The 57,671-nt window shown below is 61.2% G+C and carries 54 protein-coding genes and 2 pseudogenes (2 of these 56 running past the window's edge); 21 read left to right on the top strand and 35 right to left on the bottom strand.

Annotated elements, in window-relative coordinates; all coding sequences use genetic code 11:
- Window positions 1-741 carry the 3' portion of an IS3 family transposase gene (locus R3F42_06680; GenBank protein MEZ5541711.1) on the top strand. It extends 132 nt beyond the left edge of the window, so 741 of the gene's 873 nt are visible here — the last part of the coding sequence; its start codon lies off the left edge, out of view; it ends in the stop codon at window positions 739-741.
- Window positions 734-2,146, top strand: coding sequence for a hypothetical protein (locus R3F42_06675; GenBank protein ID MEZ5541710.1), 1,413 nt, complete (start codon window positions 734-736; stop codon window positions 2,144-2,146). Before R3F42_06680 ends, R3F42_06675 begins: the two co-directional genes overlap by 8 nt.
- A gap of 37 nt (window positions 2,147-2,183) precedes the next feature.
- Here the strand turns inward: R3F42_06675 and R3F42_06670 are convergent, their stop codons facing one another.
- Together R3F42_06670 and R3F42_06665 are read right to left on the bottom strand one after the other, a co-directional pair.
- A complete protein-coding gene (locus R3F42_06670; GenBank protein MEZ5541709.1) occupies window positions 2,184-2,996 on the bottom strand; it encodes a hypothetical protein in 813 nt (270 codons plus the stop codon).
- A 141-nt stretch (window positions 2,997-3,137) separates the two neighbouring features.
- Entirely contained in the window at window positions 3,138-3,893 is a 756-nt protein-coding gene (locus R3F42_06665) for a class I SAM-dependent methyltransferase (GenBank protein ID MEZ5541708.1), read from the bottom strand.
- A gap of 167 nt (window positions 3,894-4,060) precedes the next feature.
- On the opposite strand from R3F42_06665, the gene R3F42_06660 reads away from it, so the two are divergent.
- Complete coding sequence (locus R3F42_06660; GenBank protein MEZ5541707.1) at window positions 4,061-5,089, top strand: hypothetical protein; 1,029 nt, start codon at window positions 4,061-4,063, stop codon at window positions 5,087-5,089.
- A gap of 790 nt (window positions 5,090-5,879) precedes the next feature.
- A pseudogene (locus R3F42_06655) lies at window positions 5,880-6,032 on the top strand (glycosyltransferase family 29 protein).
- A 283-nt stretch (window positions 6,033-6,315) separates the two neighbouring features.
- On the opposite strand, the gene R3F42_06650 reads toward R3F42_06655, so the two are convergent.
- Together R3F42_06650 and R3F42_06645 are read right to left on the bottom strand one after the other, a co-directional pair.
- On the bottom strand, window positions 6,316-7,698 hold the full coding sequence (locus R3F42_06650) for a capsular biosynthesis protein (protein ID MEZ5541706.1): 1,383 nt from the start codon (window positions 7,696-7,698) through the stop codon (window positions 6,316-6,318).
- Window positions 7,688-9,799: a capsular polysaccharide biosynthesis protein gene (locus R3F42_06645; GenBank protein ID MEZ5541705.1), complete on the bottom strand. Its 2,112-nt coding sequence runs from the start codon at window positions 9,797-9,799 to the stop codon at window positions 7,688-7,690. The genes R3F42_06650 and R3F42_06645 overlap by 11 nt, the downstream gene beginning before the upstream one ends.
- 151 nt (window positions 9,800-9,950) lie before the next feature.
- Between R3F42_06645 and R3F42_06640 the strand changes: the two genes are divergently transcribed.
- Together R3F42_06640 and R3F42_06635 are read left to right on the top strand one after the other, a co-directional pair.
- Window positions 9,951-10,574 carry a hypothetical protein gene (locus tag R3F42_06640; GenBank protein ID MEZ5541704.1) on the top strand — a complete coding sequence of 208 codons (624 nt, stop codon included), beginning with the start codon at window positions 9,951-9,953 and terminating at the stop codon, window positions 10,572-10,574.
- Between the two features lie 264 nt (window positions 10,575-10,838).
- A complete protein-coding gene (locus R3F42_06635) occupies window positions 10,839-11,285 on the top strand; it encodes an RDD family protein (GenBank protein ID MEZ5541703.1) in 447 nt (148 codons plus the stop codon).
- 37 nt (window positions 11,286-11,322) lie between these two features.
- Here R3F42_06635 and lptG read toward each other — a convergent pair whose 3' ends face one another.
- Window positions 11,323-12,399: an LPS export ABC transporter permease LptG gene (lptG, locus tag R3F42_06630; protein MEZ5541702.1), complete on the bottom strand. Its 1,077-nt coding sequence runs from the start codon at window positions 12,397-12,399 to the stop codon at window positions 11,323-11,325.
- Window positions 12,396-13,493: an LPS export ABC transporter permease LptF gene (lptF, locus tag R3F42_06625; GenBank protein ID MEZ5541701.1), complete on the bottom strand. Its 1,098-nt coding sequence runs from the start codon at window positions 13,491-13,493 to the stop codon at window positions 12,396-12,398. The genes lptG and lptF overlap by 4 nt, the downstream gene beginning before the upstream one ends.
- A 158-nt stretch (window positions 13,494-13,651) precedes the next feature.
- Between lptF and R3F42_06620 the strand changes: the two genes are divergently transcribed.
- From R3F42_06620 to R3F42_06605, 4 genes and pseudogenes are all read left to right on the top strand, one after another.
- A complete protein-coding gene (locus R3F42_06620; protein ID MEZ5541700.1) occupies window positions 13,652-15,142 on the top strand; it encodes a leucyl aminopeptidase in 1,491 nt (496 codons plus the stop codon).
- Window positions 15,142-15,567, top strand: coding sequence for a DNA polymerase III subunit chi (locus R3F42_06615; GenBank protein MEZ5541699.1), 426 nt, complete (start codon window positions 15,142-15,144; stop codon window positions 15,565-15,567). The genes R3F42_06620 and R3F42_06615 overlap by 1 nt, the downstream gene beginning before the upstream one ends.
- Window positions 15,564-15,971, top strand: coding sequence for a hypothetical protein (locus tag R3F42_06610; GenBank protein MEZ5541698.1), 408 nt, complete (start codon window positions 15,564-15,566; stop codon window positions 15,969-15,971). Before R3F42_06615 ends, R3F42_06610 begins: the two co-directional genes overlap by 4 nt.
- A gap of 80 nt (window positions 15,972-16,051) precedes the next feature.
- Window positions 16,052-18,816 (top strand): annotated as a pseudogene (locus R3F42_06605) (valine--tRNA ligase).
- On the opposite strand, the gene R3F42_06600 reads toward R3F42_06605, so the two are convergent.
- A complete protein-coding gene (locus R3F42_06600; GenBank protein MEZ5541697.1) occupies window positions 18,817-19,041 on the bottom strand; it encodes a DUF2970 domain-containing protein in 225 nt (74 codons plus the stop codon). It abuts the pseudogene before it with no gap.
- Between the two features lie 319 nt (window positions 19,042-19,360).
- Between R3F42_06600 and R3F42_06595 the strand changes: the two genes are divergently transcribed.
- Together R3F42_06595 and R3F42_06590 are read left to right on the top strand one after the other, a co-directional pair.
- Window positions 19,361-20,425 carry a response regulator gene (locus R3F42_06595; GenBank protein ID MEZ5541696.1) on the top strand — a complete coding sequence of 355 codons (1,065 nt, stop codon included), beginning with the start codon at window positions 19,361-19,363 and terminating at the stop codon, window positions 20,423-20,425.
- On the top strand, window positions 20,422-22,980 hold the full coding sequence (locus R3F42_06590) for an ATP-binding protein (protein ID MEZ5541695.1): 2,559 nt from the start codon (window positions 20,422-20,424) through the stop codon (window positions 22,978-22,980). Before R3F42_06595 ends, R3F42_06590 begins: the two co-directional genes overlap by 4 nt.
- Window positions 22,981-22,998: 18 nt before the next feature.
- Here R3F42_06590 and R3F42_06585 read toward each other — a convergent pair whose 3' ends face one another.
- Window positions 22,999-23,901 (bottom strand): crotonase/enoyl-CoA hydratase family protein, encoded by a 903-nt coding sequence (locus R3F42_06585; GenBank protein ID MEZ5541694.1) that lies wholly within the window; start codon window positions 23,899-23,901, stop codon window positions 22,999-23,001.
- Window positions 23,902-24,074: 173 nt separating this feature from the next.
- Window positions 24,075-25,364: an MFS transporter gene (locus R3F42_06580; protein ID MEZ5541693.1), complete on the bottom strand. Its 1,290-nt coding sequence runs from the start codon at window positions 25,362-25,364 to the stop codon at window positions 24,075-24,077.
- A gap of 64 nt (window positions 25,365-25,428) precedes the next feature.
- Here R3F42_06580 and R3F42_06575 point away from each other — a divergent pair, with 64 nt between their 5' ends.
- Window positions 25,429-25,881 carry a YcgN family cysteine cluster protein gene (locus R3F42_06575; protein MEZ5541692.1) on the top strand — a complete coding sequence of 151 codons (453 nt, stop codon included), beginning with the start codon at window positions 25,429-25,431 and terminating at the stop codon, window positions 25,879-25,881.
- A 3-nt stretch (window positions 25,882-25,884) separates the two neighbouring features.
- Here R3F42_06575 and R3F42_06570 read toward each other — a convergent pair whose 3' ends face one another.
- From R3F42_06570 to R3F42_06530, 9 genes are all read right to left on the bottom strand, one after another.
- Window positions 25,885-27,465 (bottom strand): peptide chain release factor 3, encoded by a 1,581-nt coding sequence (locus R3F42_06570; protein MEZ5541691.1) that lies wholly within the window; start codon window positions 27,463-27,465, stop codon window positions 25,885-25,887.
- A gap of 67 nt (window positions 27,466-27,532) precedes the next feature.
- Complete coding sequence (gene rimI, locus R3F42_06565; protein MEZ5541690.1) at window positions 27,533-27,997, bottom strand: ribosomal protein S18-alanine N-acetyltransferase; 465 nt, start codon at window positions 27,995-27,997, stop codon at window positions 27,533-27,535.
- A gap of 15 nt (window positions 27,998-28,012) precedes the next feature.
- Entirely contained in the window at window positions 28,013-28,720 is a 708-nt protein-coding gene (locus R3F42_06560; GenBank protein ID MEZ5541689.1) for a uracil-DNA glycosylase, read from the bottom strand.
- A 10-nt stretch (window positions 28,721-28,730) separates the two neighbouring features.
- Window positions 28,731-30,281: a 2-isopropylmalate synthase gene (locus tag R3F42_06555; GenBank protein ID MEZ5541688.1), complete on the bottom strand. Its 1,551-nt coding sequence runs from the start codon at window positions 30,279-30,281 to the stop codon at window positions 28,731-28,733.
- Between the two features lie 271 nt (window positions 30,282-30,552).
- Entirely contained in the window at window positions 30,553-31,353 is an 801-nt protein-coding gene (gene pssA, locus R3F42_06550; protein ID MEZ5541687.1) for a CDP-diacylglycerol--serine O-phosphatidyltransferase, read from the bottom strand.
- A 1-nt stretch (window position 31,354) separates the two neighbouring features.
- On the bottom strand, window positions 31,355-31,966 hold the full coding sequence (locus R3F42_06545) for a phosphatidylserine decarboxylase (protein ID MEZ5541686.1): 612 nt from the start codon (window positions 31,964-31,966) through the stop codon (window positions 31,355-31,357).
- Window positions 31,967-32,012: 46 nt separating this feature from the next.
- Window positions 32,013-33,029, bottom strand: coding sequence for a ketol-acid reductoisomerase (gene ilvC / locus R3F42_06540; protein ID MEZ5541685.1), 1,017 nt, complete (start codon window positions 33,027-33,029; stop codon window positions 32,013-32,015).
- Between the two features lie 79 nt (window positions 33,030-33,108).
- A complete protein-coding gene (gene ilvN, locus R3F42_06535) occupies window positions 33,109-33,600 on the bottom strand; it encodes an acetolactate synthase small subunit (protein ID MEZ5541684.1) in 492 nt (163 codons plus the stop codon).
- 17 nt (window positions 33,601-33,617) lie between these two features.
- Window positions 33,618-35,312 carry an acetolactate synthase 3 large subunit gene (locus tag R3F42_06530; protein ID MEZ5541683.1) on the bottom strand — a complete coding sequence of 565 codons (1,695 nt, stop codon included), beginning with the start codon at window positions 35,310-35,312 and terminating at the stop codon, window positions 33,618-33,620.
- Window positions 35,313-35,610: 298 nt separating this feature from the next.
- Between R3F42_06530 and R3F42_06525 the strand changes: the two genes are divergently transcribed.
- The 7 genes from R3F42_06525 to R3F42_06495 all read left to right on the top strand — a co-directional run bounded on the left by R3F42_06525 (window position 35,611) and on the right by R3F42_06495 (window position 41,095).
- Window positions 35,611-36,054: a DUF4124 domain-containing protein gene (locus R3F42_06525; GenBank protein MEZ5541682.1), complete on the top strand. Its 444-nt coding sequence runs from the start codon at window positions 35,611-35,613 to the stop codon at window positions 36,052-36,054.
- Window positions 36,054-36,398 carry a phenylpyruvate tautomerase MIF-related protein gene (locus R3F42_06520; protein MEZ5541681.1) on the top strand — a complete coding sequence of 115 codons (345 nt, stop codon included), beginning with the start codon at window positions 36,054-36,056 and terminating at the stop codon, window positions 36,396-36,398. The genes R3F42_06525 and R3F42_06520 overlap by 1 nt, the downstream gene beginning before the upstream one ends.
- Complete coding sequence (locus R3F42_06515; GenBank protein MEZ5541680.1) at window positions 36,398-36,667, top strand: hypothetical protein; 270 nt, start codon at window positions 36,398-36,400, stop codon at window positions 36,665-36,667. Before R3F42_06520 ends, R3F42_06515 begins: the two co-directional genes overlap by 1 nt.
- 63 nt (window positions 36,668-36,730) lie before the next feature.
- Entirely contained in the window at window positions 36,731-38,443 is a 1,713-nt protein-coding gene (locus tag R3F42_06510) for a proline--tRNA ligase (GenBank protein MEZ5541679.1), read from the top strand.
- A 16-nt stretch (window positions 38,444-38,459) separates the two neighbouring features.
- Window positions 38,460-39,056 (top strand): lytic transglycosylase domain-containing protein, encoded by a 597-nt coding sequence (locus R3F42_06505; protein ID MEZ5541678.1) that lies wholly within the window; start codon window positions 38,460-38,462, stop codon window positions 39,054-39,056.
- 334 nt (window positions 39,057-39,390) lie between these two features.
- A complete protein-coding gene (locus R3F42_06500; GenBank protein MEZ5541677.1) occupies window positions 39,391-40,071 on the top strand; it encodes a hypothetical protein in 681 nt (226 codons plus the stop codon).
- Between the two features lie 25 nt (window positions 40,072-40,096).
- Window positions 40,097-41,095, top strand: a complete 999-nt coding sequence (locus tag R3F42_06495; GenBank protein MEZ5541676.1) for a VanZ family protein — start codon at window positions 40,097-40,099, stop codon at window positions 41,093-41,095.
- A gap of 16 nt (window positions 41,096-41,111) precedes the next feature.
- Here R3F42_06495 and rlmD read toward each other — a convergent pair whose 3' ends face one another.
- The 5 genes from rlmD to cysM form a co-directional block, all read right to left on the bottom strand.
- Window positions 41,112-42,443 carry a 23S rRNA (uracil(1939)-C(5))-methyltransferase RlmD gene (gene rlmD, locus R3F42_06490; GenBank protein ID MEZ5541675.1) on the bottom strand — a complete coding sequence of 444 codons (1,332 nt, stop codon included), beginning with the start codon at window positions 42,441-42,443 and terminating at the stop codon, window positions 41,112-41,114.
- 373 nt (window positions 42,444-42,816) lie between these two features.
- Complete coding sequence (locus R3F42_06485) at window positions 42,817-43,584, bottom strand: 3'-5' exonuclease (GenBank protein ID MEZ5541674.1); 768 nt, start codon at window positions 43,582-43,584, stop codon at window positions 42,817-42,819.
- 91 nt (window positions 43,585-43,675) lie between these two features.
- Complete coding sequence (locus R3F42_06480; GenBank protein MEZ5541673.1) at window positions 43,676-44,290, bottom strand: YdbL family protein; 615 nt, start codon at window positions 44,288-44,290, stop codon at window positions 43,676-43,678.
- 88 nt (window positions 44,291-44,378) lie between these two features.
- Window positions 44,379-46,457 (bottom strand): hypothetical protein, encoded by a 2,079-nt coding sequence (locus tag R3F42_06475; GenBank protein ID MEZ5541672.1) that lies wholly within the window; start codon window positions 46,455-46,457, stop codon window positions 44,379-44,381.
- 6 nt (window positions 46,458-46,463) lie between these two features.
- The gene (gene cysM, locus R3F42_06470) at window positions 46,464-47,354 is read right to left on the bottom strand and encodes a cysteine synthase CysM (GenBank protein ID MEZ5541671.1); all 891 of its coding nucleotides are present in this window, start codon (window positions 47,352-47,354) and stop codon (window positions 46,464-46,466) included.
- A gap of 126 nt (window positions 47,355-47,480) precedes the next feature.
- Between cysM and R3F42_06465 the strand changes: the two genes are divergently transcribed.
- A complete protein-coding gene (locus R3F42_06465; protein ID MEZ5541670.1) occupies window positions 47,481-48,080 on the top strand; it encodes a hypothetical protein in 600 nt (199 codons plus the stop codon).
- Here the strand turns inward: R3F42_06465 and pdxJ are convergent.
- The 12 genes from pdxJ to R3F42_06405 form a co-directional block, all read right to left on the bottom strand.
- A complete protein-coding gene (gene pdxJ / locus R3F42_06460; protein ID MEZ5541669.1) occupies window positions 48,019-48,741 on the bottom strand; it encodes a pyridoxine 5'-phosphate synthase in 723 nt (240 codons plus the stop codon). The two genes, R3F42_06465 and pdxJ, sit on opposite strands and share 62 nt — an antisense overlap.
- A gap of 16 nt (window positions 48,742-48,757) precedes the next feature.
- The gene (recO, locus tag R3F42_06455; GenBank protein ID MEZ5541668.1) at window positions 48,758-49,516 is read right to left on the bottom strand and encodes a DNA repair protein RecO; all 759 of its coding nucleotides are present in this window, start codon (window positions 49,514-49,516) and stop codon (window positions 48,758-48,760) included.
- A gap of 7 nt (window positions 49,517-49,523) precedes the next feature.
- Window positions 49,524-50,423, bottom strand: coding sequence for a GTPase Era (era, locus tag R3F42_06450; protein MEZ5541667.1), 900 nt, complete (start codon window positions 50,421-50,423; stop codon window positions 49,524-49,526).
- Between the two features lie 3 nt (window positions 50,424-50,426).
- The gene (gene rnc, locus R3F42_06445) at window positions 50,427-51,101 is read right to left on the bottom strand and encodes a ribonuclease III (GenBank protein MEZ5541666.1); all 675 of its coding nucleotides are present in this window, start codon (window positions 51,099-51,101) and stop codon (window positions 50,427-50,429) included.
- Window positions 51,098-51,439, bottom strand: coding sequence for a DUF4845 domain-containing protein (locus R3F42_06440; GenBank protein MEZ5541665.1), 342 nt, complete (start codon window positions 51,437-51,439; stop codon window positions 51,098-51,100). The genes rnc and R3F42_06440 overlap by 4 nt, the downstream gene beginning before the upstream one ends.
- A gap of 47 nt (window positions 51,440-51,486) precedes the next feature.
- Window positions 51,487-52,314 (bottom strand): signal peptidase I, encoded by an 828-nt coding sequence (lepB, locus tag R3F42_06435; protein ID MEZ5541664.1) that lies wholly within the window; start codon window positions 52,312-52,314, stop codon window positions 51,487-51,489.
- Window positions 52,315-52,365: 51 nt separating this feature from the next.
- Window positions 52,366-54,168: a translation elongation factor 4 gene (gene lepA / locus R3F42_06430; protein MEZ5541663.1), complete on the bottom strand. Its 1,803-nt coding sequence runs from the start codon at window positions 54,166-54,168 to the stop codon at window positions 52,366-52,368.
- A gap of 129 nt (window positions 54,169-54,297) precedes the next feature.
- Entirely contained in the window at window positions 54,298-54,558 is a 261-nt protein-coding gene (locus R3F42_06425) for a glutaredoxin family protein (GenBank protein ID MEZ5541662.1), read from the bottom strand.
- A gap of 15 nt (window positions 54,559-54,573) precedes the next feature.
- Window positions 54,574-56,007, bottom strand: coding sequence for a DegQ family serine endoprotease (locus R3F42_06420; protein MEZ5541661.1), 1,434 nt, complete (start codon window positions 56,005-56,007; stop codon window positions 54,574-54,576).
- A 34-nt stretch (window positions 56,008-56,041) separates the two neighbouring features.
- Entirely contained in the window at window positions 56,042-56,488 is a 447-nt protein-coding gene (locus R3F42_06415) for a SoxR reducing system RseC family protein (GenBank protein ID MEZ5541660.1), read from the bottom strand.
- Window positions 56,481-57,452, bottom strand: coding sequence for a MucB/RseB C-terminal domain-containing protein (locus R3F42_06410; GenBank protein MEZ5541659.1), 972 nt, complete (start codon window positions 57,450-57,452; stop codon window positions 56,481-56,483). The genes R3F42_06415 and R3F42_06410 overlap by 8 nt, the downstream gene beginning before the upstream one ends.
- 51 nt (window positions 57,453-57,503) lie before the next feature.
- A protein-coding gene (locus tag R3F42_06405; protein MEZ5541658.1) for a sigma-E factor negative regulatory protein crosses the window boundary here: on the bottom strand, window positions 57,504-57,671 show its end. Its footprint extends 399 nt past the window's final position; 168 of the gene's 567 nt are visible here — the last part of the coding sequence; its start codon lies off the right edge, out of view; its stop codon occupies window positions 57,504-57,506.

The following is a 57,671-nucleotide window of genomic DNA, read 5'->3' as shown; positions in this document are numbered from 1 at the left end:
GAGGCGGTGGAGGCCGCCTATCATCAGTTCAGGCGGCGCTACGGTGCGCCGCGGCTGGTGGTGGAGCTGAATGAACGCGGCATTCCCTGCAGTTTGAACCATGTAGCTGATTTACTGAAGGAACGCGGTCTGAAGGCTCGTAACGGGAAGGGCTTCAGATACTTCCCTCGGGTCGAGTCGCAGACCAACGTGAACGAGAATCTGCTGGGCCGGCGCTTTGGCGCGGATGAGCCGAACCGGAAGTGGGTCTCGGACATCACCTACATCCGAGTGGGGCGTGTCTGGCTGTACCTGGCAGCAGTACTGGACCTGTTCTCCCGCAAGGTGGTGGGCTGGGCGCTGGACACCCACATGCGGGAGAGCCTGATTCTGGATGCCTTCACCATGGCGGTCGCACGCCGGGACCTGAAGGACAATGCCCTGATCCACTCGGATCGCGGTGTGCAGTACCGGGGTAATGAGTATCAGGACGTGTTGCAGGCGCATGGCGTTCGTTGCAGCATGAGCCGGAAGGGGAATTGCTGGGACAATGCGGTAATGGAGTCCTTCTTCAGTCGCCTGAAGGTGGAGCTGATCTATGCAGAGAACTACAAAACCGTTGCTGAAGCGCGTACCGGCATCTTTGAATACATTGAGATGTTCTACAATCGGGTTAGACGACACTCGGCCATCGGCTATGTCAGTCCGCATGAATATGAGCAGCAGTTCGAGAAATTAACCGTGTCCACGATTTGTGGGTAAGACCAAGCTCACGAATTACACCTTACGAACGATGATATTAGAAAAGCTTTTCAAGAGAGGCACCAGTACAAATGGGTCGCAGGAGTCGCGACAGAGTTATGATGTCATCTTCCATATAGGCGCACCGAAGACCGGCTCATCCGCAATCCAGAAGTTCCTACTCGAAAACAGACACAACCTGAACCGACTGGGATATTACTATCCTGAACACGGATTAGACGAAAACGGAATTTCCGGTGGACAGTCAATTTTGGGACTGGATATTGCCCACGATAAACCAGGCAACGCCCGACCTCTTCTTGAATCTTGGCATGCGCAGGCCTGCAGGCGCGGCCTGACCTTGCTGATATCAGCAGAATCCCTATTCAACCACCCTGAAAAACTAAAAAATCTAACCGGCGACTTGCGTTGCAAGATACTTTCATTCTACCGTGATCCCGTAGAAGCCATTTACTCGAACTATAATCAGTCGATCAAGAGGCACTTCATCACCGCAACATTTCAGCAGACCTGCGAACGAATACTAAAAACTGAACCTGACTTCTACACTGGTCGAATTTTCGCGCGATGGGCAGACTGCTTCGGCAATGAAAATGTTGTATTGATGGCGTATGATCTCGACCTGTACGACCAGACACCCATCCAAGCCACGTTCTTGTCTATGCTAGGCGCGCCAGAAGACGCTATTAAAAGACTTACGCCCGACAACATTTCATATGTCAACAGAAGTTATTCTCCTGGCGCTCTCGAACTCAAGAGACTTCTGAATCATGTACTGGACATAAGCAACAAGAAGCAGAACGATAAAATTGATCTTTTACTGCAGAAACACTCAGATGCAATTCAGCACACCACCCCGGATATGGGGACTCTACTGGATGCCAATACTTACACAATGCTTACTGAGAAGTTCCGTCATTCTATGCAGCATGCAGTAAGAGGCCTAATAGGCACTACCGAGCTATTACAAAGGAATACGCGCTCACACGCAAAAAAACATAGTATGCATAACTCTGATATTTACAAGGAAATGTTTGATCTTGTTAATGCACTTAGAAAAACCAATCCAGATCTATTCGAGTACATACACAAACAAACACTTCGCGCAATCGAAGCTCACACAATGACCTATTCGCACCTGAAACTCGCAGAAATAATCAATCTACCGATTCCATCCTCTCATCTTCGCGAGGCATGGTTCACCAATAGACAGCTTAAGATCATGGCCAGCGGAAAATATCAAGAAGTGCATTATTTGAGAGATATTGCACAACTTCTACTAGAAAGGAGAGAGTATCAATCGGCTTATTCACTAGCACTGCAAGCGAAGAAGTTGCGCCCTAAAGAACCAAATATACTGAAATTAGTCGAAGAAATTGAATGCAGATTAAATGAAACATCATAGACAAGATGTTTACTGTATGGACAATTAACTGAACCTACTACTTTATCAAGAATTTGGCATACTTGAAGTCTTGATAACCATCAACAACAGATTCATACACAATTCTTGAAAACTGTTTAATTACTTCATCCAGCGACTTGTTCACGTCTTCATACACAGGGTATTTCGAGCCGGTCATTTCCAGGGCGTCAAGTTTGCCTGAAAATCCGGCGACATCCTGCAAATATGGGTTGACACCATTCTTTGCTGTCAACCCTGCTCTAAAAAATCCTGTGAGCAAGTCCTTGACGATGTCATCCGTCGACTTGTTCGCATACCCCTTTCCCGATGTAATCCCGATATCGCCAAACACGCTGGCGAAGAAGTTCTCAACCAGCTTGGCACCGCGCTTCAGTTCATCGAAACTGAGTACACTCATCCGAGTTTTCGCGTCGACTATGCGTTGCTCCGCATTGCTGACCACGATTCTCGGGATGACAGCCTGGTGCCTGTATTTCTCCACGTCGTAAAAGCTGAACAAACCTGACTTGATATGCTCGCGTATCGAAGAGTAAATCCAATCATTCAACTGTCTCAGCACAACTACGAGCAGTACCTCATCGAAATACCGCAGCAAGATCTGCTTGAAATCCAGCATTATTCCGATCTTTCTGTTTGAAAACAGGGGCGAAAATTCCTCTGACGATAGGAATACTGTATGGCTCCCGTTTTCAATCGACTCGTCTACGACGGACTGTAACCAATCCTCCGCAAAGTTCAGATTCCCCTGCTGCAACTGTAATGCGAGACTCGCATGCTGACCTCTGAAAGCATCGTCTGGCCGATACGGATAATTGATCTTATTTGCCACTAAAAAATTTCGATTGGAACAGCAAGTACTCTGGATACTTGTGGAACCAGTCTTGTGAAGACCTACGTGGAGAACGAGTTGCATGCCAGGAATACCAGAAAATACCATCAGTCAGCCGTCTTGAATCGCTATCCAAGTCGACTATTTTTTCCTGAACACGACATGGATTCCCAGATGGCCATCGTGATCCGTCACCCGTACCGATAGATATGGATCTGAGATCTCTTGTATCAGCGCGAACACGCAGTTCAGGTCGTAGTCGAACATCGTGATTGCACCCGTCGCCCGTTCATCGCTTTTCGTTTTCAACTCGATCAGCGTAGATCCATCCCTGCGATAATACCCAGCCTTCGCCCGTTCGTGTTCGAAGAACTTCGCCGATTTGGCGTATGTCAGCTGTAGCGATCCAACACCACCCGCTTCCAGCAGATCGAGCAGCCGCTGAATGATCTGGTAACCTCGCGCAGGAGGGATATGCTGAAGAACGATGTACGAGTTGATAAAATCGAAGGTTCCCGTTACCTTGGAAAGGTTGTCATCACCTTTCACCAGTACCAGATTGGCAACACCCATCGCACTTGCATTGTCTGCGCAGATTTTCAGCATTTCATCGGATATATCAACACCCACGACCTCGTCATTTGCTATCCGTGCCATAGGAATGGCAAGACGACCCACGCCGCAGCCGAAATCGAGCCCGCGTTTGATTTTGAGATCTGCACCGAGATGACGGCGAACCACATTCATCATACCCTTGAAGTAGTTTTCACCGCTCGCAAAGAACGACTCTCTGTCCTGCTGTGATAGATTTTTCTTTTTGAACTGATCTACACTGAGCACACCCCAGTATGGAAATGTGCGAGCAACTTCATCCCAATCGCTGTCAGTATCTCTCATGAGCCTTGTTCCCAAACAATTCCAGATGCAACATATTGAATATAATGTAGTTCAACTACTATATCGTACAGTTTTCACATCCCCGCCGCCACAACATATGACATGAATCCGGTTCTGCGCATCCGGAATATCACAGCGCCATATTCACCGACAGGGGTATAGTACTCGTGGCGTTAGCCGTCACCTGCATTGCATCCAACCGGAATCCTGCCCTGTTCCTCCAGGACCCCTCATTCCGCTATCGCTGCGAAAATCTCGCATTGGCACTGCAGGACCAGGGCTGGAATTCCCAGCTCACGCATCTGCGTGACGGTACGACAGCACAAACCGGACAGGTTGTCGTGTTTCACCGTCCCAAGGCCAGCGCGCGGCTGGCATGGCTGCTGTGGCGCCTGCGGCGGCGCGGCGCTGTTCCCGTCGCCGATTTCGATGACCTGGTGTTCGATCCGGAACTGGCATCCCACAGCCCGGCTGTAATCAACGGCATCCTACCGCTGCGCAAGGTCCGACATGCCTTTGCCGCCCACGGCAAGGCACTCGAGTGGTTCGACCGAGTAACGGTATCTACCGTACCGCTGCAGGAGCACCTTCAACGCATATACCCGGCTCAACGGGTTACCGTGGTGCCGAATGCCGTGCATCACAGCTGGCTGCGGCACCCCATACCTGCCGCAGGACCAGCCGCGCCCAGGATCATTACCTATTTCCCCGGCACCCGCAGCCATGACCACGACTTCCAGATGATCGTCCCCGTACTGGAGCAACTGCTCGCGGAGTATCCGCAATTGCAGCTTCACATCACCGGACAGCTGCAGCCAAAAATGCATACGGCTCGGAAGCAGCTGGTACTGCACGAGCGAGTGCCCTTTACCGACTACGCCCGGTTTGTGCAGCGCGGCTGGCTTAACCTCGCCCCCCTGCAAGACACTCCATTCAATCACTGCAAGTCCGCGCTCAAGGCAATCGAGGCAGGCTTCTGGGGCATACCCACTGTATGCAGCCCCATTCCGGACATGCTGCGTTTTACCGCGGCCGGCGCCGCTATCGTGCCAACCGAGAGCGCCTGGTTGGAGACGCTCGAGCGCGTCCTCGATCCCTCAGCCTCACGGGCCGCGGCAGGAGAACTGCGTGAGCGCGTACTGGCTCTTGCCCACCCGGCACTCATGGCAGAGGCGTTTCTGACCTCGCTGGACTGACCGCCACAGGGTGTCGACGTGCCGGAGTAGGCTTCGTGCGTATATCGCATGCAATTCCCACCCTGCAACGTCCCTGTACGTAACCTGCAGCCGTAGTCGTCAACACCGCATACACCGGACCTGGTTTGCCGATGTGTACAGCGCGGCCCACCGGGAAACGGGGACAGGCATCAATCCTGGAGCTCTACCGATACGCGCGGAACTGCCCGGAAAGGCTCGCACCGTCCCGGGCTTCCTGCAACAATGACCCCGGGCCTGATTTTCTCATGGGTAAGAGCGCTTGCCGAACTCAGCATCACATCAAGGCATCTGCTTAGCGGCGCACTTTGGCACGGCATGGACCGACCGGGTCTACGGTCTGTGGCGGCGCCGGCGCGGTCACTACGACGCCTTCACGCTGGCCTGCCTGCGTCGCGCCTGGTACCGGCAGCCCGGGCTACGCAACCTGCTCGGCTACCTGGACTGCCGCCGCGCCTGCGGTTTTGCGCCCTCCACGCCACTCCTTGCACATCTGGCGCGCCTGCTCCCGCAGGCACGCGGGCGCGACCTGCACCGAGCGCTGAACCTGCTGCTGGAGGGCGCGGCCGGCCAGGCGCCGCTGTCCACGCTCGACCGGGCCACGTTGCGCGCTCTGGCCGGACACTCGCCGCCGCTGGCAGCCGCGCTGCTGGAAGTCGGGCATAGCCTGGAAGCACCGGCCATCACACTCGCCGGCTTGCACACGCAGCAACCGGCATGGCGTGCGGCATTCATCGAGCAGCTCACCGCGGTACGCGGTTCGATCTGCGTCGTGGGCAACGCCGCCAGCCTGGCCGGCGCCGGGCTGGGCGCCCGCATCGACGCGCACCGCACCGTGCTCCGCTTCAACCGCTACAGCGCGGCCGGCTCCGCTGCTGCGGACATCGGCACCAGGATCGACGTCTGGGTCTGCTCACCCGAATTCACCACCGCACACCTGACCGCGCACTGCCCTGCCCAGTGGCTGCTGCTGAGCGGAAACGACATGCGCTACCAGCTCTACGACTGGACGCGGCTGCTGCCGCTGCTCGCCGGCGGCTGCAGGGTGCTGACGGTACCGGGTACGGTTTGGCGGGAACTGGTCCGGGTGCTGCATGCGCCGCCGAGCGCGGGCGTGCTGTCACTGGCCTGGTTGATCGGCATCCTGGCCGGGGATCCCGCGGGCATCGCGGTGGCCGGGTTCCAAACCGGCCGGCAGCCGGTTGAGGCTAGCCGTGGCTACCATCACGCCGCGCCAGGGCAGCGTGCCGGGTCGCGCCATAACTGGCAGGGAGAGCTTCGCCTGCTGCAGCACTGGCAGCGGCATGGGCTGAGCGTGTTGGAGCCCACCTGACATCCAGCGTCACGAGCCGATCTTCCGGCAGGGGATGCTCCCCGACCATCTCCCCGGCAAGCGCCTGCTGCAGACGCCGCAGGTCCAGGCCGGTCTTGCTCCTCATGCCCGGGGCTGGTCTGTAGAAACTGCCGTTGAGCTGGCTGGTGGCCGCCAGATAGGCGCGGAACTGCGCGTTGAAGGTGCGGTCCACGCGGCCGGGATTGGTCCAGAAACTGTCGAGACTGTCCTGGCAAGTCAGGCCGGGCATGTCGTACACCGCATGCCCCAGGGTCTTGACCGGCGTGTTGTGCAGCAGCGAGGACAGCCCCGCGGTGCTGTTGACGACCACCGTACCGATGGCATGCTCGAGCAGCGTCGGCAGGTGCAGGTCGTGCACGTAATACACGCGGCCCTCGACACCGTAGCGACGCACCAGCTTCTGCACCAGGGAGGTGTAGTCGGAATAGCCCCGGTCCAGCGGATGATGCTTGAGCACCAGCAGGGTGTCGGCCGGCGCATGCCGCGCGAAGGAGCCGATCACCCGCCGTACGAACGATGCCGCCGAGGCAATCGTATCGCAGGTGCGGATCTGCCCATCGCAGTGCACCTGCAGCGGTGCCAGGTAGAATTTACCCGAGTAGCGTCCGCTCAGTTCCGCCAGCAGCCTGCGCTGCAAGAACTGGTACTTGTACTTGCGGAAGGCCGCACGCAGCCAGAGGTAGGCCTCGTGATACGGGTTGAACGGCCGGTGATGCCGGTAGTGCGGAAAGAACCTGCGTCCAAGCCAGCCGGCGATGTAATACCAGTTCGCGTACCAGCCGGCATAGCCGAACCCGTGGCTGATGGGGCGTGGTTGCGGCTCATCGGGCGCGCCGGCATGGCGATAGAACGCCGGGTCGCGCGAGAGCGGCGAACGGCCGTTGACCCCGCCCGCCTCGAGGGTGATGTAGTACGGGCGCAGGTAGCCCTCCTCGAACACACCGACCTGCACCTGCAGCCGCTCGGCGACGGCACGCGCCAGCGCATGATAGGCACGGGTATCGCCGAACAGGTAGAGGGTGTCGATATCCCAGGCACGGATACGCTCGGCCAGAAACGCGGGCCACTCTTCGATCCGGCCGGTGAAATTGACCGTGCCCGGCCCGCGGTAGTAGAGCCAGTCGCCGGCATTGAGGTTGATCTTGTAGACCTGCGAACCCTGTGATGCCAGGTCGTCGGCCAGCCGCCGGAAGAAAGGTCCCATCGGACCCTGCAGCAGCAGCACGTTACCTGGCATAGAAAATTCCGTTTATTAGATTCATGAGCCTCGTGGCCACTCGTACATGCCAGGGCAAGAGCACCGCCTGCTGCCGCTGCGCGCCGGTACGACGCTGCACGAGCTCCGCCAGCACGGTACCTGCCGTCGTGAAATGCCCGCTCGACAGATCAAGGTAGCGAGGATACCGCATCAGGCAGCCGGCGACCAGTTCATCGAGCGTGAGCCGGCGCTTGCGCCGCTCGAGTTTATGCCGGTCCTCGGTCAGCCCCCAGCCGGCATAAAACGGCAGACCGTAGGTCACCACCCGTTTGCCCCGCAGCAGCGCCTCGAAACCTGTCAGGGATGTCATGGTATGCACCTCGTCCGCCGCATCCAGGCAGGCCACGATCCCGCTGTCGGTGACCAGTTGATCATACCCGCCGAGGTCCCCGGAACCTGCGACCCCGTCACGGTTTCCGCTCACCACGTCCGGGTGCGGCTTGTAGATGACCCAGGCATCGGCTGCCGCGGCCCGCACCGCGCGCAGCAGCTCGGCATCCGTGCGGATGTCGACGCTGCCCTGGCGGATCGAGGCATCGGTCTCGACCTGGCCGGGGACCAGCAGCACGCGTTGCCCCGGGAGTGCGCCGACCGCAAGCGGGCCGCCGCGGCCGACATTGTACTTGCTCAAGCCAAGATCGACAATTTTTTGGCGCAGCTCGCGCGCCGCCGCCAGCTCGTCATCTGCAAAATCGCCGGCATCGAGGATGCCCTCCAGCTCGCTGGGTCGGGTGGGATCGAAATAGATCCCCTGCCGGTCCAGCACCAGCGACGCCGGTGCAGTCAGGTCGGAACCCAGCCCGACCGAGCGCAGAAAGCCGTCCTCCATGCGCCAGACGGGGATGCCGCTGCGCCGGGCCAGCTCAGCCAGGCCGGGCGGATCACGCATCCCCCACACCACGATGCGGGCATCCGCCGGCACGTCCCGCTGCAGCGGTCGCAGCCCGCGCACGAACCGGATCCGGTTCCACGGACACTGCAGAAAGCGACGGGCATAGCCCCGCTTCCACAGCGTGAAGCCGTAGCAGTACAGCGTGCCCGCATTCTGCCGGAACAGCCGGCGCTGCAGGTCGAGATGCTCGATCACCGGTTCGATGCCGCAGGCGACGCCGGTGGTCGGATGCCGGTAACGTGCGTACAACAGGTAGGCCGCCGCGAATACCTGTTCCAGGCTGCGTCGCTGCCGGCGCCGCGGGATGCCGATGCGATCGTCGGTCAGTCCCCAGCCGGCATAGAACGGCGCGCCGAAGCAGGTGACCGGCGTTCCCGCGAGCAGTGCCTCGAAACCGGTCAGCGAGGTCACCGTATAGACGTGCCGCACCTGCCGTACCAGCTGCGCCGGATTGCAGTCCTCCGCCAGCAGCCTGACCCGTGCGTCGGTGGCGGCCGCGAGCAAATGCCCGCGTTTCTTGCCCGCGATCACGTCCGGGTGGATCTTCACCAGGATCTCCGCGTCCGGATGCTCGGCGAGCGCAGCGTTCAGCATGGCGGCAAAGCTGTCCGCGCTCGCCAGCCCGCCGATGATGGACAGGTCGCCCGCCGTCTGGTCGACGACCAGCACCTGTGGCCTTCCGCTCGGCGGCAGCGTCACGTCGGGGCTGCTATTGTATTTGGACAGCCCGCACGCCGTCAGTCGCGACATGCAGGCGCGTGCACGCACCAGCAACGCGGCATCCTGCAGCGGGTCCGCCCCGGCCGCGGACAGCGGCGGATCGGGCTCAACCGGCAGCGCCGCGACCCGCTCACCGTTGAGCAGCAGTTCCAGCCGCGATGGCCGCGTGGCGTCGTAGTAGATGCCGAGATCGTCGATCACCACCGACAGCGGCGGATCGCCGCGCACGCCCAACCCCACCGAACGCAGGAAACCGTCCTCGACTGACAGATATGGCAGGCTATGCGCCGCTGCATAGCGGCGGGCACGGCACGTGTTGGGCTTGCGCCCCCAGCCGACCACGCACAGCTGTCCGCTCGCCGGCGACCGCGCGCCGCGGTACGCCAGCACGGACTCCACCCCGAGCAGCTGTGCCAGGTAAGGGATGCGGGCGATGCCGCGGGAAAATGTCAGCGCGCGCACGGACATCGACGGGAGTCAGTGTCGGGGAACGGTGGCGGCGCCGTTTGGCCGCTGCGAGGGAGATTGCCACGCCCGGGGTCGGACGGCACTATTACACCCTGCCGGTCGCTGCCCGGCAACACCCGTACCGGAACCGACACGGCCAGAGACCAAGAATGTGCGTATACCGAAGCTAGCAAAAGGCGCCCTGCTCGCACTGTCCCTGGCCGGCTCCGGCTGCCTGGACGCGGGAGAACTCGCGCTGTTCGCCGGACAGGGTGCGGATGTCAACTTGCCGGACATCATACCGAAGTTGTTCCGGCAGGAAATAGAGATGGACCCCACGTATTTCTGGGGCCTGAACTACAGCCGCGAAATCGAACTGCAGGGCCACAACCCGGTGTCCCGGTTCCTGCTCGACTATGGCATCACGCCCGAGTGGGAGGTACAGCTCACCAAGCACCGTGGTCTGCAGGACAATTACGAGGCGCACCTCGCCTGGCTGCTGCGCACCGGCAACCTCGAACTGGGTTCGATCGCGACGGTCAATCTCGCCACCGGCATGGGCCCCTCCTACGCCTTCAGCAAACCGACCTACGAGGACGGCCCGGACGGACAACCCAACCAGGGCGAGTACCAGTTCCAGAACTACATCACCTTCGAACTCGAATTCGGAACGCCCGTCCTGCCGGACTGGTCGCTGGCCCTGCGCGTGCATCACCGCTCCGGCATGTACGGCCTGATAGCGCCACGGCGGGTCGGCTCGAATTTCTTCGCCCTCGGCATCCGCCACACCTTCTAGAACCTATCTCATTATTCCCCATTCCCCGCCCGGTCTGCGTGCCGCGACCACGGCCACCCGGCATGGGGTATCATAGCCACGACGCAGCAATCCCGCGGCCGTGACCGCGGCGATAGGCACTCTGGCAGGTTTCGGCATGCGTGGCGCGAGCGTCGTTTCCCGCGCCGACCGGCACGGCAGAGCCGCATTCACCCGGGGTCAGACGGGTTGCGCCGGCCAAGCGCACCGCGCCCGCGTCAGCACCCGGCACCAGGACCTGAACACATGCAGCAGGACAAGCGCACCACCCCCAGTTACCCACCCGCCGGCCTGGCGCGCCGCCTGGTAGCCATGTTTTACGACACCCTCCTGCTGCTCTCCGCGCTGCTGGTAGCGACTGCCGTGGTGATGATGCTGACGCGCGGCACGCTCTCCTATCACAACCCCTGGTACAAGAGCCTGCTGTTCCTGATCTGGTTCTCCTTCTACACCTGGTTCTGGCTGCACGGCGGCCAGACCCTGGGAATGCGCGCCTGGCGGCTGCGCGTGCAACGCATCGACGGACGCCCCATCACCATCTGGCAGGCGCTGTTGCGCTTCATGGTCGCGATACCGTCGCTGGCCCTGGGGGGGTTGGGCTTCTTCTGGATGCTGCTCGACCCGAACAGGATGACGCTGTATGACCGGCTCTCGGAATCCGTCATGGTGGTACTGCCACGGCAGCAGCGCTGAGCGGCCGCCCGGCCCGTGCCACGCAGGCGCACGCAGCTCAGACCTTGCCGGCCTCCAGGCGCCGCACCGCGCGGATACCGATGAGCAGGAACAGCACGTTCGGGATCAGCATGGTGACGAGCGGCGGCAACCGGTAGACCTGCCCCACCTGGGCAGCCATCTGGCTGAGGATGTAGAAACCGAAACCCACCAGCACACCCACGAAGATGCGCTGCCCTGCACTGACCGAACGCAGGCTGCCGAACACGAAGGGCACGGAAATGAACAGCATCACCAGCGCCGCCACCGGCGTCATAAAGCGGCCCCAGAACGCGAATCGGTACTGGCTGGTATCGAGCCCGTTGTCGGCAAGGTAGCCCACGAGCTGATCCAGATCCGCTACCGACATGTGCTTCGGCTTGAGCATGACGATGCCCAGCAGATCCGGCGTCAGCAGCGATGGCCACGACACCGTATCGAAGCGACTGATGCCGATACCGCCATCGGAGAGACTCGACTGCTGCACCCCGTGCAACACCCATTGACCGTCACGGAACTCCGCATGCGTGGCGCGCGTCGCCACCCGCAGATGCGCGCTGTCATCGAACTCGTATACCGTCAGGTCCGCGAGGCGTTCGCGGTCCAGTACGCGCCGGGCATTGATGAACAGGCGGTCGTCGCGCACCCACAGACCCTCCCCGCCCAGGAAACTGATACCCCGGGTCGCGGCCGTCACGCGCAGGTGCTGGCCGTATTGCTCGGCGACCGGCGCCACGGCCTCGCCGACAAACACCACGACCACCAGCATCATGACACCGGCCTGCAGGACAGCGCGCACGATGCGCCAGACCGACAGGCCGCCGGCACGCATGGCGATGAGTTCGCTGTTGGCTGCGAGCGTGCCCATGCCCATCAGACTGCCGAGCAGCGCCGCCATGGGAAACAGCTCGTACACACTCTGCGGCATGGTGAGCGCGACATACTGCAGCATGGTGAGCATGGTATAGCCACCACGCCCGACGTCCTCGATCTGGTCGATCACGGTAAAGAAAATGTCCAGACCGACCACCACCAGCAGCGCCACGAGCGTGCCGCCGGCGACCACGCTGCCGATGTAGCGGTCGATCAGCTTCATCGCACCAAGCCCAGCCGGCACAGGAGCGGACGCCCCTGGTACAGCAACAATGTCATGACAACCGGCAGCAGCGACACCCACCAGAGACCGAGCAGCGGCGGCACGCTGCCCTTGCCCACCCAGACCTTGGCCGTAACCAGCAGGTTGTAGTAGATGACGAACATCAGCACGGCCAGCACCAACCGTCCGTAGCGCCCCTGGCGCGGCCCGCCGCGGGTCAGCGGCACGGCCAGGAGTACGAGTACGATGACCGACAGCGGCATGGACAGGCGCCACTGCAATTCGGCGATGTCCCAGGTGTCGCCGGATGCGAGCAGGCGTCGGGTCGGCACGGATTCGCGCAGATCGCCGGGGTCCACGGCATCCGGCAGGTCGACACGTACGCCATAGCGGCCGAATTGCATGATCCGGTAGTTCGCCGTGCCCGGCGTCCCCTCGTAGCGGTAGCCGTCGTACAGCACCAGGAAGTCATCGCCGCTGGCGGGATCGGTCGTGCGCTCGGCGGTCTTCGCGGTCAGCAGCTGCGCCGGCTGCCCCTGCCCGTCCTTGCCGCGCACCACGATGAACAGATTCTCCATGTGCGTGCGATCCTCGGACAAGCGCTCGGCATAGAAGGTTACCCGGCCGCCATGCAGGTCGTTGAATCGGCCGGCACCGAGCACGGTGAGATCGGCCTGCTGCCGGGCTACCGCCCTGAGCCGGTCGCTCTTGCCCTGCACCTGGGGACTGACGAACAGCGACAGCCAGGCGATCAGCACCGCGACCAACCCGGCGAGCAGCAGCAGCGGCCGGTAGATGCGTCCGGGACCGACGCCGCACGCCGACATGACCACCATCTCGTTATCACGGTACAGCCGGCTGAGCGCGAGCACCACGCCCAGCGCCAGGGCAAAAGGCACCACCAGCACCAGGTACTTGACCATCTGCAGACCCAGCAGGTTGAAGATCAGACTGCCGGGGATATTGCCTTCCGCCGCATCGGCCAGGTACTGCACCAGGCGGTTGCTGACCAGTACCAGCCACAGCACGACGGTCACCGCCAGCCAACCGGAGACGACTTCTTTCAGCAGGTAGCGGTCGAAGATTTTCAGCATGTATCCGGAACCGGAAACCCTGTGAAAATCACGGCAGCTTCCAGTACACTCCCTTGTCAAGTCGATGCCCCGGACGGGCATCTGTTGGAACTGCGGCTACCGTATACCACCCGGCCCGCTAACTGCAATCACGACGACAATCAGTTGAGGGATGTTGTATGAAATTCTCCGTCAAGTGCGAGGACCCGGCCGGCAGCAAGACCGACTGCCTGATCCTGGGTGTATTCGAACATCGCAAGCTGTCCGACGCCGCCAGCCGGTTCGACCAGACGGCAGGCGGACTGCTGGCCAGGCTGCTCGCCGGCGGAGACATGGACGGCAAGTGCGGCCAGACCCTGCTGACACACTATCCGCAGGGTGCGAAATGCGAGCGCGTACTGCTGGTCGGCTGCGGCAAGGCCGATGGGCTCGACGACCGCGCCTATCGCAAGATCATCGCCGCCGCGATCCAGGCCGTGCGCGACTGCGGTGCGCGCGATGCACTCAGTCACCTCGCCGATCTGGACGTCAGCGGCTGCGACCAGTACCACAAGGTACGCGCCCACGTGGAAGTCACCCGCAGCATGCTGTACGCACCCGACCGGCTCAAGAGCAAGCAGGACAAGAACGTCCGGCCGCTGCGCCGCATGGCCGTGAACGTCCATACCGAGGCACAGGAGACGGCACGCAAGGCGCTCACGCACGGCGAGGCGATTGCGAACGGCGTGGAACTCGCACGTACACTTGGCAATCTGCCGGGCAATATCTGTACACCATCCTACCTGGCCGGCCAGGCGCGTGAACTGGGCAAGTCCAGCCCACGTCTGAAGGTCAGTGTCATGGACGAAGCTACCATGAAGAAACATGGCATGGGCGCCTTGCTGTCGGTCGCGCGCGGCAGCGACGAGCCGGCGAAGCTGATCACGCTGCAGTACAGCGGCGGCAAGCCCGGCACGCGGCCGGTGGTGCTGGTCGGCAAGGGTGTCACCTTCGACTCCGGCGGCATCTCAATCAAGCCGGCTGCAGCCATGGATGAAATGAAATTCGACATGTGCGGCGCCGCGAGCGTGCTGGGCACGCTCAAGGCCTGCGTGGAAATGAGCCTGCCACTCAATGTGGTCGGCGTGATCCCGACTACCGAGAACCTGCCCGGCGGGCGTGCCAGCAAACCGGGTGATATCGTGACCAGCATGTCGGGCCAGACCATCGAGATCCTGAACACCGACGCCGAGGGCCGCCTGATCCTGTGCGATGCACTGACCTACAGCAAGCGCTTCAAGCCGGATGTCGTGATCGACATCGCCACCCTGACCGGCGCCTGCGTGGTGGCACTGGGCGCCCATGCTGCCGGCCTGCTCAGCAACGACGACACCCTGGCCTCCGATCTGCTCGCTGCAGGCACGGCAGCAGGTGACCGCGCCTGGCAGCTGCCGCTGTGGGACGACTACCAGCCCCAGCTCGATAGCAACTTCGCCGACATGGCGAACATCGGCGGGCGCGAGGCCGGCACCATCACCGCGGCCTGCTTCCTGGCGCGCTTCACCAAGGAGTATCACTGGGCGCATCTCGACATTGCCGGAGTGGCCTGGAAAGGCGGCAAGGAAAAAGGCGCAACGGGGCGGCCGGTCTCCCTGCTCACCCAGTACCTGTTGGACCGCTGCGCCGACTGATGACGCAGGTTGATTTCTACATCCTGCAGGAAGACGGCGCGGATGCACGCCCCCTGTTTACCTGTCGGCTGACCGAAAAGGCCTATAAGCAGGGACATCGGGTGTTCATCAACACCGAGTCCGAGGCGCAGATGAAACAGCTGGACGACTTGCTGTGGAGCTTTCGTGCGGGCAGTTTCCTCCCCCACGCGGTATACGCCGGCAGCCGGGACGACACAGCACCGGTCCTGCTCGGTCACGCGCTCGAACCGGATGGCCCCGAGGATGTCCTGGTCAACCTCGGCAGCACAGTACCGACCTGGTTCGGACGCTTCCGGCGCGTGGCCGAACTGGTCGGCGGCGACGAGACAGCACGCGCTGCAGCGCGCACGCGCTACCGCTTCTACCAGGACCGGGGCTATACCTTGAACACGCACAAGCTATGAAGGATGAATACAGCGAGCTGCCGGTTGATTCCGAGGGGGTCCCCATCCTCACCGATATCGTGGATGAGGATGAACTGCTCGCTGCCGAGCCGGTGCCGGAAGAGCTGGAGGAACTGGAGGAGCTGGAAGAACTGGAAGGCGGCGGCCTGACGACGGCCGAGCTTGCCGAGACGCTGCTCGCCAGCGAACTGTTCCAACAGCAGCTCGACGAAATCGCCGCGGAGCTGACCCGCGGCATCAGGCTGCAGGTCGAGCAGACCCTCGGTATCGCCATAGAGAACGTGATCAACCAGGCCCTGGACGACAACAACGTCCGTTCCTTCGAACTGATCCGCACCCAGCTGGAGGATGCCCTCCCCGGGTTGCTGGCCAAGGCCCTGCAGGACGAAGGCTACGTACCCTGAGCCAGCGCTCCGGGCATTTCGCCTGCCGTCGGGTATAATCTCCGGCCTTGAACAGCCAGGCCCGGCCGGAATCGAAGCACATGGAAAAGACCTACAATCCGCACGCCATCGAGCAGCACTGGTACGAAACCTGGGAGCGGCAGGGCTATTTCGCCCCATCCGGCGCCGGAAACCCCTACTGCATCATGATCCCGCCGCCGAACGTCACCGGCAGCCTGCACATGGGTCATGCCTTCCAGGACACGCTGATGGATGCGCTGACACGCTATCATCGCATGCGCGGCAACAATACGCTCTGGCAGGCCGGTACCGACCATGCCGGCATCGCGACCCAGATGGTGGTGGAGCGCCAGCTCGCCGCCACAGGCGTCACGCGTCACGACCTGGGACGCGCGGAATTCATCCGCCGCATCTGGGAATGGAAGCATGAATCCGGCGGCACGATCACACGCCAGCTGCGTCGCATGGGCGCATCCCTGGACTGGTCCCACGAGCGCTTCACCATGGACGAGGGCCTATCCGATGCGGTGAAGGAAACCTTCGTGCGACTGTACGAGGAAGGCCTGATCTATCGCGGCAAGCGCCTGGTAAACTGGGACCCGGTCCTGCACACGGCAGTGTCCGATCTCGAGGTGGTGGCGGAAGAGGAAGCCGGTCATCTCTGGCACATGCGCTATCCGCTCGCGGACGGATCCGGGCATCTGGTGGTGGCGACCACCCGGCCGGAAACGATGCTCGGCGACACGGCTGTCGCAGTTCATCCGCAGGATGAACGCTACCTTGCACAGATCGGGAAGAACATCCGCCTCCCGCTCACCGGCCGCGAGATCCCGATCATCGCGGACGACTATGTCGACCCCGAATTCGGTACCGGCTGCGTAAAGATCACGCCGGCGCACGATTTCAACGATTACGAGATGGGCAAGCGACATGACCTGCCCATGATCAATATCTTTACCGTCGACGCCTGCATCAATGACACTGTCGATTGCGCCTACCAGGGCCTGGACCGCTACGAGGCACGCAAGCGTATCGTTGCCGATCTGCAGGCACAGGGCTTGCTGGAGAAGATCGAGGATCACCGCCTGATGGTGCCACGTGGCGACCGCTCCGGCACGGTCGTTGAACCTTACCTGACCGACCAGTGGTTCGTACGGATCGCCCCGCTGGCGGAGCCGGCGATACGCGCGGTCGAGGACGGCACCATCCGTTTCGTGCCCGACAACTGGAAAAACACCTATTTCGAGTGGATGCGCAATATCCAGGATTGGTGCATCTCGCGCCAGATCTGGTGGGGCCATCGCATCCCGGCCTGGTACGACGACGACGGCAATGTCTACGTCGGACGTTCGGAAACCGAGGTACGTTCGACTTACCAGCTCGGCAGGAGCGTGCCACTGGCACAGGACGAGGACGTCCTCGACACCTGGTTCTCGTCGGCGCTCTGGCCGTTCAGCACGCTTGGCTGGCCGCAACAGACCGAGGAACTAGCGACTTTCTATCCCACCAGCGTACTGGTCACCGGCTTCGACATCATCTTCTTCTGGGTCGCGCGTATGATCATGATGGGTCTCAAGTTCATGGACGATGTTCCGTTCCGCGAGATCTATATACACGGCCTGGTGCGTGATGCGCACGGCAACAAGATGTCGAAGTCCAAGGGCAATGTGCTCGACCCGATCGACCTGATCGACGGCATCGACCTGGAATCTCTGGTGGCCAAACGTCGCTCCGCCCTGATGCAACCGCAGATGGCCGACCGTATCGAACGCCAGACCCGCAAAGATTTTCCCGATGGTATCCCTGCCTACGGCACCGACGCCCTGCGCTTCACTTTTGCCGCGCTAGCCTCCACCGGCCGCGATATCAATTTCGACCTGGGTCGGATCGAAGGCTATAGAAACTTCTGCAACAAGCTGTGGAATGCCGCACGCTATGTGCTTATGAACACGGAAGACCAGGACTGCGGACAGTCCGGCGGCGACATCGAGCTCACTGCCGCCGATCGTTGGATCATATCGCAATTGCAGGACACCGCCCGAACCGTGCAGGATGCCATCGGAAACTATCGCTTCGATCACGCCGCCCAGGCCATGTATGCCTTCATGTGGGACGAGTACTGCGACTGGTATCTGGAATTCTCCAGCCGGTGCTGACCGACCCGGGCAGCAGTGCCGCCGCCTTGCGCGGCACCCGCCGCACGCTCGTGCAGGTCATGGAAGCGGTGCTGAGACTGATCCACCCGCTGATACCGTTCATCAGCGAGGAAATATGGCAGCGCATGGCACCGCTCGCGGGCGTGTCCGGCAAGACAATCATGCTGCAACCCTACCCGCTACCCGACCAGGCGGGGATGGACAGCGCTGCAACAGCCGAGATCAGCTGGGTCAAGGAATTCATCAACGGTGTTCGCAGAATCCGCAGCGGCAGCAACATCGACCCGCGCCGGATGCTCCCCGTCCTGCTGCAGGACGGCACAGAGGGCGACCGAATATTGCTCGAGCGCAACCGCCATTACCTGAGCACGGTCGGCCGTATCGAGTCCGTGACCTGGCTGGATGCCGGAGCAACCGCGCCGGAATCCTCCACCGCGCTGGTAGGCAACATGAAATTGCTGATTCCGCTCGCCGGACTGATCGACAAGGACGCAGAAGTGCAACGGCTGCAGAAAGAGCTGGAGCGCCGCCGCGGGGAGCTGTCACGCTGCGAGCAGAAGCTCGCCAATGCCGGCTTTGTCGACAAGGCTCCCGCCGAGGTCGTCGAGAAAGAGCGGCAACGTGCGAACGAGCTTCAGGCTGCGGTCACCAGCCTGGAAGTACAGCTGGAGAAAATCCGGTCGCTGTGATCAGACGCCGGCCAACCTCATCACCAGCTTTACCACACCCCACACGGAGAGGATAAACACTAGCGTCAGCAACAGGCCAATAATGATGTATTGCGACGGCTTGCCGTGCGTGAAATCCTTTTCGCGGTTTTTGTTACTCTGTACCCCGAACATGCTGGCCAGCACGCTGAATAACACCTCCCGTAACGAAGGCGCTTTGCGTTCCTGAATGTCGTTGCTTTCCATGATCACCTCGTAGGCGGGCTAGCGGTATTGTACAGGCCGCCCCAGGCCCCGCAACCCGGGCTCCATACCTGACTGGTGGATGATCTCCCGATTTGCAGGCGCCGCCGCACCTCCCCGACCATGTCCACATCTGACTGAAAGATTTAAGTTTTTTGCGATCCGTGCCGATACAACGGCGTGATCGTGGAGAATATATATATTTCTTTAGAATCAGTCTGTTATGTGACGCGGTTCGCGAACCCGGCAACGTGATCCGGGCCACATATCCCGTTATGCAGACGATACCTGAAGGATCCTTGAGTGATTCAGAGTCAGTGATATGAGCACGATTTTGATAATTGACGACCAGCTGACCAGTCGCCAGATACTCAAGCAACTGGTCAGCACCATCGAGCAGAACCTAGTCGTGCAGGACTTTGCCAATCCGCTCGAGGCACTGGCCTGGGTATCCAGGAACCCCGTGGATCTCGTTCTCGTCGACTACAAAATGCCCGAAATGAACGGGGTCGAATTCATTCGCAAGTACCGCATGAGTCCGACATCCGCGCATGTGCCTGTCATCATGGTCACATCCATCGAAGACCGCAATGTGCGCTATGAGGCGCTGGGTGTAGGCGCCACCGATTTCCTGATGAAACCGGTTGACCACCACGAATGCCGCGCACGCTGCCGGAATCTGCTGACTCAGCACCAGCAGTACAAGATCATCAGTGACAGATCACGTTGGCTTGAGCGCCGTGTCGCCGAAGCGACCAGCGAAATACGCATGCGCGAGCGCGAAACATTACTCAGGCTCGCACGAGCCGGCGAATATCGTGACGAAGAAACCGGCAACCACATTATCCGGATGGCGAAATACTCGAGAATCATCGCTGAGGAACTCGGTCTCTCACGCGACGAAGCCGAGGTCATCGAAATGGCCGCGCCCATGCACGACATTGGTAAGATCGGGATCCGTGATGACATCTTGCTCAAACCTGGAAAACTCACGCCGGAAGAATTCGAGGTGATGAAAACCCACACCATCATCGGGTACGAGATTCTCAAGGATAGCCCGTCGAAATTTCTCCAGATGGGCGGAATCATCGCACTAGGACATCATGAAAAGTACGACGGCAGCGGTTACCCCTATGGGAAGAAAGGCGATGAAATCCCTATCGAGGCGAGAATTGTTGCAGTCGCGGATGTTTTCGATGCGCTAGTATCGGAACGGCCGTACAAGAATGCCTGGTCCACATCGGCAGCACTTGAATACATGCAAAGTCACCGCGGCAGACATTTCGACCCGCAGGTACTGGACGCCTTCAATAAGCAGATCGATGCTGTATCAAAGATACAAGGATTGTTGCCCGATATAAAAGCAAAACATAGTGAATCGGTATGAAAGCAATAGCATCGATAACTAAAAATATATTCGCCAGATATTTAATACCTAACTATAAGCTAACCGAAGATGGCAAAAGCGAATTTCAGCAAGCGATCATCCGTGTTGTAATTTTAAGTGCGACACTAGCCTATTTCATTGCACGCTCCTATATCCATGGCTCGCACAATATCTCTACAGAGCCAATGGTTGTTCTCGTTAGTCTATTTGTTGCTGCCTCTTTCGCCAACATACTAAGCTTTAGGTTTGTTCCGGACAGATGCCCAGTTAGACGAACGCTCACTTTATTAGTGGATCTCAGCGTACTTTCCTACGGTCTACATTTAGGAGAGGATGCTTCCACAATATGCTTCTCAATATATCTCTGGCTCATGGTTGGCTATGGTCTTAGGTATGGACAGAATTATCTGATCGCTGCAACAGTTATCGGCGCAATCGAGTTTTACTTTGTATTGCAACATACCGAATATTGGTTGGAACAAAAGACCGCGGGAATCGGTCTTTTAATAGGACTGATCATCCTTCCAATCTTTTTCTCATCACTCCTTAGAAAACTTACTTCTGCAAAGGCGCAAGCGGAAGAAGCCAGCAAATCTAAAAGTCAATTCCTGGCAAATATGAGCCATGAAATTCGCACCCCATTGAATGGGGTGATATGCATGAGCGAACTCCTTCGTAACACGCATTTAGATGACGAACAAAAAGAACTCGCCTTCACGCTAAATGCTTCCGCGAAATCTTTATTATCACTGATTGAAGACATCCTTGATATATCAAAAATCGAGGCAGGCCGTTTAACGCTTGAAGAAACACCTTTTGATTTACATCGACTTTTCAATAACATCACGACCATGATGCGTGTACAATCCGACTCAAAAGGACTGTTACTTAAATTATGTATTTCGCATAGCACACCATTCAAACTCATTGGTGATCCGCATCACCTAAGACAGGTTTTTGTCAACCTTATTGGCAACGCCATTAAGTTTACCGACGCCGGATCTGTTTCTCTAAAAATATCTAGCGTTTCTGAAAATGAAAAATCTGTAAAAATCCGCTTTGAGGTCATCGACACCGGCATTGGCATTGCCAAAGACGCACAAAGAAATATTTTCGATAGTTTTACTCAAGCCGACAGCTCCACAACGAGAAAATATGGTGGTACTGGATTAGGAACCACAATATCGAAACAAATTGTTGAGCTCATGGGCGGTCAAATCGGACTGGAGAGCTCCGTAGGACAGGGAAGCAAATTTTGGGCAGAAATTCCCTTTGCAAAGGAATTTATAAATGATAAATACGACTACAGTGAAATCGAATCTATACGAGTATTTGTTATATCGAAAGAAAAAACAGATGACATATTAAAGTTATTAACTGACTTACAGCTAGAAACATACTGGCATTCTAGTGTCGATGATATTGCAAAGACCATAAGTAGCACTACTCGTCGCCCTACACTCACAACAGTTATCGTGGATAATATCGCACAAGAATTTGCATTGAATGAAATCTACAATGCCATCGAAGAAAATCACACGCTACAAAGCATTCCCTTTATAGTTCTATCAGAGCACCCTGATTCAGACTGCATTCAGACAAATATTCCTACGCGCACAAATATTTATCATACACCGCCAAATGGCGTAGCGCTTTATAACACACTACATCTAGCCAACATTTCACGGATTGAAGATAGTGAGAGCAACCAGTTGATTAGAACATCAACTGATAAAAAATTCGTCTCCCGCAAACTCAATATATTGATTGCTGAAGATAACCGCACAAATCAACTTGTAATAACAAAGATCATGGAGCGCGCTGGACATGTTCCGCATATTGTAAATAATGGGCAAGAGGCGCTGGATGCGCTTGAAAGGGATGATTACGACTTGATTATTTTGGATATGCAAATGCCAATAATGGGCGGCGTAGAGGCCGCAAAAATATACAACTATTCAACACCTTCTTCTGATAAATCACCTATTATTATTTTGACCGCCAACGCAACCAAGGAAGCGCTTGAAGAATGCGAAAATGCAAATGTTGACGCCTACTTAACCAAGCCCATAAACATACAAAAGCTACTAACCACGATAGACAAACTTGTCAGCACTGCTGATAGAACCAGTCGCAACAGCAGTCCAAATACAGCGCCTCATCAAACGAGTAAATCAAGCGACTCAGCAGCGCCGCTTATTGAATTTAGCGTTATAGAATCTATAAGAGAGCTATCAACGAATGATGACTTTTTTGTAAGTCTTGTTTCTGGATACATTAATGACTCACGCACTCTAATTAACAAAATGGAGCAAGCCATCGCCTCTAAGGATTACGCTAGATTTAATGAACATGCGCACGCTCTAAAGGGAAGCTCAGGCAGTATTGGCGCAATTCAGATGTACAATCTATGCAGCGAAACCAAACTGAAGAAATACAATGCTACGACATATATTTCCCTGCTAAAGGAAATTAAATTAGTTTTCGAGAGTACAACAGAGGCACTTCTTGAAGCTATACCTGCTGATCAAGCAGGCATGATCAAATCAATTTAATAGGCTCAAGCAACTGATTTACGCATTCACATTTACCTTCTCCTCCAGCGGATTCACAAGCGACTTCGCCATTTTATCCTGAGAGCGTACTAATCTTTCCATTACTTTTAACTCTTTTGGAGTTAGCGACAACGCCGCGTCAACCCAAATTTCACCGACATCCATCATCTCCTGGAATCTAACAGGATTAATTCTATTCCTCACTTTTAACACAGCATTTCGAGTATTACTGGTTTTATCAATCTTCCGTATAAAATTCATTACATCGTCTTTACAATCACCACTTTCAGATAGAAGGTGTATTAAACCCATTTCATAGAGCTCTTCAGCATTATAAATTCTTCCGCTAAGAATCATCTTTTCTACTCGAGCAGAATCAAGTCGCCTCGCCAGAAAGCTATATGCGCCCATGCCTGGAAACATGTTAAATAAGACTTCTGGGAACCCTAACTGGACTGTTTTTTCAGCAACAATATAGTCACACGATAATGCGCCCTCGAACCCAGCACCTAACGCATTACCTCTAATCATTGATATAGTTGTTATTGGCATGTCCATATTTGTATAAATGTTATACATTACTTCTATACTCAGTCTCATATACTCACTGAGCCTTTTTTTGTCTGACGAATTAATACAATCTAAAAACAATCTCAAATCACCTCCCAAACTAAAAACACCGGGCTTATGAGACCCAAAAACGATATACCTTACTTTTGATCGCCCCTCTATCGCCAGTTCTGACGAAATAGTATTTTTTACGACATGGAGGAATCGGTTTAGATCGTTCAAAAGCTGAGGTGTGAAGCAAGGACGCGGATGTGGGTTCATATAACACCACATCACGCCGGATTCTTGGTCAAATTCTGTCACTAATTGGTTATAAAACTGAGAAAGCACTCCTTTATTATTCTTATCCATAGAAACACCTCCGATGGTTTCTGCAGTTAACTGACTCGTGTGGACTGCAACAAAACTCTAGTATTTGTATTGTTTTCAATATGAATACTTACATATCTCTGCAGATGCAGGCAAATGATTACTTGCAGGCCGCAACTTAAAGTTTTTATCAATACAAAACAATACATTATGCGTCATACAGATGCGCGCTGGTGATCGTTTTTCAGCGCATGAGCCGCCACGATCGCCTTTGGATCGACTTTCAGCAGGACCATGGCGCCGATCATAAACAAAACCAACAGCGACAACAAACCGACGCGCGAGCTTTCGGTCAGAACGCCGACCCAACCCATCATGATCGGTCCAATGATGGCTGCGAACTTGCCGAGCATATTGTAAAAACCGAAGAATTCCGCCGTGCGGCCTTCCGGTATCATCCGCGCGTAGAGCGACCGGCTCAGCGCCTGTACCCCACCCTGGGCAAGCCCGATCATGAGTGCCAGCAGGTAAAACTCGATTGCCGTGCTCATCAGCGAGGCCCAGACGGTAACGACCGTGTAAATTCCCAGCCCGGCAATAATACCTGCCTTGGGTCCATACCGGCCACCAAGCCAACCGAACACCAGCGCCGCAGGAAAGCCAACAAACTGCGTTATTAGCAGCGCGGCTATGAGACTGTTCTGATCGAAACCGAGCGATAGCCCGTAATCGACAGCCATGCGTATGATCGTGTCGATGCCATCGATGTAGAGCCAGTAGGCAATCAGGAACAGCCATACATGGCGCAAGGCCCGTACCTCGTGCAGGGTATGCCAGATACGCGTGAAGCCCTGCCGCACGTAATACCCTGCACCGGCTGTTGCCGCCTTCCACGGCTCGTCCACCAGCAGCATCAACGGCAGCGAAAACACCAGCCACCAACATGCCACGACGAGGAACGAGAGCTTGACCGCGGCAATACCGTCAGCGAGGCCGAACCAGGAAGGATGCATGGTCATAAGCACATTGACTGCCAGCAGCACCCCCCCACCCAGATAACCCAACGAGAAACCAAGCGCGGAAACCTGGTCGACATTCCCCGTATCGGACACGAACGGCAGTAGCGAATCGTAAAAGACATTGCTGCCGGAGAATCCTATTAGCGAGATCACGTAAAATCCCGCAGCCAGCTGCCAGTCGCCCTGCCCCACGAGATACAGACTGCCGGTCATCAGCACACCGAGAAAAGCAAATCCGAACAGCATGGCCTTGCGCCGGCTCATGCTGTCCGCGATCGCACCCAGCACCGGTGCCATCAGCACGATGATCAGGCTGGCCAGGGAATTGGCCATGCCGAGCCGAAAGGTGCTGTCGACCGCGCTGAGGCCGTCGTTCCAGTATTCCTTGAAAAAGACCGGGAAAAAGCCCGCCATGACAGTTGTTGAATAGGCGGAATTTGCCCAGTCATAAAATGCCCAGCCCCACTTCTGTCGCGCATTGCTCATGGTTGCTTTACACCCCGGATCGATCCTGCTATGGATAACGCACGCTGCCAGCAGGAAAGGGTGTATGGTTGCAGAAGGCATGGCATTTTGGAATACAAAGACGCTGGACCAAATGACACCCTCCGAATGGGAGTCTCTGTGCGACGGTTGTGGCCGTTGCTGCCTGCACAAGCTCGAGGACGTGGATACCGGCCTGGTTTTCTACACCCGCATTGCCTGCAGGCTGCTGGATGGCACGACCTGCCGTTGCCGGGACTACAGCCAGCGCAAGGAACTGGTCGGTGACTGTCTGGTGCTCGAAGCCGGAGATTCTGCAACTTTCAAGTGGCTACCGCGCAGCTGCGCCTACCGGATGGTTGCGGAAGGCAGGCCGCTGGAATGGTGGCATCCGCTCGTTTCCGGCTCGCCCGAGACGGTACAGCGGGCAGGTATCTCGGTGGCAGGACGCACGCTGCCAGAGGATAGCGTACACCCGGAAGCCTTCGAGGATTACATCATCAGCTGGATAGACTTGTGACCGTCAATGCTCACGCGTGGCGTGAAACTCGATGTCGGGCCACTTTTCCATCGCCAGTTCCAGATTCACGCGTGTTGGCGCAATATAGACCAGCCCCCCACCCTGATCCTCGGCAAGGTTCTCGTAGGCCTTCTCCCGGAAGCGCTCCTCCATGACACCATCCTTGCATTCCACCCAACGCGCGGTGGCTACCGAAACCGACTCGAATGCGCAGTCAACGCCGTATTCGTCCTTGAGCCGGTGGGCCACGACGTCGAACTGCAGGATACCGACTGCTCCCAGTATCAGGTCATTGTTCTTTAACGGGCGGAACAGCTGCGTGGCGCCTTCCTCGCACAGCTGGTCGAGGCCTTTCTGCAGCGCCTTCATGCGCAGCGGGTCCCGCAGCACGGCCCGCCTGAACAGTTCCGGGGCAAAACTCGGGATGCCTGTGAACTTCAGGTCTTCGCCCTGGGTGAAGGTATCCCCGATCCGGATGGTACCGTGGTTGTGCAGCCCGATGATGTCACCGGCAAAGGCTTCATCGACATGATCGCGATCTGACGCGAGAAAAGTCAGCGCATTGGATACCTGCACATCCCGCCCGATCCGGACGTGATGCATTTTCATACCCTTGGTATAGCGGCCGGAACAGATCCTGAGAAACGCGATTCGGTCGCGGTGTGCGGGATCCATATTCGCCTGGATCTTGAATACGAAACCGGTGAAACGATCTTCGTCGGGCTCCACCTTGCGCGTTGTGGTCTGGCGCGGCAACGGACCTGGCGCGGTCGCGACGAAGTGATCGAGCAGCTCATCCACGCCGAAATTGTTGATGGCGGACCCGAAGAAAACTGGTGTCAGTTCGCCAGCCAGGTAGGCCACCTGATCGAAGGCATGACTGGCACCGCGCACGAGTTCGATCTCGTCGCGCAGCTCCTGCGCCAGATCCCCCAGTACCTCGTCCAGGAGGGGATTGTCCAGTCCGTTGATTTTTCTGGACTCCTGTCGCTGTGCGTTCTTGCCCGGCTCATAGAGGTGCACGGCATCGTTGAGCATGTGATAAATACCCCTGAGCCGCTTGCCCATCCCGATCGGCCAGGTAACAGGCGCGCACCGGATATTCAGGATCTCCTCGATCTCGTCGAGCAGTTCGATCGGCTCGCGGCCCTCGCGGTCGAGCTTGTTGATAAAGGTGCAGATTGGTGTATCACGCAAACGGCACACCTCCATCAGCTTGATGGTGCGCGCCTCCACGCCCTTGGCACAGTCGATCACCATCATCGCCGAATCGACCGCGGTCAGCACGCGGTAGGTGTCCTCGGAAAAATCCTCGTGCCCCGGGGTGTCCAGCAGGTTGACCATGGCATCACGGTAGGGGAACTGCATGACGGAGGAGGTCACGGATATGCCGCGCTGCTTTTCCAGCTCCATCCAGTCGGACGTGGCATGCCGCGCAGCCTTGCGTCCCTTGACCGTGCCGGCAAGCTGAATGGCGCCGCCGAACAGCAGCAGCTTCTCGGTCAGGGTGGTCTTGCCTGCGTCCGGATGGGAAATGATAGCAAACGTGCGACGCCGCGCCGTCTCGGTACTTTGCCTGGCCATGGGAACGTGAAACCGGGGTAATTCTCGATGGGCTATTCTAGCCGATCGACCGCGTATTGGGGAGAATTCAAAGCGTCCTGGCCAGGATCAGGGCATCCTCCCTGCCCTCGTGCAGCGGATAATAGGCCCTGCGCGCACCAAGCTCGTTGAAACCCTCCGATTCATATAATCTGCGCGCAAGCTGGTTCGATACCCGCACTTCCAGGAACATGATCTCGGCATCATGACGACGCGCAATGGACACGAGGTGCCTCAGCATCTTGCGCCCGGTCCCCCGCCCCCGCGCAGCTTCCCGTACACACAGGTTCAGCAGGTGCGACTCGCCGACCGCGACCGAGATGATGCCGTAGCCCACGATGACGCCGCCGCGGGTACACACCCAGCAGCTGTAGCCGGCATGCAGGCAATCGCCGAAGATCGACCTCGACCACGGAAAGGGATAGCTCTGGCGCTCGATCTCGATGACATCATCGAGATCCTCTTCCCGCATGGGGCGGAATTCGAGGGCAGGTTCCCTGAGAATGGCACTCATACCGACGCTCGCCCCCTATCGTTGCGACCCAGCCGCGGACAGATCGGATTCGCTGTAAACCCGTAGCGCAAATTGCAGATCATCCCACACCTTCCTCTTCTCCAGCGGTGAACGCAGCAAATACGCCGGGTGATATGTCACGACCAGAGGAATCCCCCGCGCTCCGTAGCTGTGCCTGCTGCCGCGCAGCCGACCGACACTCAGGTCCGTCTGCAGCAGGTTCTGCGCCGCGATGCCACCCAGTGCGAGAATGATCCGCGGACGCACCAGTGCGATCTGGCGCTGCAGGTAGTCCTGGCAGCAGGCAACCTCCTGTGGCAAGGGGTTACGGTTACCCGGTGGCCGGCATTTCAGGATATTGGCGATATAGACCTGGTCGCGGCGCATGCCGGCGGCATACAGCATCTCGTTCAGCAGCTGGCCGGCGCGCCCCACGAAAGGCTCGCCCTGGCGGTCTTCATCCGCACCCGGCGCCTCGCCGATCAGCATCCAATCGGCATTCCTGTCGCCGGTACCGAATACCGTCCGCGTGCGCGTCTCGTGCAGCGCACAGCGGGTACAGCCGGCGACCTCCGCCCGCAGGGCATCCCAGCTGGCGCCGCCATCCGCGACCGCCGCCCGCCGCGGCGCCGGCTCAGCGTTAACGGGCGGCGGCGGTGCACGCACGACCCAGCGCTGGATACCCAGCGCTTCCAGGTAGGCGTTGCGCAGTTCTGCTCCCATCCCGCCGTTCCTAGACATCGCCCAGTTGCGGATGGGCGCGCTCGTTGGGCAGAATGATCTTGTTGAGTGCATTGATGTAGGCCTTGGCGGATGCGATGACAATATCGGTATCCGCACCCTGGCCATTCACGATGCGTCCGCCCTTCTGCAGGCGCACGGTTACCTCGCCCTGCGAGTCGGTACCGCTGGTAATATTGTTGACCGAGTAAAGCTGCAACTCGGTACCGCTGTTGATAAGCGCCTCGATCGCCTTGAACGATGCATCAACCGGCCCACTACCGGTACCCTCGGCAGGTTTTTCCTCGCCATCGACCCACAGGGTCAGACGCGCGTGCGGCGTCTCGCCCGTCTCGGAGCAAACCCGCAGCGCGACCAGCTTGAGCCAGTCGTTTTCCGATTCCAGCCCCGACTCGGTCACCAGCGCCTGCAGGTCCTCGTCGAAGATCTCGTGCTTCTTGTCGGCGAGTTCCTTGAAGCGGGCGAACGCATTGTTCAGGTCTTCTTCGGCCTCGAACTCAATGCCGAGTTCATGCAGGCGGGTGCGGAATGCATTGCGACCCGAGTGCTTGCCGAGCACGATCCGGTTGGCTGTCCAGCCGACATCCTGGGCACGCATGATCTCGTAGGTCTCGCGGCTCTTCAGCACCCCGTCCTGGTGTATCCCAGACTCGTGCGCAAAGGCATTGGCGCCGACGATGGCCTTGTTCGGCTGCACTGCGAAGCCCGTGATGCCCGAAACCAGCCGCGAGCAGGTCATGATCTGGGAGGTATCGAGGCCGGTTTGGCACTGAAACACATCCTGGCGGGTCTGCACGGCCATGACCACTTCCTCGAGCGCGGCATTGCCGGCACGTTCGCCCAGACCGTTGATGGTGCATTCCACCTGGCGCGCCCCGTTGAGTACGGCGGAAAGGGAATTACCGACCGCCAGACCGAGGTCATTGTGGCAATGCACCGAGAACACGGCCTTGTCGGAATTGGGCACCCGTTCGATCAGCGTCCGGATCAGTTCGCCGAACTGGTGCGGCAGGTTGTAACCGACCGTATCCGGAATGTTGATGGTCCGGGCACCGGCATCGATCACGGCCTCGATGACACGGCACAGAAAATCCGTCTCCGAACGACCGGCGTCTTCCGGGGAAAACTCGACGTTGTCCGTATAGCGCAGGGCATGCCTGACGGCGCGCACGGCCTGTTCGATGACCTGATCCGGCTGCATGCGCAGCTTCATCTGCATGTGTATGGGCGATGTGGCGATGAAGGTATGGATGCGCGCGGACGCGGCCGGTTGCAGCGCCTCGCCGGCCCGGTCAATGTCCTTTTCCAGCGCGCGCGCCAGGCCACACACGGTGCTGCCGGAGACCGCGCGGGCGACGGCCTGCACGGATTCGAAATCCCCGGGACTGGCGATGGGAAAGCCGGCCTCGATGACATCGACGCGCATGCGCTCCAGCGCCTTGGCGATACGCACCTTCTCGTCCCTGGTCATCGATGCGCCAGGGCTCTGCTCGCCGTCGCGCAAGGTGGTATCGAAAATGATCAATTTGTCTTTGCTGCTCATAATCCTGCTCCCTCGGACACCCGCCTGCTGCAGGGGGTGTCGGAACCGGTTTGCGCCAGCATAGCAAAACTGCCGTTAGCTGCGGCTGGCTGGATAGACTCGGGTTGCGTTTGGCCTCGCCAGGCAAGGGAATTATCTGCCCGAAGGCAGCAGTCGCAGGAAGGACAGCAGCACTGACCTGCGCCGCACGGCGGGCCGGTCGTTACCTGTGCTGAAAATTGCGCAACTCATGGTCCAAGACTAAAGGCAAACAGGCCCGTTTTGCAAGCCCCTAGTCCTGCCCCTGCTGCTCACCCCGCCGCCTGGCCCGGCGCCGGTTGCGGATACCGATCAAGGTGTAGACGATCCCGGAGATCGCATAGATCAGGAAACCCGCGAACAGCACCTTGGGCGGGTCGATGGACGCAAAGGCATAGATCAGCACCACCAGCAGCAGGGCTACCACCGGCACCCGGTTCTTCAGGTTGAACTCCTTGAAACTGAAATACCGGATATTGCTTACCATGAGCATGCCGGTCGCGATCGTAAGCACGAACACGGGATAGACCAGATCCCTGCCGTCGATTCCCAGGTCGGTGGCTGCCCAAACCAGCCCGGCCTGGACCCCGGCTGCGGACGGGCTCGGCAGACCACGGAAATATTTCTTCTCGGCGGTGCTCACCTGGGCATTGAAGCGGGCCAGCCGCAGCGCCGCGCTGGCAGTGTAGATGAACGCCGCGAGCCAGCCGAGCTTGGCCCAGCCGACACTCTTCATGAAATGCAGCGACCATTCGTACATGACCAGCGCCGGTGCGAGCCCGAAGCAGACCATGTCCGAGAGGCTGTCGTACTGTACGCCGAACTCGCTCTGGGTATTGGTCAGCCGCGCCACGCGGCCGTCGATCCCGTCCATGATCATGGCCACGAAGATGGCGACGGCCGCCGGTTCGAAGCGGTTGTTCATTGCCGCGACAATTGCATAAAAGCCGGCGAACAGGCCGGCGGTGGTGATCATGTTCGGCAACAGATAGATGCCACGGTGTCTCCGCTCAACGGATTCGTCCTCGGCGAGATCTTCGGGCTCCCTGTCCATGTCAGTTGTGTACCAGTTTCGCGATGACATCGGCGCCGGCATGTACGGCGTTGCCGGCGGACACCTGAGGCCTGCTGTTCTCCGGCAGGTACATGTCCACACGCCCGCCAAGATGCACAAAACCACACCGCTTGCCCTGCCCTACCCGGTCGCCGATACGAATATAGCAGCGCGGCTTGTTATGCAGTCGCCCCCTGTTCATGACCAGCACAATATCATCGCCTTCGTCGGTTTGCAGCCAGACACCGTGCGGCGACTGATCGCCGCGGGGGTTGTTCGGCGGCTCCATCACCTTGCCGGATATGGGACTGCGCGTGGTGTAGACGCCTGCGGCATTCATTTCGATGGACACCTTCAGACTCGCCCTGTGCAGGTACGGATCCTCGGCCTTTTCGATCTCCACGACCCGGCCGTCCGCCGGGCTGAGCACGGACAACGGAATGGACGGTATATCCCGCTCCGGATCACGGAACAACACCAGTATCAGCAGCGCCAGCACCCAGAACGGCAACGATTCCGGCAGGCCGATGAAGTGCAGCACGAGCACGCCGGCCAGCGTCGCCACCAGCAGGGGCACCAGACCCTGGCGCGAGATCAATGTATTGCGATTCACGCCCAGTTACCCGAACGCCCGGTCATGGCTGTCGCGCGGTGACGGACTAGTTGACGCTCTTGTCGACGATCTTGCCTTCGTTGATCCAGGACATCATCCCGCGCAGCCGGTCACCGACGATCTCGATCGGATGTTCACGCCCTAGCCGGCGCTTGGCCTTGAGCGTCGCGGCGCCGGCCTGATTTTCGAGAATGAATTCGCGCGCGAACTCGCCGTTCTGTATCTCGTCGAGAATGCGCCGCATCTCGCGCTTGGTCTCGGCGGTCACCACCCGCGGGCCGCGCGTCAGGTCACCGTATTCCGCCGTATTGGAGATCGAGTAGCGCATGTTCGCTATGCCGCCCTCGTACATCAGGTCAACGATCAGCTTGAGTTCGTGCAGACACTCGAAATAAGCCATCTCGGGCGCGTATCCCGCCTCCGTCAGGGTCTCGAAGCCCGCCTGCACCAGCGCGGTGGCGCCACCGCACAGCACGGCCTGTTCGCCGAACAGGTCGGTCTCCGTCTCCTCCCTGAAGCTGGTCTCGATGATACCGGCCCGGCCGCCGCCGTTGGCGGAGGCATACGACAGCGCGATGTCGCGCGAACGACCGCTGGCATCCTGGTAGACCGCGATCAGACTCGGGACACCGGCACCGGCCTTGTAGGTGGAACGCACCAGATGACCCGGCCCTTTCGGTGCGATCATGATGACATCGAGATCGGCGCGCGGCTCAATCTGCTGGTAGTGGATGTTGAAACCGTGCGCGAACGCCAGCGCCGCACCCTGCTTGATGTTCGGGGCGATGACATCGCGGTACAACCGCGCCTGGTGCTCGTCCGGCGCCAGCACCATGACCACGTCGGCACCCTTGACCGCTTCCTCCAGCGGCCTGACGGTGATGCCGGACTTCTTCGCCTTGGCCTCGGAAATCGAGCCGGACCGCAGCCCCACGGTCACGTCGACGCCGGAATCCTTCAGGTTGTTGGCATGTGCATGCCCCTGCGATCCGTATCCGATAATGGTCACCTTCAACCCGCGGATGATGGAAAGGTCAGCGTCTTTGTCGTAATAGATGTTCATGGTCGATACCTGCCCTGTTGCCTGTCGTCGATGTCATACGGCGACATCATGAATTGAGTAAACCGTCCGCCGCTACCGGTCAGAGTTTGAGCGAACGGTCGCCGCGCCCGATCCCGGATACACCGGAACGCACCACTTCTATGATTACCCCCGGGTCGAGCGCCTGCACGAAGGCATCCAGCTTGTCCCCTGCGCCGGTCATCTCGATGGTGTAGGTTTCCGGGGTCACGTCGATTATGCGCCCGCGGAAGATATCCGACATCCGTTTCAGCTCGTTGCGCTTCTCGCCCGTCGCCCGCACCTTGATGAGCATCATCTCGCGCTCGATATGCGGCCCGTCGGTCATGTCCATAAGCTTGACCACGTCGATCAGCTTGTTGAGCTGCTTCGTGATCTGCTCGATGATCTCGTCGGTGCCACGGGTAACCAGCGTCATGCGCGACAACGAGGGATCCTCGGTCGGCGCCACGGTGAGCGACTCGATATTATAGCCGCGCGCCGAGAACAGGCCGGCCACGCGCGACAGCGCACCGGCCTCGTTTTCCATCAGGATTGAAATGATGTGGCGCATGTTAGGGCCTGTTCACACTAGATCAATATCATTTCGTTCTGGCCGCCGCCGGCCGGGATCATCGGGTAGACATTCTCTTCCCGGTCAGTGAGAAAATCCAGGAACACAAGGCGGTCCTTCTGCCGCATCGCCTCGACCAGGGCACCCTCCACGTCTTCGGGCCGGGTTACCTGGATGCCTACATGGCCATAGCTCTCCGCGAGCTTCACGAAGTCCGGCAGGGACTCCATGTAGGACATGGCGTAGCGCTTCTGGTAGAAGAATTCCTGCCACTGGCGCACCATGCCCAGGTAGCCGTTGTTTAGATTGACGATCTTGATCGGCAGCGCGTACTGCCGACAGGTGGACAGTTCCTGGATGCACATCTGGATACTGCCCTCTCCGGTGATGCAGGCGACGGTACTGTCGGGATGGGCGAGCTGCACGCCCATGGCCGCCGGCAGACCGAAGCCCATGGTGCCCAGGCCGCCGGAGTTGATCCAGCGCCGTGGCTGGTCGAACTTGTAGAACTGCGCGGCCCACATCTGGTGCTGCCCCACATCGGAGGTGATGAAGGCATCCCCTGCGGTCACCTGGTAGAGCGTCTCGATCACGTACTGCGGCTTGATACGGTCACTGTCGCGGTCGTAGCGCAGGCAGTCGCGCGAGCGCCATTCGTCGATCTGCTGCCACCAGGCCGCCAGCGCACCGGCATCCGGCTTCTGGCCGCTGTTGCCGAGTTCGGTCAGCATGGCCTTGAGCACATTGTCGACGCCACCCACGATGGGGATGTCCACCTTGACGTTTTTGGAAATACTGGCTGGGTCGATGTCGACGTGCACTATCCGCGCCTGCGGACAGAACTTTTCCACGTTACCGGTCACGCGGTCATCGAAGCGGGCCCCGATTGCGATCAGCACGTCGCAGTGGTGCATGGCCATGTTGGCCTCGTAAGTGCCGTGCATGCCCAGCATGCCGACGAACTGCCGGTCCGTTGCCGGGTAACCGCCCAACCCCATCAGGGTGTTGGTCACCGGGAAGTCGAGTGCCCGTGCAAGCTGCGTCAGGGATGCCGCGGCATCGCTGAGTATCACGCCACCCCCCGTGTAGATCATGGGGCGCTTCGCATCCAGCATCAGGCTGACGGCACGCTTGATCTGCCCGATGTGCCCGGCATGCACGGGGTTATAGGAACGCATGTGCACCTTGTCGGGATAGTGGTACTCAGCCTTCTGCGCCGTGATGTCCTTGGGAATGTCCACCACCACGGGGCCCGGCCGGCCGGTGGTTGCGACATAGAAGGCCTTCTTGATGGTCTCCGCGAGCTTGCTCACATCCTTCACCAGGAAGTTGTGTTTCACGCAGGGGCGCGTGATGCCGATGTTGTCGGCTTCCTGAAAGGCGTCATTGCCGATGAGGTGTGTCGGCACCTGGCCGGTGAACACCACCATCGGTATCGAGTCCATGTAGGCGGTGGCGATACCGGTCACCGCATTGGTCGCCCCCGGTCCGGAGGTTACCAGCACCACGCCTGGCTTGCCGGTCGAGCGTGCATAACCGTCGGCGGCGTGAGTGGCGGCCTGTTCGTGACGCACCAGGATGTGATTGACCTTGTCCTGCACGTACAGGGCATCGTAGATGTGCAGCACCGCACCACCGGGGTAGCCGAAGACATACTCGACCCCCTCGTCCTGCAGCGAACGCACAAATATTTCCGCACCCGTCAATTCCACCTGCGACTCCCGCCACCTGCCCTAGGGCCTTGTGATTGCGTAAAAAAAAGCCCGCTAGACGGGCAGCCCTGTCACCTGCTGAAAACGGGAAAAGTACTGATAATCAAGGCAAAGGTCAAGGGATTCCGGGCGCTGCCGATAGTATCCGGGTGCCGGTCTCGGTATGACACCCAGAGTGTGAACGGTAGGCTTGTTCCGGCACGAACTTAACCATAGTATCCGTACAGATTTGATCTACAGGGACCTAGCCATGACCTTTGCTCGCCTGCCTGTCTTTTCACGCAACAAATTGATTTATATGTTTTTTACGGGAGCACTGCTGCTACTGGGGAACCCGGCAGGTGCAGAAGTCTACAAGTGGCACAATGAAAATAACGAGGTGCAGTACACCCAGATGCCGCCGCCGCCGGGCATCGAGTATGTCGTGATCCAGACCGCCGAACATGCCGCGGCGCTGCAGGCCGGCGGTACGAACGGGGCGGCCGAGCAACCCGCAGAGCCGGACGCGGCCGCGACAGATGCCGCCCGCGCCAAGTCGGAATACGAGGCCGAGGTCGCACGGATCTCCAAGGAAAACTGCCGGATCGCCAAAAACAATCTGGCCCAGCTCAACCTCGGCGGCCACCTGCGCTACCGCAACGAGAAAGGCGACTACGTCAACATGAGCGAGGAAGAGCGCCAGAAGCGCATCGCCGAGGCCAACCAGCAGGTCGAACAGTTCTGCGGCAAAGACAGCGAGTAATGCCCTTTCTCAGAATTCAGGTCAATACCGTATTGACTCCCGGCCAGGCCAAGACGCTCGCGGCCAGGGCCTCGACGGTGGTCGCCGGGCAGCTCGGCAAGCCGGAGCGCTATGTCATGGTCTCGGTCGAGCACAATCCCGCCATGCAGTTTGCGGGAACGGATGCCCCGCTGGCCTATCTCGAACTCAAGAGCATCGGGTTGCCCGAATCTGTCACGGCGGATGCATCCCGCGTGCTGTGCGAACTGGTCAGCGACGCCACCGCGATCGACCCGGAGCGCATCTATATCGAGTTCACCGATGCACCGCGCCGGATGTGGGGCTGGAACGGCGGCACGTTCTGATGCGACTGGCCTGGTTGCTGCTGCTACTGGCTGCCGGCACTGGCCTCTGGTTCTACACCCACCCTGAATCGGTGCGCCAGGTACGGACCCTGCTGCCGTATCACCCCTTCCCCCCGAAAACCGAGCGCCTGTACAAGTGGCGTAACGCACGCGGCGAGTGGCAGGTGACTGACACCCAGCCCCCGCCGGGCACCGCCTACGAAACCCTCGATATCCGCGCCGACGTCAATGTCCTGCCGGTACCGCCGCAACTGGAGCATGACCGCTGACTCGTACAAAGCCGGCAGGACCGCTACAATCGTCAGCCTGTCAAACCACACGACCCTGTCACCATGCGCCTGTCCCAGTTTCCCCTCTCCACCCTGAAAGAAACTCCGGCCGATGCCGAGGTCGTCAGCCATCAGCTCATGCTGCGAGCCGGCATGCTGCGCAAACAGGCCGCAGGTGTCTACAGCTGGCTGCCGCTCGGCCTGCGAGTCCTGCGCAAGGTAGAGGCGATCGTACGCGAGGAAATGGACCGTGCGGGCGCACTGGAACTGCTGATGCCGGCCGTGCAACCGGCCGAACTCTGGCAGGAATCCGGGCGCTGGGACAAATACGGGCCGGAACTGCTGCGCATCACCGACCGTCACCAGCGTGATTTCTGCTTCGGGCCGACCCACGAGGAGGTCATCACCGACATCGCACGCCGCGAGCTGCGCAGCTACCGGCAGCTGCCAGTCAACTACTACCAGATCCAGACCAAGTTTCGCGACGAGATCCGGCCGCGCTTCGGGGTCATGCGGGCGCGCGAATTCCTCATGAAGGACGCCTACTCCTTTCACGCCGACCAGGCGTCGCTCGAGGAAACCTACCAGCTGATGTACGAAACCTACTCGCGCATCTTCACCCGTACCGGCTTGAAATTCCGCGCCGTGCGCGCCGACAGCGGCGCCATCGGCGGCAGCGTATCGCAGGAATTCCACGTCCTGGCGGACTCCGGCGAAGACGCGATCGCCTTCTCCACGGACAGCGATTTCGCCGGTAACGTCGAGACCGTGCCGGCGCCGCCGGCCGCGGTGCCGGTACCGGCCGCGACCGCGGCCATGACCCAGGTGGACACCCCCGGCGTGCACAGCATCGCCGAGGTCTGCGCCTTTCTGGGTGTCCGTCCCGACCAGTGCGTCAAGACCCTGATCGTCAGGGGCAGCGAGGACGAGGTGGTCGCACTGGTGCTGCGCGGAGACCACGAACTCAATGCCATCAAGGCAGAGAAGCACCCGGCCATTCAGGCCCCGCTGGAATTCGCTGCCGACGCGCGGATCCGTGCGGCGACCGGCTGTCCGAGCGGCTCGCTGGGGCCGGTCGGGCTGCGCATCCCCGTGCTCGTCGACCATGCCGCCGCTCAACTGGCTGACTTCGTCTGTGGCGCCAATACCGAGGGCCGCCACCTGCGCGGGGTCAACTGGGGCCGCGACCTGCCGGCACCGGAATCCGTCGACCTGCGCAACGTGGTCGCGGGCGACCCCAGCCCCGACGGCAAGGGCATGCTGGTCATCGCGCGCGGCATCGAGGTGGGACATATCTTCCAGCTCGGCACGAAATACAGCGAGGCCATGAAGGCATCCGTGCTGGATGAACAGGGCAAGGAAATCCCGATGGTGATGGGCTGCTACGGCATCGGCGTCTCGCGCATCGTCGCCGCCGCCATCGAGCAGAATCACGATGAGCAGGGCATCATCTGGCCCGACGCCATCGCGCCTTACCAGGTCGCGCTGTTACCGATGAACATGAAGAAATCCCAGCGCGTGCGCGAGGCCGCCGAGGCCCTCTACAGCGAACTGCAGCAGGCGGGTTTCGAGGTCCTCCTGGACGACCGCCCGGTACGCCCCGGTGTGATGTTCTCCGACATGGAACTCATCGGAATCCCGCATCGCATCGTGGTGGGCGAGAAGAATCTCGACCGGGATATGCTGGAATACAAATCGCGGCGCGACAGCGACAGTCGTGACATCCCGCGCGGCGAAATCATCGCCTTCCTGCAGGGTCAACTGCTGCTGAACTGAGCCGTTAACACCGGGTATGCTGCCGCACACGCCATACACCAGCCGATACCTGCTTGCCGCCGCCCTGGCGGGCCTGCTGCTGTGCGCGACACCGGCCAGGCCGGCGACCCAGGAGCGACCGGACGCGGAAATGCGCCAGTTGCTGATCGACGCGATCAGTTCCAGCGACAGTTTCACCGATCGCTTCGATGCGGAGGTCTGGCTCACCGACATGTCCAATCGACTGGCATCCCGCGTCGACAACCCGCAGGAGCGCCTGGACATCCTCAAACAGGTGCACTACGAAGCCAGGCGCGCCAGGTTGGACCCGGAACTGGTACTGGCACTCATCACGGTGGAAAGCAATTTCGACCGGTTCGCAATTTCCACGGCCGGCGCCCAGGGCATAATGCAGATCATGCCATTCTGGCTGGACGAAATCGGCAAGCCGAATGACAATCTGTTCGACATCGCGACCAACCTGCGCTTCGGCTGCACCATCCTCAGCATTTACCTGCAGCGCGAAAAGGGCAACATGCACAAGGCGCTGGCGCGCTACAACGGCAGCGTCGGCAAGCACTGGTACCCGCGCCGCGTGTTCAAGGCGCTGCGGACCATCTGGTATCATCAGTAGCAGCTGTACCCTAATTCCACGCGCGCCGCGTGATCGGCCGCAAACCTTTGGGATCGGGCTGATTTCGCAACTGGCCGTGTTGCGGCGCACGCATGTCGCCACGACTACACCTCGCTCGCCGCGCCCTGCCAGGCGCAAGCAATCGCCACAGCCGCGCGGAACTACGCCTCAGGTCCTGATCACCGAGACGCGAATCGCGGACGAACAGCGGGCCGCACTGCGTGCGTGGCTGTGGCCGACCGGCCCGGCATCGCGTCCGCAACGTGGCTGCGGTCGGAACGCGTGCATTTTCCCTGGCCTGGTAACCACCCTCTCGGGTAGCATGGGGCACGCCATGACCGAAGCCAGTCACCAGGAACAGGATCATCGTACCCGCACCGGCGCCCCTGGCGCTGCCGGTGCCGCGCAGCCGGATTCGGATCGTACCGCTCACGCTGCGCGAACCATCCCGGTCGCCGGCTTTCCGCCGATCCCAGGCGCCTTCCTGCTATCGCTGCTCCTGCTGTCGGGATGCGTTGCCACGGGCACCAGCAGCCTGTATGTGTACGGCTACGACAAGCACTTCGAACCGACTCCCAGAACCAATGAGGGCAATATGGGTTTCGTTGGGTATTCCCGGGATTACAGCCGCGACAAATGGAATTTCGAGACCGGGATCAGCACCTACGTCGATTCCTACAGCAAGCAGAGCCTGATGGTGTTCTCGAACGTCTCCCACGAGGATTACCGGTATCGCTATTTCACACCGGTTATTTCCCTGAACTGCGCCTACAAGGGTAACAGTTACGAAAAGGACACGATGAAGCTGATTTGCACGCCGCCCGTGAGCCTGCGCTTCGGCGCCGATACCGGACTGTTCGTCAATGTTACACCGGTTCCCAAGGTCGGCAGCCTGACCAACGGCCTGATCAGCGCGCTCATCGGCTACAAGTTCGGCAAACGGTCGCACCCGCGTCCGGCAGTGACAACACAGGAACTCATGCCTTCGACTGCGCCGGTGAACGCCATCCCGTGAGCACCGACCACCAGCAACCGGCAGCATGAACAGCATGGCGCAACCCGCGGCGCCATGGCCGCGCTGCCGGCCGGGCTATGCCGTCGCCGGCAGCATCGCGTTACTGCTCGGCATCACCTTCGGGCGGTTGGCAGAGGACAGCCTGCTCTGGCGTGAACTGCAGAATACCGGGCATACCCTGCTGTTCGGCGTGCTTGCCCTGCTCGTGCTGTGCAGCTATCGCGCCTACGCCAAGCGGTGCACGCGGCGGGGGGTGGCCGATTACCTCGTGGCCGGTGTCGTCTGTCTGACGTGCGGTATTGCAGTCGAGCTGATCCAGGAAGTCACCGGGCGCGATGCCGATGCCATTGATGTGCTGCGCGACCTGGCCGGCATCCTCAGCGCCCTCGGTCTCAGCGCCGCGTTCGACCCCGGGCTCCGCGCCCGGGGGCAGCCGCTGCAGCGGGCATCCCGGCGCCTGGCATTGCTGGTACCGGTTGGCTGCCTGGCCATCGCCAGCATCAGTCCGTTCTGCGTCCTGGCCTGGGCCTATCAGCAACGCGCCCACGCCTTCCCGGTTCTCGCCGATCCCGCCGCGCGCTGGAGCGCACCCTTTCTGGCGCTCAGCCATGCCAGCCTGGACCGGCCGGGGGATAGCATGGCATGCGCTGCAAACGGCAAGGCGGGGCTGGCCAGGCTGCGCCTGGAACCGGTTCGTTATGCCGGATTTTCCATCATCGAACCGCAACCCGACTGGCGTGGACATACGCAGCTGCTGCTCGAGCTCTATTCGATCCAGCCCGAACCGCTCGAACTGAGCATCCGCATCGACGATGCCCGCCATAACCAGGAGCAAACCGATCGCTACAACCGGCGGCTAGCGCTGGCCCCCGGGGAAAACACGATCCACATCCCGCTCTCCGAGGTGCTGCATGCGCCCGCCGAACGCCGGATGGACATGGCGCACATCGCCGGTGTCACGCTGTATATCACCGACACTTCCCGGCCGGTGGTGTTCTGCATGGGTCCGCTGCGTCTGGAATGACGGACTGGGTGCCGGTTCAGCCCGACTCGAACAGCGCGATGGATTCCACGTGGGCGGTATGCGGGAACATGTCCATCACGCCTGCCGCAGCGAGCCGATAACGGTGTTTTCTGACCAGGATGCCGGCATCACGCGCCAGCGAGCCGGGATGACACGACACGTAGACCAGGCGCCGGGGATGGATGTTGCCGATCACGTCGAGCACCGCCGCCGCTCCGCTGCGCGGCGGATCGAGCAGGATCTTGCTGTAGGCCACGCCCGCCCACGCCGCCTGGCGCTGATCACCGTCCAGATCGGCCACATGGAACGAGACGTTGTCCAGACCGTTGCGCCGGGCATTATCGCGCGCCCGGCTGACCAGCCCGGCCTCCCCCTCGATTCCGGTCACGCTGCCTGCCAGGCGTGCCAGCGGCAACGTGAAGTTCCCCAGCCCGCAATACAGGTCGAGGACGCCATCTTCAGGCTCCGGCGCCAGCAACTCCAGCACGCGCGCGACCATGCTGCGGTTGATGGCGTCGTTCACCTGGGTGAAATCGTTCGGCAGGAAGCGCAGTTCGACATCCTGTTCCGGCAGCCGGTAGGTCAGCACGGAATCCGCAGGCGCCAGGGCATGCACACTGTCCGGCCCCGCCGGCTGCAGGTAGACATGGATGCCCTGCACGCGCGCGAAGTCCTGCAGGCGCGCCAGATCGGCAGCGTCCAGCGGTTCCAGGTGGCGGAACACGAGCGCCGTCACCGCCCCGCCCACCGCGACCTCGATCTGCGGTATGCGCGCACGCGCCGCCAGCCCCCCGACCAGCGCGGCCAGGTCTCCTAGACGGGTACCGACCGACGGATGCAGCACCTCGCACCGGGTCAGATCCGCCACATAGGGTGCGCGGCGCTCGCGGAAACCGACCACGACCCGGCCTTTCTTGTTGACGTACTTGACGCCGAGACGCGCCTTGCCGCGATAACCCCAGACCGGACCGGTAAGTGGCGGCAGAACCGTGGCGGGAACGACGCCGCCGAGCCGCTCGAGATTGTCCAGCAAGGTCTGCTGCTTGGCCCGGATCTGCGCCCCGGCCTCAAGGTGCTGGAGACTGCAGCCGCCGCAGACGCCGAAATGCGGACAGCGCGGTTCGACCCGATCCGGGGAAGCCTGCCGGATTGCGGTCACCCTGCCCTCATCGAAGTTGCGATGGGTTGCGAGGTATTCGAAGCCGACCGTCTCGCCGGGCAGTCCGCCCTCGATAAAGACCGCCTTGCCGGCGACATGCGCCACACCGCGACCGTCGTGCGACAGCGATTCGATGGTGACCTGACCAACCGGTTCAGGCAGACGCGGCCTGCGGGTGCGTTTGCTCATGGTTTGATGGCGAAGTCAGCCAGCCAGCCACGGAGCGCACAGGGGATACAGCGAGAATTGCTGTGCAGCGCACTGGCGCCACGAGACGGAATCGCGCCTGGATGCGGCAGCCCGGAGACGATCAACGGGGCGTCTTGCATAGCAAAAGCGGGGGCGGCGGCGCCATGGCAAACCGGCTCATTAAACGCCGCATACCGCAGCAGCGGCGCACGTATCAGCACGCCACAACTCTCGAATAACCGCATCGCCAACCGCTACTGCCACCCCTGCCTCCAGTAGTGCCAGTGATGATCCACAAGCGCAATTCCATGCTGGCCCTGCCGTCATGTTTACCTTGTGCCTTGGCGTCTTTCCACGAGCGGATTTCCTGTACTCAGGCATACCGCCAGTTTGCGAGAAACTCGTGCAGATGCGGCTTGTCCATCGCCACCAGTTCCTCGCGCACCCGCTCGCACTCCTTGCCGTACTGCGTCGCGCTCAGGTGGCCGCGTATGAGTTCGAAGCGCTGATATACGAGGTAGGTATTCAGCACATCGGTTTCACAGTAGTTGCGAATACCCTCGATATCACCGCCCAGGTAGCTGTCCCAGACATGCGCGCCACTCATGCCCATCTTGCCGGGAAATCCCAGCAGGGTCGCGATCTCGTCGAGCCTGGCGCTGGCCCGCGGCTGATAGCCGGACAGCACGTCCATCAGGTCGGTGTGACGTTCGTGGTAACGGCTGATGTAGTTGTTCCATTTGAAGTCGCCGCCGGTATCCCAGTACCGCGCCGCCACCACGCCATGCAGCAGGCTGCGGTAATGGATGACGGGCAGATCGAAGCCGGAACCGTTCCAGGACACCAGGGTCGGCGTGAACCGGTCGATACCGTCGAAAAAACGCTGCAGCAGTTCCGCCTCCGGTGCATCCGGTTCACCGAGGGACCAGACACGCAAGCGCTCCGGCGTGCGCAGCACTACCGAGATCGCGACGATACGGTGCAGGTGATGGCGCAGGAATTCCGATCCGCCGGTCTCCTCGACGCGTTTGTGATACATCACCCGGCCCACGTCCTTGTCATCCAGGCCATCGAGATCGTACAGGGTGCGGCCCGCCGCCACGTCCGGCACGGTCTCGATATCGAAAACGAATATATTCATGAAAAGACCAATGCCACGGAGCACACGGGGTGAACGATGAATTTTCCCTGTACCCGCGGTGGCGGGATATTTGTCAGCTCACCCTGTCGAATTATTTCTGTTTCCAGGCGCCGCCGGCGGCCTGGTACCACCAGCCGGCACGCGCATTGTCCACCCAGCGCCGTGCAAAGGTGGCGCGGATCTCGCCTTCCCACTCGGGATGGCCGTTCGCCCGGGCCATCTCGGCATACAGGGCGCTGCGGTCACGGTTCTCTTCCGCCACCAGGTTGCGGACGGTGTTGCGTTCCGCCAGCGGCACCAGCTTCTGGTCACGCAGTTCGATCTGTCCGTCCTGCGTCATACCGATCGCGCCGGTGGCGTAGTACGGTGCCAGGGTGCGGTGGCGCGCTTCCATACTCGCCGTCAGCTGGCGGATTGCCGGCGTGTTGACCGAGAGATCCGCGCCGGCCTGGGCCGGAGTCACCAGCCAGTCCAGTACCGCTGCCAGTGCCGCCGGCACCATGTCCGGGGATTCGAGCCGTGACTGCGGCTGCGGTTCCACGGGCGTCTGTTGCGGCGCGGCCGGCGGTGTGGATCCGTAGACATCCTTGATGATCCGGTCAGCCGCCTTTTCCGCCGCCTCGGCCGGGAAATACACATTGATGGTGACGCAGGCGGTGACGAACAGCAGCAGCAACAGTGACATCGGGGCACGCAGTGCGCTCATGGCCATACCTCTCGGTGGATTCTGTATACGCTCACAATGACTAACGGAACGGCAAGCGGGAGGTTAACACGGCAGCGCTCCCACGCCGTCATTGTACGACAACATTCTGCTGCCCGGTGACCGCGATGATCTGCGCCACCAGGCCGTCCCAGTCGACCCGATCCGCATAGCCGATCACATCCAGGCGCGGCGGTATAAATCGGCCCTTGACCAGGTAATAGCCCTGCTCCGCCGGCTCCACCCCGCCCATCTGGCAGATGCCGTTCTCCAGCCGGCAGCGGATCCCGAGCCGGTCGTACGGGAAGTCCTCCAGAAAACGCAGAAAGCTGCGCGACAGCGCGCCGCCGACCCCACCCCCGCCGATATTGGAGATCGTGTCCACCGCCTTCTGGCTGATGCGGTGCCGTGACCTGTCGTCCTCAGGCGTGGCGAAGTCGGCATCGAATGCCACCGGCCGCCAGGATTCCATACGCAGACCCTCGATGCTGCCGTCCAGGCGACCCTCGATGCGACCGAACGCGAAGGTACGGGTGAGCTGTTCCAGATCGATGTTGTCGATGTGCGCATCGACCTGCAGTCGCGGCACCAGCCCCAGCGGGCTGTCGAGCCTGAGGTCGCGCAGGGTGACCACACCGTCGAACACCCGTACCAGCAACACACCGCCCACGACCAGGCTGCCGCCGTCGTAACGTACCGCGGGAATAACCCCCGACAGCTTGCCGCCGAACTCCGGCCAGCCCAGGGCGGCGGTCAGCTGCTGCATTGAGATCGGTGTGAGCAGGCCGTCCACCTGCCAGCGCAGCGGCTGTCCCGTCTCGGCGGCAAGATCGAAACTATCGAGTTGCAGCAAGCCGTCCAGCACCGGTATCTGGGTCGAGCGGACGAGGTGCACGGTATTGCCGCTCGATTCGGTCTCGATCCGGGCTGGCCCCAGCGCGATGCGATAGACATGCCCACCGGTCCAGGACAGCTCGCTGTACTCCGGGTTCCGTCCCGCCGACCAGTCCAGGTTGCCCGCCAGGCCCGTGAAGCCGAATCTGGCATCCTGGTCGTCCAGATCCACATCCTGCAAACGCACGCTTGCCGCGACGGCGGCATTGTCGCGCAGTTCCAGCTGGCCGGACAGGGCGCCGGCCGCCGTCAGGCGCCCGGCCGGCGTTCCGCTGAGCCAGGGCTGCAGGTAGCTGCTGTACAGCGGCCCCAGCGCCGCCTCGCGCACATCGATCCGCAGTGCGCTGATCGTGGGCGCCGCCGCGAATCCGATCCGGCCGTGCGCATTCAGGCGCACACATGCAGGGTGCTGGTATTCGAGCTCGCGCAGCACCAGCTCCTTGTGCCGTGTCAGCCAGTCCAGCCGTGCCGAGACCGTCACCGGCTGCCCTGCAATGGCGACATAGACCGGCTCCGCATAAAAGCCGCCGCGCTCGGCACGCGCGCGCGCGAGCACCCGCCAGCCCGCCGTGATCGTGCTGGCCTGCAGCGTGACGCTCAGGTCAACGTCTTCCCCGGCGATACTGCCGGCGGCGTTGGATATCGCCGCACCCTGTACCCGGGCCTCGATAGTGGCCTGCGCCAGCGCGCTGCCGCGACCGCGCATGCTCGCAGTCAGCGTGAGCCGACCGTCACCCTCCAGCACCGGGACGGCAGCATCCAGCGTAGCGGCCAGCCGGCTGGCTTGCTGCAGCGACAGCTGCCGGCCGTCCAGCACGATCGACCAGTCACCGTCATCATAAGCGGCCGTCAGCGACAGCCGCCCCTCCAGATAACGGATCCCGCGCAGCTCGAGTTCGAGCCGTCCCGTGTCCTGCTGGTATCGGAAACTGGTCGCGAGCTGCTGGTGACCCAGTTGCGAGGAATCTCCAACCAGGGTGCCGGCCGCACAGCGGATGCCGCCGGTATCGAAGCGGAGATCCGGACAGGACAGCGTGACGGCACGCAGCGTGCCGAGGGGTTGCGGCAACTCGGCCCGCGCCGCGGTCAGCGCCATGCCGGACTGTCCGGACTGCGGCCAGTCGGCGTGCAGCATCACGTCATCGAGCGCCCAGCCCGACCCGGCCACACGACCGAGGCGCAGCGCGGCCGTGTCGAGTGCATACCCGGGACCGATCGCGACCGCCAGCAGACCCAGCGCCGCGCACGCGGCGACGACGACCCGTGCACCGGGCATGCGCATTCAGTCGGGAAACACCCCGGTGGAAAGATAGCGGTCGCCGCGGTCGCAGATGATGGCGACGATGATCGCGTCCTCGACCTGCCGCGACAGTGACAGGGCGGCGGCCACCGCACCACCGGAGGAAATCCCGGCAAAGATACCCTCGCGCGCGGCCAGCGCCAGCGTGGTTGCTTCGGCATCGGCCTGGGTCACCTCGATGGTGCGGTCGACGCTCGCCGCATCGAAGATCGCGGGCAGATAGGCCTCCGGCCAGCGGCGAATACCGGGTATCGCGGAGCCCTCCGCAGGCGTCACGCCGACGATCTCGATGGCGGGATTGCGCTCCTTGAGGTAGCGCGACGTGCCCATGATGGTCCCGGTGGTGCCCATGGCACTGACGAAGTGTGTCACGCCGCCCCCGGTATCGCGCCAGATCTCGGGACCGGTACCCTCATAATGCGCGAGCGGATTATCGGGATTGGAGAACTGGTCGAGTACCTTGCCTGCGCCGCGCGCCTCCATGTCCTTGGCCAGATCGCGCGCGCCCTCCATGCTCGCCTCCCGGCTCACCAGCACGATCTCCGCGCCGAACGCCTTCATTACCGCACGCCGCTCCACGCTCATGTGCTCCGGCATGATCAGCACCATGCGATAGCCGCGAATCGCCGCCGCCATGGCCAGGGCGATACCGGTATTGCCGCTGGTCGCCTCGATCAGCGTATCGCCCGGCTGAATTTCCCCGCGTTCCTCGGCATGACGAATCATGCTCAGCGCCGGACGATCCTTCACTGATCCGGCCGGATTGTTGCCCTCGAGTTTCACCAATACGGTGTTGCTGGTCGTACCCGGCAGGCGCTGCAGCCGCACCAGCGGCGTGTTGCCGATTGTCGCTTCGATCGTCGGGAATTCCATCACTCGCTTCCTCGCTGGGGGAGAACAGTATACCCAAGAACCGGCAGTTACTGGCAGGCGGAGTCGGAAGATTCCGACAACCCGTGCCTGGCGTCGGTGCCGTGGATGGCCTAGTCTCAGGAAGTAATGCCGCTGCTCCGGCATGTGTCATACCGGCCGCACCACCCCGATACCGATAACGAGATGAAGACCCTGTACGAGGAAGTGATCGACCTGCTCCGGGACTTGCGTGCCAGCTGGCGACGCCCTGCGTGCCGCATCGTGCACGACCGGCCGGACACCGGAACAGCCGTGCGCACAGCGCCCGGCTGCGCGCCGGAGGATGTGCATATCGATACCCTGGCACGGGAATTCCCGCGCGAGCTGTTTGCCCGCTTGCTGCTGGAACTGCCGCTGCAACGCAGCATGCTGGTCGAGGCCCGTGCCAGTGGCGACCAGCGCCGCCTGCGTGACTGCGTGCACCAGATCCTCGGGGCCGCCGCCTACTGCGAAGCCGAGGAACTGGATCAGGGCCTGCGTGAATTGCGCCATGCGCTCAGGGCGGGTGACAGACGGAGCATCGATGACTGCTACCACCGTGCACTCCGGGCCATCGACAGCACCCTGCGTAACAGCGGTACAGCGGTGGAAGCACTGAAGACGACGTCCGCCGTGCCCCGGCCCCTCAGCAGCGCGCCTGCAACATCAGCGACTTCATCTCCGCCACCGCGGCGGACAGGCCGGTGAACAGCGCTCGGGCGACGATCGCGTGGCCGATGTTGAGTTCGCGTACGTCGGTGAGCGCGGCAATGCGCTGGACGTTGCCATAGTGCAGGCCGTGGCCGGCGTGCACGATCAGACCGGCGCTGACACCCTGCGCCACGGCGGCCTCGATGCGCGCGAATTCCGCCGCCTGTGCCGGCGCATCGACGGCATCGGCGTAATGCCCGGTATGTATCTCGATACAGGGTGCGCCGCACTCGGCAGCGGCGGCGACCTGCGCGGGATCCGCATCGATGAACAGCGACACCCGGACGCCGGACGCCGCCAGCCGGGCACAGGCATCGCGCACCCGCGGCAGCTGACCCGCCACGTCCAGGCCGCCTTCGGTCGTCAGCTCCTCGCGCCGTTCCGGTACCAGGCAGCAATCGGCCGGCCGGATCCGGGAGGCGAATGCCAGCATCTCCTCGGTCACGGCCATCTCCAGGTTCATGCGCGTAACGAGCAGATCCTTCAGCAGGATCACGTCCCGCTCCTGGATGTGGCGCCGGTCCTCGCGCAGGTGCAGCGTAATGCTGTCCGCCCCTGCCTCCTCGGCCACGCGTGCCGCTTCGACGGGATCCGGATACGCAGTGCCACGCGCCTGCCGCAGGGTGGCGACGTGATCGATGTTGACGCCCAAATGCATGCCGAACAGACTCCTCTCAGGTTTGCGGTGCCGGACCGGTACTGCGCGCAGTCGGTCGTGCCAGTGACGCCAGCTGCCGCAACACGGCGCGTGTCTTCAACGGCCGGGCGCCGAGATACAGGTCCAGCGCCGCGCGGGTCAGCGCCTTCACCTCCCGGCATGCCCGCACGTCCTCCAGCGCCTCGGCGTGTAACGCCAGCAGGCTGGCACCGTGCAGGTAGATCCCGTCGCCGGCCGGTGACTCGCGCCGCACCGGGCCGCGCTCGAGCAGGTATTCGTAGCAGGCCGCCGCATCGACCGGCGTACCGCTGGACACGTCATGATCGAGTAGCAGACCGTAACCGAGCGCCGCCAGCAGGTGTTTCTCGAAGCAGCGCAGCGCCTGTTCCTCGTGCAGCGCCAGCCGGTTCAGTGCCAGCTGATAGGCATCGAACAGCGCCGGGTGCGGGTCGTGCCGCGTCGTCAGGCGCAGCAGCAGTTCGTTCAGGTAGCTGGCGCATAGCACGTGGCGACCGGACCAGGCCTGCTGCCCCGGTACGCCTTCCGCATCGATCAGTGTCCCGAGTTCCCCGTGCAGCTGCCAGGACAGCAGCAGGGGCCGCAGGATCTGCAGCTGGTTGCGCCAGCGCCCCTTGCCCGCACGCGCGCCGCGCGCGACCAGTCCCACCCGTCCGTAGGTGCGGCTGAATACCTCGAGCAGCAGGCTCGAATCACGGTAGGGATAATGGTGCAGGACCCAGGCGGGTTCCAGCAAAACCTTGATGCGCTCGGTCATGGTGATATCAGCCGTCCTGATTGTAGCCAAGGCTGTGCAGCGCGCGCTCGTCGTCGGCCCAGCCCTCCTTCACCTTGACCCACAGCTTCAGGTTCACCTGCGTGTCGAGCAGCGCCTCGATGTCGCGGCGGGCCTGCTGGCCGACCTCCTTGAGCAGCGCGCCCTGGCGGCCGATGACGATCGATTTCTGGCTCTGCCGCTCCACCCAGATCAGCGCATGGATATGGGTGACGCGGGCCTCGCGCCGGAATGCCTCCACTTCCACCGTCAGGCCGTAGGGCAGTTCGCGGGCGAGCTTGCGGAACAGTTTTTCGCGGATCAGTTCGGCGACCAGGAAACGCTCCGACCGGTCGGTGACCTGATCTTCCGGGTAATAGGGCGCCCCGACAGGCAGACGCGCCTCGATGGCAGCTTCCAGCGCCGCGATATTGGTGCCCTTGGCGGCCGAGACCGGGATGATCGCGGCGAAATCGTGCCGCCACGAGAGCGCTTCCAGCTCCGGCAGCAACAAGGCACGGTCCGGCAGCCGGTCGATCTTGTTGACGGCGACGATGACCGGGGCGCCCAGGCCCGCGAGTTTTTTCAGCACCAGCTCGTCGTCGGGCAACCAGCGGCCGGCCTCGACGACGAAGACCACGACGTCGACGTCCTGCAGGACCGTGCTGGCAGTACGGTTCAGATGCCGGTTCATGGCGCGTCCGGCATAGTCGTGGATACCGGGGGTATCGACATAGATCAGTTGCGCATGCGCCACGGTCTTGATGCCGAGTATACTGTGGCGCGTGGTCTGCGGACGGCGCGAGGTGATGCTGATCTTCTGCCCCAGAATCCGGTTCAGCAGCGTGGACTTGCCGACGTTGGGCCGGCCGATCAGCGCGATATAGCCGCAATGGAATTCCCCGGTCATGGTTCAGGCCGACTCCAGCCGCGCCAGCATCCGTGCCGCGGCATCCTGCTCAGCCTGCCGGCGGCTGCCGCCCTCGCCCTCGGCCGGCGCATCACCGTCGACAGCGCATTGCACCCGGAACAGCTGCGCATGCGCCTCGCCGGTGATACTGAGCACGTCGTAGGACGGCAGCGGCCGGCGCCGGGCCTGCAGGAATTCCTGCAGCCGCGTCTTGGGATCCTTGAGTACAGCCGTCTCGGTCAGACCCTGCAGCCTGGCTGCGAACAGCGTCAGGATGCAGTGCCGGCAGGTGGCGAAATCGCTGTCCAGGTAGATGGCACCGAATACGGCTTCCAGGGCGTCTGACGTGATGGAATCGCGGCGGTGCCCGCCGCTCTTGCGCTCGCCGGGCCCCAGCCGCAGGTGCTGGCCGAGCTCCAGGCCGCGGGCGATCTCGGCCAGCGACTCGCGCCTCACCAGCGTGGCGCGCAGACGGCTCAGCCGCCCCTCGCTGGCTGCGGGAAAACGCTGATACAGCTCACCGGCGATCACGCTGCCGAGCAGGGCATCGCCGAGAAATTCCAGACGTTCGTTGTTCCTGCTGCCGGCGCTACGATGGGTGAGCGCCTGCTGGAACAGCGCGCTGTCGGTGAAGGTGTAACCCAGGCGCTGTTCGAGCCGCTCCAGTGACTGTATCAATGCTTGCGGACCAGTACCTGTTTGTCGAAGGACATCACCACGGCTACGTTGCCGAACAGGTGCTCCACGGCATCGTACTGGGCGCGGACGATGTAATTCTGGCCGGAGGATTTGATGCTCACGTCCTTGGGCAGGATCACGTTGACATAGCTGATATCGAAGCGGCGTCCGAGCAGGTCCCTGATCTCGGCCGGCGAACTGAAGCCGGATTCCTCCTCCAGCGACTCCAGCGTCGACACGATCTTGTAGTACTCGAGGTAGGAAGGGACCATCTTGAGGGTAATCAGCACGAAAAAGCCGATCAGGCCGAGCACGATCAGCCAGCCGATGCCCGTCATACCCCTCTGCCGTATCAGTGAACGCATAGTCATCCCCTCATCTGTGCCTATTGAATTTTGTCGCCGATCCGGTCCAGGTCGATGCCGCCGCCCGCGCTGTCCCAGTTCATCCAGATACGAAATGCCTTGCCGACCAGGTTGCCTTCCGGCACCGTGCCCCAGTAGCGGCTGTCATTGCTGTTGTCGCGATTGTCGCCCATGACGAAGTATTCGTTCGCAGCCACCGTGAATTCACCCTCGAGGCCGGGCGTACGCGGCATGACCAGGATGTCGTGCTGCACCTCCCCGAGTTGCTCCCTGCGCTTGCTCGCACCGGACATGGACACCCCTGAACCGCTGCCGATGTAGACCCCCGCAGGCACCTGTCCGGCCGGTTCGCCGTTAATGTAAACGACCTTGTTGTAGTAGCCAATCCTGTCGCCGGGCAGGCCCACGACCCGCTTGATGTAGTCGACCGTGGGATCCTTCGGATAGCGGAAGACCACCACGTCGCCGCGCTGCGGCTCGCCCACCTCGATGACCTTGGTGTCGAGCACCGGCAGACGGATGCCATAGGCGAACTTGTTGACCAGGATGAAATCGCCCACCAGCAGCGTCGGCATCATCGAGCCGGAAGGGATCCGGAACGGTTCCACCAGGAACGACCGCAGCAGCAACACCGCAAGGATGACCGGAAAGAACGATTTGCAGTACTCGACCAGCGTCGGTTCGCGCAGCGCGAGCCTGACCTCGTCGCCCTCCTCCCTGGTGCCGGCCGCGACCAGCGCCGCCGCCCGGGCGCGCCGGCGCGGCGCGAACAGCAGCACATCCACGGCCCAGACGACGCCCGTGAACAGGGTCGCGGCCACCAGTAACGTCGGGAAATCAAAGCTCATCGTCGTGCCTTCCACAGCAGGTTCATGGTCACCCCATTATATGCATGCCGCTCATTCATTATCCACGCGCAGCACGGCCAGAAAGGCGGCCTGCGGGATCTCCACCTTGCCGAACTGCTTCATGCGCTTCTTGCCGGCCTTCTGCTTTTCCAGCAGCTTGCGCTTGCGCGTGATGTCGCCACCGTAGCATTTGGCCGTGACATTCTTGCGTAACGCCTTCACATTTGTGCGTGCGATGATCTGGCCGCCGATGGCTGACTGGATGGCCACGTCGTACATCTGTCGCGGGATCAGTTCCTTCATGCGCGAGGCCAGCGCGCGGCCGCGCGCTTGTGCCAGGTCACGGTGCACGATCACCGACAGTGCATCGACCCGCTCGCCGTTGATCAGGATGTCCAGCTTTACCAGCGGCGCCGCCTGGAAACGCAGGAAGTGATAGTCGAAGGAGGCGAAGCCACGGCTCACCGACTTGAGACGGTCGAAGAAATCCAGCACCACCTCGCTCAGCGGCAGCTCATAGTTCAGCGAGACCTGGCTGCCGAGGTACTGCATGTCGCGCTGTACACCGCGCTTCTCTATGCACAGGGTGATGACATTGCCGACGTAGTCCTGCGGCACCAGGATCTTGGCCAGGATGATGGGCTCGCGGATTTCGGCGATCTGGTTGACCGGCGGCAGGCTGGCCGGGTTGTCGATCTTCACGGTCGCGCCCTGCGTGTCCAGCACCTCGTAGATCACCGTCGGCGCGGTGGTAATCAGGTCGAGATCGTATTCGCGCTCGAGCCGTTCCTGCACGATCTCCATGTGCAGCATGCCGAGGAAGCCGCAGCGGAAACCGAAGCCGAGCGCTTCCGAGGTCTCCGGCTCGTAGTGCAGCGCCGCGTCGTTGAGCCGCAGCTTCTGCAGGGCATCGCGCAGGTCCTCGTAAGCGTCCGAACTGACCGGATAGAGACCGGCGAACACGTTCGGCTGCACGGTCTTGAAACCGGGCAGCGCCGTGTCGGCCGGATTGCCGACCAGCGTCAGGGTATCGCCCACCGGCGCGCCGTCGATGTCCTTGATACCGGCGATCACGTAGCCTACGTCACCGGCCTCGAGCAGGTCGCGGTCGGTCTGCTTCGGCGTGAACACGCCGAGCCGCTCGACCTGGAAACCGCGCCCGGTCGACATCACGCGGATCTTGTCGCGTTTTGTCAGACGACCGTCCATCACCCGGATCAGCGAGATGACGCCGACGTAGTTGTCGAACCAGGAATCGATGATCAGGGCTTTCAGCGGCGCGTCGGAATTGCCGGCCGGCGGCGGGATGCGCCGCACCACCTCCTCCAGCACGTCCTCAACGCCGGCACCGGTCTTGGCGCTGCAGCGCACGGCGTCATGCGCATCGAGGCCGATGATCTCCTCGATCTCGCGGATCACCCGCTCCGGCTCCGCTGCCGGCAGGTCGATCTTGTTCAGCACCGGCACCACCTCGAGGTTCAGATCGATGGCGGTATAGCAATTCGCCACACTCTGCGCCTCCACGCCCTGCGCCGCGTCGACCACCAGCAGGGCGCCCTCGCAGGCGGCCAGCGAGCGTGACACCTCGTAGGAAAAATCCACGTGGCCGGGTGTGTCGATCAGGTTGAGCTCGTACACCACGCCGGAGCGCGCCGTGTAGTTCAGGGACACGCTTTGCGCCTTGATGGTGATGCCGCGCTCGCGCTCCAGATCCATCGAGTCCAGCACCTGCTCCGCCATCTCGCGCTCGCTGAGCGCCCCGCAGATCTGGATGAAACGGTCCGCCAGCGTCGACTTGCCGTGATCGATATGGGCGATGATCGAAAAATTGCGGATGTGCTGGTTGTCGGTCATGGCTGCTGGTCAGCAGCGGCCGGGGCCCGGCCGGCGGTGCTGCGGGAACTCCCCGGGTACGCGCTGGCGTATCCCACAAGTTACTGATTGCCTGAAAGGTTCGGGATTATACAGCAAGCCTGCGGCAAGTCACTCACGCGCACGCGACGCGGCAGGCCCGCAATGCGCGCGCAGCCGTTCCTCCTCCAGGAAGTAGTAGCAGAGCTCCTCCCCGTCCCCGACCAGCACCGGCACCCGTGTCCCGTAACGGCTGGCCAGGGCGGGATCGCGGTCGATGTCGACCGTGGTGTAGGAAAAACCGAGCTCATGACGCAGGCGCTCGAGCGCCTGCGTCATGTCGCTACAGAGATGGCAGCCCCGGCGCACGTAGACGGTGAACGCGTGCGGCACGGGATCGCCGACAGCTCAGCCGTCACCCGGCACCCTGAGTGCCAGGAAGGTCGGGCTACCGCCACGCTGCACCAGCACCGCGATGGTCTTGCCGGGTGGCAACGCGTCGATCATGCCATTGAACTGCTTGACGTCCTCGACCGTCTTGTTGTCGACGCTCAGGATGACGTCGCCCTTGCGCAAACCGGCGCGCGCCGCGGGGCCCTCGACCACCTGCGTCACCAGCACACCGGCAGAGACCCCGGATTCGCTGATCTGCTCCTCGGTCAGGGCCGCGACGGTGATGCCCAGCCGGTTTGGCTGGACCGACTGCGGGGCGCTGGCACGGACCGGCTCTTCGCCCTCTTCCGGCAGTTCGCCGAGGGTGACCATGACGGTCTGGTTGCGCGCTTCACGCACGACCTCGACCGGCAGTTCCACGCCGACCTGGCTGCTGCCGACAATGGGTGGCAGGTTCGCGGAATTGATCACGTCGTGATTGTCGAATTTCACGATCACGTCGCCCACCCGGATCCCGGCGGCCTGGGCCGGGCTGTCGGGCAGCACCTTGGCGACCAGTGCGCCGCGCGGCTTCTTCATGCCGAAGGATTCGGCCAGATCCAGGGTGACATCCTGGATCAGCACGCCGAGCCAGCCCCGGCTGACACGGCCCTTGGTCTTGAGCTGATCGACCACGTCCATCGCCACCTCGATCGGGATCGCGAACGAGAGCCCCATGTAACCCCCGGTGCGGCTGTAGATCTGGGAGTTGACGCCGACCACCTCGCCGTCCTGATTGAACAGCGGGCCGCCGGAGTTGCCCGGATTGATGGCCACATCGGTCTGGATGAAAGGCACGTAGTTCTCGCTCGGCAGACTGCGGCCCTTGGCGCTGACGATGCCCGCGGTCGCGGACAGGTCGAAGCCGAAGGGTGAACCGATCGCCAGTACCCACTCGCCTACCTCCAGGTCGCGCGACTTGCCGATCCTGACCACCGGGAGATCGTTGGCATCGATCTTCACCAGGGCGATGTCGCTGCGCTTGTCCTCGCCGATCACCTCGGCCTTCAGCTCACGCCGGTCGCTCAGGCGCACAATGATTTCGTCCGCCTCGTTCACGACGTGGTAGTTGGTCAGGATGTAGCCGTCAGGCGAGATGATGAAACCGGAACCGAGCGATTTTGCATCCTGGTAACCGGGATCGCCCTCCCCCTCGTGGTCGAAGAAATACTTGAACAGCTCGCCGAAGGGACTTCCCTCGGGCAGGTCCGGGATCTCGAAGCCCTCCGGCAGGTGCGGCATGCCGCCCTTGATCTTCTGCGAGGTGCTGATGTTCACCACCGCCGGACTGGCGTCCTTGACCAGCTGCGTGAAGGACGGCAGCTGGCCCGCACGGGCGGATTGCAGGCAGGCAAGCGACAGCAGCAGCGCCGTGACCAGGAAGCCTGCATACCCTTTTCGAATGATCATAGTACTCTCCATGCTGTAAACAGATCTGTCAGTGTCACCCAGCGCTGCCGTCCTGCCGGCGCAGCACGACCGGCTGCAGCCCGGTATCGACCCGGGCCCGCCGGCTGGCGCAGACCAGCCAGTACAGCCCGCCGCCGAACCCGACCGCAGCACCGGTGATCGCCGCCGCATCGCTGCCGCCGCCCAGCCACTGGCCGCAGAGCGCGCCGGCGAACAGGCCGAGCAGGGGGACAGCATAGACCATGAGCGCACCCCGCAGCAGGCCGCGCTCAGCCAGGCCGATCACCACGCGGTCCCCGACACCGGCATTGATCCGGTTCAGGACCCGCAGGGTCACGGTACGGCTGCCGAAGGCGCGTGCGATGACACCCGTGCCGCAGCCGTCCTGCGAGCCACAGCCGCTGCAGGCGCTGCGTCGCTCGCTTTCGACCCAGGCGTATTCACCCTGCACATCGACAACCCGGCCGGTTTCTTCAATCACGGGTGTCGTCGGCACTGCGCTCGACCGTGGTGGCGATCATCTCCACCGTCGCGGCCGGGACCTCGCCGACCACGGTGACCTGGCTGCCGTTCAGCATCACGCGGTAGGCGTTCATGGCCCCCATGCTGGACAGCCCCGTGAATCCCGGATGCCCGGAAGGTGAAGCCTCCACGTACACGGACACGGTCGCCAGGCCGTCGGTGAACACCATGTGTTCGGCGTCGCCGCGGCCCTCGCGCATGCGCTTGTGCTGGAAATTGATGAGCTTGAAACCGCTCGGCAACCGCCCCACGCGCCAGCCCGGGGTACCCGCCTGGCGGTCGGCGGCAGACTGGTGAATATCCTCCTGACGGTGCCAATCGTAACCATCACCGGTCAGCGAAGGTTGCAGGTCGTCGGTCGGGATATCGGGCCCGATCACCAGCCGGGTAAACATCACCTGCTCGATGGGCTTGCCATCGACGCCGATCAGGTCCGACTTGAGCAACATGCGGGTGTTCTTGTCGATCCAGAATCGGTAGCCGTAGCGATAGGCATCGCGCGGTGTGATGGCGATGACCCGGGCACTGTAGCCGGCCATGCGGTCATCGCCGGCATCCTCCAGCGCGTAGTACGGCGACACGCTGTCGAGGTCCTTGGGCACGACCGGGAACGGCTGGCGCGGGCGGCTCTGCCCGACCATGACCGAGCGGTGGTCCGGCATGATGCACGTGACCGCCTTGTCGTCGCGCAGCACCTCGCGCGCGCTGCCGGTCAGCGAGACCAGCCGTTCGCGCTGGCCACCGGCATCCATACGATGGATGATGCGCATGGCCTCCAGCTTGTCATCGTGCAGATAGACGAAGACCCCGTCGTAGTCGAGGGTCTGCAGGGCACTGGACATCTCGTCCAGCCACTCACGGGCGCCATCCTCGGCAAAGGCGTGACCACAAGCGGCCAGCAGCACGAGCAGCAACCCCTTCACGGCTTCAATCCCTGGTCCTCCGCCCTGCCACCGGCCCGGCACCGCGCTCAATCAGCGCCCGGCATCATCATTCGTGTCGGGCTGCAGATCCTGCCCCACGATACGGACATAGGGTAGCATGCCCTGCATGCCCCGGTTGACCGCGTATTCGTTATGGTTCACCAGGTACACATCCAGACCGCGGGCACTGTTGTGCTGCGCGACCGACAGGGGGGTATC

Source organism: Pseudomonadota bacterium (assembly GCA_041395565.1).
GTDB lineage: Bacteria > Pseudomonadota > Gammaproteobacteria > UBA9214 > UBA9214 > UBA9214.
Note: the sequence above shows the minus strand (reverse complement) of the source record. Positions and strands in the feature narration are given on the sequence as shown.

Coding starts and splice junctions, on each gene's coding strand:
- rimI (MEZ5541690.1), bottom strand. CDS start 27,997: ATGAGTGCCATTCTCAGGGAACCTGCCCTCGAATTCCGCCCCATGCGG.
- R3F42_06475 (MEZ5541672.1), bottom strand. CDS start 46,457: ATGCCCGGTGCACGGGTCGTCGTCGCCGCGTGCGCGGCGCTGGGTCTG.
- R3F42_06505 (MEZ5541678.1), top strand. CDS start 38,460: ATGCTGCCGCACACGCCATACACCAGCCGATACCTGCTTGCCGCCGCC.
- R3F42_06440 (MEZ5541665.1), bottom strand. CDS start 51,439: ATGACGGGCATCGGCTGGCTGATCGTGCTCGGCCTGATCGGCTTTTTC.
- R3F42_06480 (MEZ5541673.1), bottom strand. CDS start 44,290: ATGAGCGCACTGCGTGCCCCGATGTCACTGTTGCTGCTGCTGTTCGTC.
- R3F42_06465 (MEZ5541670.1), top strand. CDS start 47,481: ATGCCGCTGCTCCGGCATGTGTCATACCGGCCGCACCACCCCGATACC.
- R3F42_06590 (MEZ5541695.1), top strand. CDS start 20,422: ATGAAAGCAATAGCATCGATAACTAAAAATATATTCGCCAGATATTTA.
- ilvN (MEZ5541684.1), bottom strand. CDS start 33,600: ATGCGCCACATCATTTCAATCCTGATGGAAAACGAGGCCGGTGCGCTG.
- R3F42_06495 (MEZ5541676.1), top strand. CDS start 40,097: ATGAACAGCATGGCGCAACCCGCGGCGCCATGGCCGCGCTGCCGGCCG.
- R3F42_06575 (MEZ5541692.1), top strand. CDS start 25,429: ATGGTTGCAGAAGGCATGGCATTTTGGAATACAAAGACGCTGGACCAA.
- R3F42_06595 (MEZ5541696.1), top strand. CDS start 19,361: ATGAGCACGATTTTGATAATTGACGACCAGCTGACCAGTCGCCAGATA.
- R3F42_06420 (MEZ5541661.1), bottom strand. CDS start 56,007: ATGATCATTCGAAAAGGGTATGCAGGCTTCCTGGTCACGGCGCTGCTG.
- R3F42_06585 (MEZ5541694.1), bottom strand. CDS start 23,901: ATGGATAAGAATAATAAAGGAGTGCTTTCTCAGTTTTATAACCAATTA.
- R3F42_06520 (MEZ5541681.1), top strand. CDS start 36,054: ATGCCCTTTCTCAGAATTCAGGTCAATACCGTATTGACTCCCGGCCAG.
- R3F42_06635 (MEZ5541703.1), top strand. CDS start 10,839: ATGCAGCAGGACAAGCGCACCACCCCCAGTTACCCACCCGCCGGCCTG.
- R3F42_06580 (MEZ5541693.1), bottom strand. CDS start 25,364: ATGAGCAATGCGCGACAGAAGTGGGGCTGGGCATTTTATGACTGGGCA.
- cysM (MEZ5541671.1), bottom strand. CDS start 47,354: ATGGAATTCCCGACGATCGAAGCGACAATCGGCAACACGCCGCTGGTG.
- pssA (MEZ5541687.1), bottom strand. CDS start 31,353: ATGGACAGGGAGCCCGAAGATCTCGCCGAGGACGAATCCGTTGAGCGG.
- lptF (MEZ5541701.1), bottom strand. CDS start 13,493: ATGCTGAAAATCTTCGACCGCTACCTGCTGAAAGAAGTCGTCTCCGGT.
- R3F42_06610 (MEZ5541698.1), top strand. CDS start 15,564: ATGAAGGATGAATACAGCGAGCTGCCGGTTGATTCCGAGGGGGTCCCC.
- lepA (MEZ5541663.1), bottom strand. CDS start 54,168: ATGACCGACAACCAGCACATCCGCAATTTTTCGATCATCGCCCATATC.
- recO (MEZ5541668.1), bottom strand. CDS start 49,516: ATGACCGAGCGCATCAAGGTTTTGCTGGAACCCGCCTGGGTCCTGCAC.
- R3F42_06515 (MEZ5541680.1), top strand. CDS start 36,398: ATGCGACTGGCCTGGTTGCTGCTGCTACTGGCTGCCGGCACTGGCCTC.
- lepB (MEZ5541664.1), bottom strand. CDS start 52,314: ATGAGCTTTGATTTCCCGACGTTACTGGTGGCCGCGACCCTGTTCACG.
- era (MEZ5541667.1), bottom strand. CDS start 50,423: ATGACCGGGGAATTCCATTGCGGCTATATCGCGCTGATCGGCCGGCCC.
- R3F42_06485 (MEZ5541674.1), bottom strand. CDS start 43,584: ATGAATATATTCGTTTTCGATATCGAGACCGTGCCGGACGTGGCGGCG.
- R3F42_06510 (MEZ5541679.1), top strand. CDS start 36,731: ATGCGCCTGTCCCAGTTTCCCCTCTCCACCCTGAAAGAAACTCCGGCC.
- ilvC (MEZ5541685.1), bottom strand. CDS start 33,029: ATGAACATCTATTACGACAAAGACGCTGACCTTTCCATCATCCGCGGG.
- pdxJ (MEZ5541669.1), bottom strand. CDS start 48,741: ATGCATTTGGGCGTCAACATCGATCACGTCGCCACCCTGCGGCAGGCG.
- lptG (MEZ5541702.1), bottom strand. CDS start 12,399: ATGAAGCTGATCGACCGCTACATCGGCAGCGTGGTCGCCGGCGGCACG.
- R3F42_06570 (MEZ5541691.1), bottom strand. CDS start 27,465: ATGGCCAGGCAAAGTACCGAGACGGCGCGGCGTCGCACGTTTGCTATC.
- R3F42_06650 (MEZ5541706.1), bottom strand. CDS start 7,698: ATGCCAGGTAACGTGCTGCTGCTGCAGGGTCCGATGGGACCTTTCTTC.
- R3F42_06555 (MEZ5541688.1), bottom strand. CDS start 30,281: ATGAGCAGCAAAGACAAATTGATCATTTTCGATACCACCTTGCGCGAC.
- rlmD (MEZ5541675.1), bottom strand. CDS start 42,443: ATGAGCAAACGCACCCGCAGGCCGCGTCTGCCTGAACCGGTTGGTCAG.
- R3F42_06500 (MEZ5541677.1), top strand. CDS start 39,391: ATGACCGAAGCCAGTCACCAGGAACAGGATCATCGTACCCGCACCGGC.
- R3F42_06620 (MEZ5541700.1), top strand. CDS start 13,652: ATGAAATTCTCCGTCAAGTGCGAGGACCCGGCCGGCAGCAAGACCGAC.
- R3F42_06525 (MEZ5541682.1), top strand. CDS start 35,611: ATGTTTTTTACGGGAGCACTGCTGCTACTGGGGAACCCGGCAGGTGCA.
- R3F42_06560 (MEZ5541689.1), bottom strand. CDS start 28,720: ATGGGAGCAGAACTGCGCAACGCCTACCTGGAAGCGCTGGGTATCCAG.
- R3F42_06600 (MEZ5541697.1), bottom strand. CDS start 19,041: ATGGAAAGCAACGACATTCAGGAACGCAAAGCGCCTTCGTTACGGGAG.
- R3F42_06615 (MEZ5541699.1), top strand. CDS start 15,142: ATGACGCAGGTTGATTTCTACATCCTGCAGGAAGACGGCGCGGATGCA.
- R3F42_06645 (MEZ5541705.1), bottom strand. CDS start 9,799: ATGTCCGTGCGCGCGCTGACATTTTCCCGCGGCATCGCCCGCATCCCT.
- R3F42_06665 (MEZ5541708.1), bottom strand. CDS start 3,893: ATGAGAGATACTGACAGCGATTGGGATGAAGTTGCTCGCACATTTCCA.